This is a genomic window from Pantoea sp. Tr-811 (genome assembly GCF_011752535.1).
In the GTDB taxonomy this organism is placed as follows: domain Bacteria; phylum Pseudomonadota; class Gammaproteobacteria; order Pseudomonadales; family Pseudomonadaceae; genus Aquipseudomonas.
Genome location: NZ_VWXJ01000007.1, coordinates 1 through 57671, shown reverse-complemented (window position 1 = coordinate 57671; position 57671 = coordinate 1). Strand labels below are relative to the sequence as shown.

The 57671-nt window shown below is 65.6% G+C and carries 42 protein-coding genes (1 of these 42 running past the window's edge); 23 read left to right on the top strand and 19 right to left on the bottom strand.

The window, feature by feature from the left end:
* The 3 genes from F3J44_RS12490 to gloB all read right to left on the bottom strand — a co-directional run.
* A protein-coding gene (locus F3J44_RS12490) for an extracellular solute-binding protein (protein WP_205299856.1) crosses the window boundary here: on the bottom strand, positions 1 to 120 show its 5' portion. It extends 1710 nt beyond the left edge of the window; only the first 120 of its 1830 coding nucleotides appear in the window; its start codon is at positions 118 to 120; its stop codon lies beyond the left edge, outside the window.
* A 205-nt stretch (positions 121 to 325) separates the two neighbouring features.
* The gene (locus F3J44_RS12485; protein WP_167272758.1) at positions 326 to 1750 is read right to left on the bottom strand and encodes a lytic transglycosylase domain-containing protein; all 1425 of its coding nucleotides are present in this window, start codon (positions 1748 to 1750) and stop codon (positions 326 to 328) included.
* 100 nt (positions 1751 to 1850) lie between these two features.
* A complete protein-coding gene (gene gloB, locus F3J44_RS12480; RefSeq protein WP_167067255.1) occupies positions 1851 to 2630 on the bottom strand; it encodes a hydroxyacylglutathione hydrolase in 780 nt (259 codons plus the stop codon).
* Between the two features lie 85 nt (positions 2631 to 2715).
* Between gloB and F3J44_RS12475 the strand changes: the two genes are divergently transcribed.
* The 4 genes from F3J44_RS12475 to F3J44_RS12460 all read left to right on the top strand — a co-directional run bounded on the left by F3J44_RS12475 (position 2716) and on the right by F3J44_RS12460 (position 7230).
* Positions 2716 to 3489, top strand: coding sequence for a class I SAM-dependent methyltransferase (locus F3J44_RS12475; protein ID WP_167067258.1), 774 nt, complete (start codon positions 2716 to 2718; stop codon positions 3487 to 3489).
* Between the two features lie 13 nt (positions 3490 to 3502).
* Positions 3503 to 3949, top strand: a complete 447-nt coding sequence (gene rnhA, locus F3J44_RS12470; RefSeq protein ID WP_167067261.1) for a ribonuclease HI — start codon at positions 3503 to 3505, stop codon at positions 3947 to 3949.
* Between the two features lie 55 nt (positions 3950 to 4004).
* A complete protein-coding gene (gene dnaQ / locus F3J44_RS12465; RefSeq protein ID WP_167272755.1) occupies positions 4005 to 4763 on the top strand; it encodes a DNA polymerase III subunit epsilon in 759 nt (252 codons plus the stop codon).
* 217 nt (positions 4764 to 4980) lie between these two features.
* The gene (locus F3J44_RS12460) at positions 4981 to 7230 is read left to right on the top strand and encodes an Orn/Lys/Arg decarboxylase N-terminal domain-containing protein (protein WP_167272753.1); all 2250 of its coding nucleotides are present in this window, start codon (positions 4981 to 4983) and stop codon (positions 7228 to 7230) included.
* On the opposite strand, the gene F3J44_RS12455 is transcribed toward F3J44_RS12460, so the two are convergent.
* Complete coding sequence (locus tag F3J44_RS12455; RefSeq protein ID WP_167067270.1) at positions 7214 to 7432, bottom strand: hypothetical protein; 219 nt, start codon at positions 7430 to 7432, stop codon at positions 7214 to 7216. The genes F3J44_RS12460 and F3J44_RS12455 overlap by 17 nt on opposite strands.
* Before the next feature lie 158 nt (positions 7433 to 7590).
* Between F3J44_RS12455 and F3J44_RS12450 the strand changes: the two genes are divergently transcribed.
* Positions 7591 to 8151 (top strand): NADPH-dependent FMN reductase, encoded by a 561-nt coding sequence (locus F3J44_RS12450; RefSeq protein ID WP_167067273.1) that lies wholly within the window; start codon positions 7591 to 7593, stop codon positions 8149 to 8151.
* A gap of 112 nt (positions 8152 to 8263) precedes the next feature.
* Here F3J44_RS12450 and phnX read toward each other — a convergent pair whose 3' ends face one another.
* On the bottom strand, positions 8264 to 9091 hold the full coding sequence (gene phnX, locus F3J44_RS12445) for a phosphonoacetaldehyde hydrolase (RefSeq protein WP_167067276.1): 828 nt from the start codon (positions 9089 to 9091) through the stop codon (positions 8264 to 8266).
* A gap of 35 nt (positions 9092 to 9126) precedes the next feature.
* Complete coding sequence (locus tag F3J44_RS12440; protein WP_167272750.1) at positions 9127 to 10233, bottom strand: 2-aminoethylphosphonate--pyruvate transaminase; 1107 nt, start codon at positions 10231 to 10233, stop codon at positions 9127 to 9129.
* A gap of 112 nt (positions 10234 to 10345) precedes the next feature.
* Here F3J44_RS12440 and F3J44_RS12435 point away from each other — a divergent pair, with 112 nt between their 5' ends.
* From F3J44_RS12435 to F3J44_RS12385, 11 genes are all read left to right on the top strand, one after another.
* Positions 10346 to 11209: a LysR substrate-binding domain-containing protein gene (locus F3J44_RS12435; RefSeq protein ID WP_167067282.1), complete on the top strand. Its 864-nt coding sequence runs from the start codon at positions 10346 to 10348 to the stop codon at positions 11207 to 11209.
* A 57-nt stretch (positions 11210 to 11266) separates the two neighbouring features.
* A complete protein-coding gene (locus F3J44_RS12430) occupies positions 11267 to 12289 on the top strand; it encodes an AraC family transcriptional regulator (protein WP_167272748.1) in 1023 nt (340 codons plus the stop codon).
* A 64-nt stretch (positions 12290 to 12353) separates the two neighbouring features.
* Complete coding sequence (locus F3J44_RS12425) at positions 12354 to 16832, top strand: NEL-type E3 ubiquitin ligase domain-containing protein (RefSeq protein ID WP_167272745.1); 4479 nt, start codon at positions 12354 to 12356, stop codon at positions 16830 to 16832.
* A gap of 100 nt (positions 16833 to 16932) precedes the next feature.
* The gene (locus tag F3J44_RS12420) at positions 16933 to 21393 is read left to right on the top strand and encodes an NEL-type E3 ubiquitin ligase domain-containing protein (protein ID WP_167272742.1); all 4461 of its coding nucleotides are present in this window, start codon (positions 16933 to 16935) and stop codon (positions 21391 to 21393) included.
* A 69-nt stretch (positions 21394 to 21462) separates the two neighbouring features.
* Complete coding sequence (locus F3J44_RS12415; protein WP_167272740.1) at positions 21463 to 25941, top strand: NEL-type E3 ubiquitin ligase domain-containing protein; 4479 nt, start codon at positions 21463 to 21465, stop codon at positions 25939 to 25941.
* Positions 25942 to 26069: 128 nt separating this feature from the next.
* Positions 26070 to 30521 carry an NEL-type E3 ubiquitin ligase domain-containing protein gene (locus F3J44_RS12410; protein WP_167272737.1) on the top strand — a complete coding sequence of 1484 codons (4452 nt, stop codon included), beginning with the start codon at positions 26070 to 26072 and terminating at the stop codon, positions 30519 to 30521.
* A gap of 124 nt (positions 30522 to 30645) precedes the next feature.
* Positions 30646 to 32292, top strand: a complete 1647-nt coding sequence (locus F3J44_RS12405; protein WP_167272735.1) for an AMP-binding protein — start codon at positions 30646 to 30648, stop codon at positions 32290 to 32292.
* A 14-nt stretch (positions 32293 to 32306) separates the two neighbouring features.
* Positions 32307 to 33074: an SDR family NAD(P)-dependent oxidoreductase gene (locus F3J44_RS12400; protein WP_167067304.1), complete on the top strand. Its 768-nt coding sequence runs from the start codon at positions 32307 to 32309 to the stop codon at positions 33072 to 33074.
* A gap of 11 nt (positions 33075 to 33085) precedes the next feature.
* The gene (locus F3J44_RS12395; RefSeq protein WP_167067307.1) at positions 33086 to 34279 is read left to right on the top strand and encodes an acetyl-CoA C-acyltransferase; all 1194 of its coding nucleotides are present in this window, start codon (positions 33086 to 33088) and stop codon (positions 34277 to 34279) included.
* Positions 34280 to 34287: 8 nt separating this feature from the next.
* Entirely contained in the window at positions 34288 to 35415 is a 1128-nt protein-coding gene (locus F3J44_RS12390; RefSeq protein WP_167272732.1) for an acyl-CoA dehydrogenase, read from the top strand.
* Positions 35416 to 35428: 13 nt separating this feature from the next.
* On the top strand, positions 35429 to 36202 hold the full coding sequence (locus F3J44_RS12385; RefSeq protein ID WP_167067313.1) for an enoyl-CoA hydratase: 774 nt from the start codon (positions 35429 to 35431) through the stop codon (positions 36200 to 36202).
* 72 nt (positions 36203 to 36274) lie between these two features.
* Here F3J44_RS12385 and F3J44_RS12380 read toward each other — a convergent pair whose 3' ends face one another.
* Positions 36275 to 40756 (bottom strand): dermonecrotic toxin domain-containing protein, encoded by a 4482-nt coding sequence (locus tag F3J44_RS12380; RefSeq protein WP_167272730.1) that lies wholly within the window; start codon positions 40754 to 40756, stop codon positions 36275 to 36277.
* A gap of 277 nt (positions 40757 to 41033) precedes the next feature.
* Between F3J44_RS12380 and F3J44_RS12375 the strand changes: the two genes are divergently transcribed.
* From F3J44_RS12375 to F3J44_RS12360, 4 genes are all read left to right on the top strand, one after another.
* Positions 41034 to 41438: a TraR/DksA family transcriptional regulator gene (locus F3J44_RS12375; RefSeq protein ID WP_167067319.1), complete on the top strand. Its 405-nt coding sequence runs from the start codon at positions 41034 to 41036 to the stop codon at positions 41436 to 41438.
* Between the two features lie 187 nt (positions 41439 to 41625).
* Positions 41626 to 41820 carry a hypothetical protein gene (locus F3J44_RS12370; RefSeq protein WP_167067322.1) on the top strand — a complete coding sequence of 65 codons (195 nt, stop codon included), beginning with the start codon at positions 41626 to 41628 and terminating at the stop codon, positions 41818 to 41820.
* A gap of 380 nt (positions 41821 to 42200) precedes the next feature.
* Positions 42201 to 42671, top strand: coding sequence for a hypothetical protein (locus tag F3J44_RS12365; RefSeq protein WP_167067325.1), 471 nt, complete (start codon positions 42201 to 42203; stop codon positions 42669 to 42671).
* On the top strand, positions 42668 to 42880 hold the full coding sequence (locus F3J44_RS12360) for a hypothetical protein (protein WP_167272727.1): 213 nt from the start codon (positions 42668 to 42670) through the stop codon (positions 42878 to 42880). The genes F3J44_RS12365 and F3J44_RS12360 overlap by 4 nt, the downstream gene beginning before the upstream one ends.
* Positions 42881 to 42892: 12 nt before the next feature.
* Here F3J44_RS12360 and F3J44_RS12355 read toward each other — a convergent pair whose 3' ends face one another.
* From F3J44_RS12355 to F3J44_RS12325, 7 genes are all read right to left on the bottom strand, one after another.
* Positions 42893 to 43258 (bottom strand): Na+/H+ antiporter subunit G, encoded by a 366-nt coding sequence (locus F3J44_RS12355; protein WP_167272724.1) that lies wholly within the window; start codon positions 43256 to 43258, stop codon positions 42893 to 42895.
* Positions 43255 to 43533: a K+/H+ antiporter subunit F gene (locus F3J44_RS12350; protein WP_167067341.1), complete on the bottom strand. Its 279-nt coding sequence runs from the start codon at positions 43531 to 43533 to the stop codon at positions 43255 to 43257. Before F3J44_RS12350 ends, F3J44_RS12355 begins: the two co-directional genes overlap by 4 nt.
* Positions 43530 to 44018: a Na+/H+ antiporter subunit E gene (locus tag F3J44_RS12345; protein ID WP_167272721.1), complete on the bottom strand. Its 489-nt coding sequence runs from the start codon at positions 44016 to 44018 to the stop codon at positions 43530 to 43532. Before F3J44_RS12345 ends, F3J44_RS12350 begins: the two co-directional genes overlap by 4 nt.
* A complete protein-coding gene (locus F3J44_RS12340; protein ID WP_167272719.1) occupies positions 44015 to 45694 on the bottom strand; it encodes a monovalent cation/H+ antiporter subunit D in 1680 nt (559 codons plus the stop codon). Before F3J44_RS12340 ends, F3J44_RS12345 begins: the two co-directional genes overlap by 4 nt.
* Positions 45691 to 46035: a Na+/H+ antiporter subunit C gene (locus F3J44_RS12335; RefSeq protein ID WP_003250128.1), complete on the bottom strand. Its 345-nt coding sequence runs from the start codon at positions 46033 to 46035 to the stop codon at positions 45691 to 45693. The genes F3J44_RS12340 and F3J44_RS12335 overlap by 4 nt, the downstream gene beginning before the upstream one ends.
* Positions 46035 to 48938, bottom strand: coding sequence for a monovalent cation/H+ antiporter subunit A (locus tag F3J44_RS12330; protein WP_370526737.1), 2904 nt, complete (start codon positions 48936 to 48938; stop codon positions 46035 to 46037). The genes F3J44_RS12335 and F3J44_RS12330 overlap by 1 nt, the downstream gene beginning before the upstream one ends.
* A 161-nt stretch (positions 48939 to 49099) precedes the next feature.
* The gene (locus F3J44_RS12325; RefSeq protein WP_167067358.1) at positions 49100 to 50050 is read right to left on the bottom strand and encodes a DMT family transporter; all 951 of its coding nucleotides are present in this window, start codon (positions 50048 to 50050) and stop codon (positions 49100 to 49102) included.
* 83 nt (positions 50051 to 50133) lie between these two features.
* Here F3J44_RS12325 and F3J44_RS12320 point away from each other — a divergent pair, with 83 nt between their 5' ends.
* The gene (locus tag F3J44_RS12320; RefSeq protein WP_167272714.1) at positions 50134 to 50697 is read left to right on the top strand and encodes an XRE family transcriptional regulator; all 564 of its coding nucleotides are present in this window, start codon (positions 50134 to 50136) and stop codon (positions 50695 to 50697) included.
* Between the two features lie 72 nt (positions 50698 to 50769).
* Here the strand turns inward: F3J44_RS12320 and soxR are convergent, their stop codons facing one another.
* On the bottom strand, positions 50770 to 51222 hold the full coding sequence (gene soxR, locus F3J44_RS12315) for a redox-sensitive transcriptional activator SoxR (protein ID WP_167272711.1): 453 nt from the start codon (positions 51220 to 51222) through the stop codon (positions 50770 to 50772).
* 86 nt (positions 51223 to 51308) lie between these two features.
* Here soxR and F3J44_RS12310 point away from each other — a divergent pair, with 86 nt between their 5' ends.
* Positions 51309 to 51689, top strand: a complete 381-nt coding sequence (locus F3J44_RS12310; RefSeq protein ID WP_167272708.1) for an antibiotic biosynthesis monooxygenase — start codon at positions 51309 to 51311, stop codon at positions 51687 to 51689.
* Here F3J44_RS12310 and F3J44_RS12305 read toward each other — a convergent pair.
* Together F3J44_RS12305 and F3J44_RS12300 are read right to left on the bottom strand one after the other, a co-directional pair.
* On the bottom strand, positions 51668 to 52438 hold the full coding sequence (locus F3J44_RS12305; protein WP_167067375.1) for a S9 family peptidase: 771 nt from the start codon (positions 52436 to 52438) through the stop codon (positions 51668 to 51670). The two genes, F3J44_RS12310 and F3J44_RS12305, sit on opposite strands and share 22 nt — an antisense overlap.
* A complete protein-coding gene (locus F3J44_RS12300; RefSeq protein ID WP_167272706.1) occupies positions 52422 to 53537 on the bottom strand; it encodes a DUF3182 family protein in 1116 nt (371 codons plus the stop codon). Before F3J44_RS12300 ends, F3J44_RS12305 begins: the two co-directional genes overlap by 17 nt.
* Before the next feature lie 222 nt (positions 53538 to 53759).
* Between F3J44_RS12300 and F3J44_RS12295 the strand changes: the two genes are divergently transcribed.
* Complete coding sequence (locus tag F3J44_RS12295; RefSeq protein WP_167272703.1) at positions 53760 to 55568, top strand: aminopeptidase P family protein; 1809 nt, start codon at positions 53760 to 53762, stop codon at positions 55566 to 55568.
* 51 nt (positions 55569 to 55619) lie between these two features.
* Here the strand turns inward: F3J44_RS12295 and F3J44_RS12290 are convergent, their stop codons facing one another.
* Complete coding sequence (locus F3J44_RS12290) at positions 55620 to 55901, bottom strand: hypothetical protein (RefSeq protein WP_167067384.1); 282 nt, start codon at positions 55899 to 55901, stop codon at positions 55620 to 55622.
* 190 nt (positions 55902 to 56091) lie between these two features.
* Positions 56092 to 56979: a threonine/homoserine exporter RhtA gene (gene rhtA / locus F3J44_RS12285; protein ID WP_167067387.1), complete on the bottom strand. Its 888-nt coding sequence runs from the start codon at positions 56977 to 56979 to the stop codon at positions 56092 to 56094.
* Between the last annotated feature and the right edge of the window lie 692 nt (positions 56980 to 57671).

The window sequence follows — 57671 nt, the reverse complement described above, 5'->3', positions numbered from 1 at the left end:
GGTGAAGGTGGCTGGGTACTTGAGCGTGCCGAACTGCGCGTATCCGTGGCTTTCGCTCACCATCGCGACGGCGGGGAAGCTCAAGGCCAGGCTGAGGGTCAGCAGGAGGGGACGTATCAAGTCGGCATCCGATCCAGGGGCGTTGGGCTTGGGTCGGGGTACAGTAACAGCTTGGTGGGGTTGGAAAAAGAGGCGCTTTGGGGGAAGTCGAGTGAGGTTTTTTCAGGCCCATTCGCGGGACAAGCCCGCTCCTACAGGTAGCTTCAACCTCTGTAGGAGCGGGCTTGTCCCGCGAATGGGCTGCAAGGCAGCCCCAGGGCGCCTATCAATGCGACAGGTAAACGGTCAGGGTCTGGCCTGGCTTGAGTGCATGGCCGCTGCGCGGGTTCCAGCGCTTGAGGTGTTGCATCTCGACGTTGAAACGTTTGGCTACAAGATAAAGCGAATCACCCTTGCGTACCTTGTACTGGGTGGAGCGCTTGCCCGCCGCCGCCACGCGGTTGCCGGCGGCGCTCGGTGCATTGCCGCCGCGCAGGGCCAGTACCTGGCCAGCCTTGACACGGTTGCCCGGCAGCTTGTTCCAGCGTTGGATGTCCTTCACCGACACCCGGTTGGCCTGGGCAATGCTGCTCAGGTTGTCGCCACGCTTGACTCGGTAGCTGCGCGCTGCCGGCGCCTTGCCTTCGGCCACGGCAGCGGCGAACACGGCCTTGTTCGGCTGCAGGCTCACCAATTGCTCGGGCTTGAGGTTGGACAGGCTGTTGCTCAGCAGTTGCGCCTTGGCGGTGGGCACCAGCAGTTGCTTGGGCCCATCCACGGTCATGCGCTTCTTGAACGCCGGGTTCAGTTGCAGCAGTTCGTCTTCGTCGATGTTGGCAAAGGCCGCCACGCGAGTCAGATCGAGGCGGTCGTTGATGGCCACCGCCTCGAAATAGGGCTCGTTGGCAATTGGGGTCAGGTTCACGCCGTAGGCATCTGGCGTGGACACCACCTGCGACAGGGCCAGCAGCTTGGGCACGTAGTCGCGGGTTTCCTGGGGCAGCGGCAGGTTCCAGTAATCGGTCGGCAGGCCGAGCTTTTCATTGCGCTCCATGGCGCGGCTGACGGTGCCTTCACCGGCGTTGTAGGCAGCCAGGGCCAGCAGCCAGTCGCCGTTGAACATGTCGTGCAGGCGGGTCAGGTAGTCCAGCGCGGCGTTGGTCGAGGCGGTGATGTCGCGACGGCCATCGTAGAAGTTGGTTTGCCGCAGGTTGAAGTGGCGGCCGGTGGCGGGCATGAACTGCCACATCCCTGCCGCGCTTGCCCGCGAATAGGCCATTGGGTTGTAGGCACTTTCGATGGCGGGCAGCAGCGCCAGCTCCAGCGGCATGTCCCGTTCTTCAAGGCGCTCGACAATATAGTGCAGGTAGAGGCTGCCGCGTTCGCCGGCATTTTCCAGGAATGACGGGTTGCTGGCGAACCACAGGCGCTGCTGCTCGATGCGCGGGTTGACGTCGATGCTGTCTTGCAGGGCAAAGCCCCGGCGCATGCGCTCCCACACGTCCTGCGGCGGTTCGGCCGGCTTCACCGCCAGCGGCGAAGGCTTGTGCTTGATCCGCGCCTGGTAGGTATGCGCGCGAACGCTGTCGGCTTCGTCGACCTGACGGGTGCTCTGGCAGCCCACCAGGGTGGCGGCCAGCGCCAGCGCACTGATTTGGGCCAGGCGCGTCAGGGCGACTGAATGAGCGGTTCTGCGGCTACGGGAAGACATCGGCGGGCAGGGGTGTCCGGGCAAAAAATTTCGGCGATTCTAGGAACCGCACCCGCCTGGGTCAACCGTTGTCAGCCCTCTGCGATATATCTTGAGGTTATCAGAAGGTGTCTTTCCAAGACCTCAAAGCAGCAAAAACAGCGACCTGCGAGTCGTTTGGCTGGCCCTTCCATTCGTCTGCTTTTTGTTTAACTAATGTTTCAGAAGTACGCAGGAAGGGGTTGGTCTGGCGCTCCAGGCCAATCGTTGATGGCAAGGTGATGCGATTGTCGGCGCGCAGCCGGGTAACATCCTCGAAACGCTGCAGGACGTGCGGGTTAGAGGGCTCCACCGCCTTGGCGAAGCGCAGGTTGCTCAAGGTGTATTCGTGGGCGCAGTACACCTCGGTGTGCGCGGGCAGCGCGGCCAGGCGGGCGAGGGCCGGCTGCATCTGCTCGGGCGTGCCTTCGAACATGCGCCCGCAGCCGGCGGCGAACAGGGTATCGCCGCTGAACAGCACGGGTGTTGCGGGTTGATCGCTGTAGAAGGCAATGTGCCCCAGGGTGTGCCCAGGCACCGCCAGCACCTGGAAATCGACGCCCAGCACGTTGACCCGGTCGCCGTCGTCCAGGGCTTGGTCGCGGCCTGGGATGCGCTCGTGGGCCGGGCCCAGCACCCGTGCGCCGCTCAGGTGCTTGAGGCGTTCCACGCCGCCGACATGGTCGTTGTGGTGGTGGGTCACCAGGATGGTTTCCAGCGCCCAGCCCGGGTGGGCCGCCAGCCAGGCTTCCACCGGGCCGGCATCGCCCGGGTCGACAACCGCGCAGCGGCGTTTGGCAGTATCCTGTAACAACCAGATGTAGTTGTCGGAGAAAGCGGGGAGAGCGTCGATCTGTATCATGGTGCGGATCCGTATCGCCTAGCGTGGCACATGAAGGCATCTTAGCCGCGATGGCGCGGTGAATGAACCTTCGAGGGAGAGCGCAATGACCGACCAAGCCTTTGCCCAGGCCGACCCGGATTGGGTCGAGCTGATCAGCCTGGCCCGTGAGTGGTTCAACGGCCCACTCGGCCAGCTGATGCTCAAGGAGGAGGAAAAACTGCTGGAAGAAGAGCTCGGGCGCTTCTTCGGCGGCTACCTCGTGCACTACGGCCCGTGCGCCGAAGCCCCGCCCAGCGCGCCCCAGGTGCAGCGCAACGTTCGCCTTGGCGCGCCGCTGCCAGGGGTGGAAATCGTGTGTGAGGAGCAGGCCTGGCCGCTGGGCGAGCACGCCGCCGACGTGGTGGTGCTGCAGCATGGCCTGGACTTCAGCCTGTCACCCCACGGCTTGCTGCGTGAGGCGGCCAGCGCGGTGCGCCCCGGCGGGCACCTCCTGATCGTCGGCATCAACCCCTGGAGCGGCTGGGGCCTGCGCCATTTCTTCAGCCACGGGGCCCTGCGCAAGGCGCGCTGCATCTCGCCCTCGCGGGTGGGCGACTGGCTCAACCTGCTGGGCTTCGCGCTGGAGAAACGCCGCTTCGGGTGCTATCGTCCGCCGCTCACTTCACCGGCCTGGCAGCAACGCCTGGCAGGCTGGGAGCGGGTGGCGGGGGGCTGGCAAGGTGCTGGCGGCGGGGTCTACCTGCTGGTGGCGCGCAAGATGGTGGTCGGCCTGCGGCCGCTGCGCCAGGTGCGCCGCGAACCGATGGGCAAGCTGCTGCCCCTGCCGTTGGCCAAGGTCAACCGCACTGCCGTCAACCCGGATACCGAAAAGCACTGAACATGAGTGGTACATGAGCGAAAGCGTCGAGATGTATACCGATGGCGCCTGCAAGGGCAACCCCGGCCCAGGCGGCTGGGGTGTCCTGCTGGTCTTCAAGGGTGTCGAGAAGGAACTGTGGGGCGGCGAGCGCGAAACCACCAACAACCGCATGGAACTGATGGCCGCAATCCAGGGGCTGATGGCGCTCAAGCGTGAGTGCGAGGTGGTGCTGACCACCGACTCGCAGTACGTGATGAAGGGCATCAACGAATGGATGGCCAACTGGAAGAAGCGCGGCTGGAAGACCGCCGCCAAGGAACCGGTGAAAAATGCCGACCTGTGGCAGCTGCTCGACGAGCAGGTCAACCGCCACAAGGTCACCTGGAAGTGGGTGCGCGGGCATATCGGCCACCCGGGCAACGAGCGTGCCGACCAGTTGGCCAACCGTGGAGTCGAGGAAGTGCGCGCCAAGCGCTGATGCGCTTGGGGTATACTCAGCGCCTTTGTAACTGATGCAAGTTGGAGCGCCCCGCGTGGAGCAGCAGCAAGATAAACGCTTGGTCATTCTCGATACCGAAACCACTGGTATGCCGGTCAGCGAAGGCCACCGGATCATCGAGATCGGCTGTGTCGAGGTCATGGGCCGACGCCTGACCGGGCGGCATTTCCACGTCTACCTGCAACCCGACCGCGAAAGTGACGAGGGGGCGATCAACGTCCACGGCATCACCGATGCGTTCCTGGTCGGCAAGCCGCGCTTTGCCGATGTGGCCGAGGAGTTCTTCGACTTCATCCAGGGCGCCACCCTGGTCATCCACAACGCAGCGTTCGACGTTGGCTTCATCAACAACGAGTTCGCCTTGCTGGGGCAGGCCGACCGGGCCGATATCGCCAACCACTGCACCATCCTCGATACCCTGTTGCTGGCCCGTGCCCGCCACCCGGGGCAGCGCAACAGCCTCGATGCGTTGTGCAAACGCTACGACATCGACAACTCCGGCCGTGAACTGCACGGCGCACTGCTCGACTCCGAGTTGCTGGCTGACGTCTACCTGGCAATGACCGGTGGCCAGACCAGCCTGTCGCTGGCAGGGCATGGGGCCGACGGTGAGGGGGATGGCCAGGGCGGGACAGGCAGCGAGATCCGCCGGATTGTCGGGCGGGCGCCGGGGCGGGTGATCATGGCCTCGGCCGAGGAACTGGAGGCCCATGCCGAGCGGTTGGCGGCAGTGGCCAAGTCGGCGGGGGGGGCTTCGATGTGGCAGGCCTTGACCGAGACGCCTGCGGGTTGAAGGGTTCGCCTCTGATTGAAAAGATAATCCTGTAGGAGCGGGCTTGCCCCGCGAAGCAAGCGACGCGGTGCATGGCACCGGCCGCGCCGGTGTTCGCGGGGCAAGCCCGCTCCTACAGGAAATTACGCCGGCTCCAGCTCGCGATAGGGCCCGCACAGGCAACACAACGCTCTACTACCCTCAATAGGACAACCAGTCCTGCGGGGGTAGTAGCCGGATGTACAAGGACCTCAAGTTCCCGATTCTCATCGTGCACCGCGCCATCAAGGCCGACAGCGTCGCTGGCGAGCGCGTGCGGGGCATTGCCGATGAACTGAGCCAGGACGGCTTTGCCGTTATCAAGGCCGCCGACCACGCCGAGGCGCGCTTGGTCGCCACCACCCACCATGGCCTGGCCTGCATGCTGATCGCCGCCGAAGGCGCCGGCGACAACACCCACCTGCTGCAGAACATGGCCGAGCTGATCCGCCTGGCCCGCCTGCGTGCACCCAACCTGCCGATTTTCGCCCTGGGCGAGCAGGTCACCCTGGAAAACGCCCCTGCCGAGGCCATGAGCGAGCTGAACCAGCTGCGCGGCATCCTCTACCTGTTCGCAGACACCGTGCCGTTTCTCGCCCGGCAAGTGGCCCGCGCCGCGCACAACTACCTCGACGGCCTGCTGCCACCGTTTTTCAAGGCCCTGGTGCAGCACACCGCGCAGTCCAACTATTCCCGGCACACCCCCGGCCACGGCGGTGGCGTGGCCTACCGCAAGAGCCCGGTGGGGCAGGCGTTTCACCAATTCTTCGGGGAAAACACCCTGCGCTCGGACCTGTCGGTGTCGGTGCCGGAGCTGGGTTCGCTGCTCGACCATACCGGCCCTCTGGCAGAAGCCGAGGCTCGCGCTGCGCGCAACTTCGGCGCCGACCACACCTTCTTCGTCATCAATGGCACTTCCACCGCCAACAAGATCGTCTGGCACGCGATGGTCGCGCGCGACGACCTGGTGCTGGTCGACCGCAACTGCCACAAGTCGGTGGTCCACGCGATCATCATGACCGGGGCCATCCCTTTGTACCTGTGCCCGGAACGCAACGAGCTGGGCATCATCGGCCCCATCCCGCTCAGCGAGTTCAGCCCCGCGTCGATCCAGGCGAAGATCCAGGCCAACCCGCTGGCCAGGGGCCGCGAGCCGCGGATCAAACTGGCGGTGGTGACCAACTCGACCTACGACGGCCTGTGCTACCACGCCGGGCTGATCAAGCAGGCCCTGGGCGCCAGTGTCGAGGTGCTGCACTTCGACGAGGCCTGGTTCGCCTACGCCGCATTCCATGATTTCTTCGAAGGGCGCTTCGCCATGGGCACCGCCTGCAGCGGCGACAGCCCGCTGGTGTTCAGCACCCATTCCACCCACAAGCTGCTGGCGGCGTTCAGCCAGGCGTCGATGATTCACGTGCAGGACGGGGCCCAGCGTCAGCTGGACCGCGACCGCTTCAACGAAGCCTTCATGATGCACATCTCCACCTCGCCGCAGTACAGCATCCTTGCCTCGCTGGACGTGGCGTCGACCATGATGGAAGGCCCGGCGGGGCGTTCGCTGCTGCAGGAAATGTTCGACGAGGCCTTGAGCTTTCGCCGCGCCCTGGCCAACCTGCGCGAGCACATTGCTGCCGACGACTGGTGGTTCAGCATCTGGCAGCCGCCGGCCACCGAAGGTATCCACCGCCTGGCAGCCCAGGATTGGCAACTGCAACCGGGGGCGCCCTGGCATGGCTTTGGCGAGGTGGCCGAAGGCTATGTGCTGCTCGACCCGCTCAAGGTCACCCTGGTGATGCCGGGGCTCAGTGCCGACGGGGTGCTGGGCGAGCGTGGCATTCCTGCGGCGGTGGTCAGCAAGTTCCTGTGGGAGCGTGGGCTGGTGGTGGAGAAGACGGGCCTGTACAGCTTCCTGGTGCTGTTCTCGATGGGCATCACCAAGGGCAAATGGAGCACGCTGCTGACCGAGCTGCTGGAGTTCAAGCGCCATTACGACGCCAATACCGCACTGGCGAGCTGCCTGCCCAGCGTTGTCGCGGTGGACGCTGCGCGTTACCAGGGGTTGGGCCTGCGTGACCTGTGCGGCCAGTTGCATGAATGCTACCGCAGCAATGCCACGGCCAAGCAGCTCAAGCGCCTGTTCAGCCGTTTGCCGGAGGTGGCCCAGAGCCCAGCGCAGGCCTATGACCAGATAGTGCGGGGGGAGGTGGAGGCGGTGCCGATCGAGGCCCTGTCAGGCCGGGTTGCGGCCGTGATGCTGGTGCCTTATCCACCTGGCATCCCGTTGATAATGCCGGGCGAGCGGTTCACCGAAGCGACCCGCTCGATCCTCGACTACCTGGCGTTCGCCCGGGCGTTCAACCGTGGTTTCCCAGGCTTCGTCGCCGATGTGCACGGCCTGCAGAACGAGTGGGGCCAGTACACGGTGGACTGCATCAAGGAATGCGAATGATCTCGACGCCCGACTGCGCCAGCTCGAAGCGGTCTTCACCCAGGTGGTTGACGCGGTCGCCGATGGCCAGGCGATAGGTGGTGATCGGGGCGCCCTGGATACTGCCGTCGGCCTGGAGGGTGGACTCCTGGAATTCGTGGACGGGGTAGATACGGCCTTCGGCGTCACGGGCGTGGAATTGGCCGACCATTACTGCTGCCATTTGGGTGAAAACCTCTGAATTACGTAGGAAATGTCTGCAGGGATAGACCGTGAAAGATACCTGGAAGTTTTCGCCTTGCGGAAAAAAAACCCAGGTGCCGAGGAACGGTCATCTATAACTACTGACGTCCCTTTCCCCAGCAAAGGTTGGAAATCGCCATGAGCCAGGTGTATTCGGTAGCGGTCGTCGTCGGCAGCTTGCGCAAGGATTCCTACAACCGCAAGGTGGCCCGCGCACTTTCGGAGCTGGCGCCGTCCAGCCTTGCCCTGAAAATCGTCGAGATCGGCGACCTGCCGCTGTACAACGAAGATGTCGAGGCCGAAGGTGTGCCCGAGGCGTGGAAGCGCTTTCGCGACGAGATCCGCCGCAGCGATGCGGTGCTGTTCCTGACCCCGGAGTACAACCGCTCGGTGCCCGGTGGCCTGAAGAATGCCATCGACGTGGGCTCGCGGCCCTATGGGCAAAGTGCCTGGAGCGGCAAGCCAGCCGCGGTGGCCAGTGTGTCGCCGGGGGCCATTGGCGGCTTTGGTGCCAATCATGCGCTGCGCCAGTCACTGGTGTTTCTCGACATGCCGTGCATGCAGATGCCCGAGGCGTACATCGGTGGCGCGGCCACGCTGTTCGACGAGGCTGGCAAGCTCAATGACAAGACCCGGCCGTTCCTGCAAGGGTTTATCGACAAGTTTGCGTCCTGGGTGAAGTTGAACCGGGCGGTCTGATTGATCGTTGTTACCTGACCCGACGCATTCGCGGGGCAAGCCCGCTCCTACAGGTAGTTCACCGCCCTGTGTAGGAGCGGGCTTGCCCCGCGAATGGCCCTGCACCGATCAATCAGAACGCCTGCGGCATCTCACCCTTGGCCAAGCGGCGGTTGATGTCGGCAATCACTTCCGGCAACTCGTTGATGGTGTCGATCAGGTAGTGCGGCCGCGACCCGGCAAACAGCTGGTGAATGCGCTTGCGCTCGCTTTCCAGCTTTTCCGCGCTCAAGGCGCGGTAGCCTTCCCAGGTCAGCCCCAGGGCGTTGCCCGAGCACACCAGTGCCACGGTCCACATCCCGGCACGGCGGCCTTCGAGGATGCCCGGCACGGTGTCGTCGACCTTCACGCACGCCGCCACGTCATCGATCCCCAAGGCAATCACGTTGGCCAGGGCCTGGGCCGGCCATGGGCGGCCATTGGGGGTTTCGTCGGTGGCCACCACGTGGTCGGCGACGTAGCCGTTGTTCGCCGCCAGCTCCACCACCTTGTCCATCACCACCTTTGGGTAGCCCGAGCACGAGCCGATCTTCAGGCCGTCCTGACGCAGGCCGGTCAGGGTGTCCAGGGCGCCGGGAATCAGCGCCGAGTGCACGGCGATCTTCTCGATTTGCAGGGGCATGAAGCGGTTGTAGATGGCGGTGACGTCATCGTCGGTCGGCGTGCGGCCAAACACCTTGCGGTAGCGCTCGGCAATTTCCGGCACGTCGCACAGGGTGCGGATGTGGTCCCACTTGCCCATGCCCATTGGGCCCCGGGCCTCTTCGATGGACACTTGCACGTCGAACTCGGCGAACGCCTCGACGAAGATCTGGGTAGGGGCGAAGGAGCCGAAGTCGACCACGGTGCCGGCCCAGTCAAGGATGGCGGCTTGCAGCTGGGTAGGGTTGCTGTAGTTCATGTGCGCGTTTTCCTGAATTCGGGTGGGCAAAGGGGTTAGATGTCCAGCACTTCCATTTCCCGCAGCACCGCGGCCACGGCATTCACGGCGGCTTGCATGCCATCGGCACCTACTACGCCGATGCAGCCGACGCGGAAGGTTTCCACCTGGGTCAGCTTGCCGGGGTAGAGGATGAAACCCTTGGCCTTGACCCGCTCGTAGAAGTCCTTGAACTGGTAGCGCGGGTTGTTCGGGGCGTGGAAGGTGACGATGATCGGCGCCTGGATCTCGGCGGGCAGGAAGCTGCGCAGGCCAATGGCGGCCATGCCGTCGAGCAGGGTCTTGCAGTTGTCGGCATAGCGCTGGTGGCGAGCCGGCAGGCCACCTTCCTCGTTGTACTGTTGCAGCGCTTCGTGCAGGGCGGCGACCACGTGGGTAGGCGGGGTGAAGCGCCACTGGCCGGTCTTGGCCATGTAGGCATGCTGGTCGTGCAGGTCCATGGCCAGGGAGTGGGCATTGCCTTCGGCGGCGGCCAGGGCGGTTTTCTCGGCAAACACGAAGCCCATGCCGGGCACGCCTTCCAGGCACTTGCCAGAGGCTGCGATCAGTGCCTCGAAGGGAATCTCGCGGGCATCGATGGGCAGTGCGCCGAACGAACTCATGGCGTCGATGATCAGGCGCTTGCCGTGGCGTTTGATGACCTGGGCAATGTCCGGCAGCGGGTTGAGGATGCCGGTGCTGGTTTCGCAGTGGATCAGCGCCACGTGGGTGATGGCCGGGTCGGCGGCCAGCAGGCGGTCGACATCGGCGGCGGTGGTGGGCTGGTCTTCGGCGGTTTCGAAGGTGCTGTAGGTGCGGCCGAGCACCTTGCAGATCTTCGCCAGGCGCTGGCCGTAGGCGCCGTTGATCAGCACCAGCACCTTGCCGTCGCGTGGCACCAGGGTGCCGATGGCCGCTTCCACGGCGAAGGTGCCGCTGCCTTGCAGGGGCACGCAGTGGTGGCTGGCGCTGCCGTCGATGATTGCCAGCAGTTGCTCGCAGACGCTGGCGGTCAGCTGGTTGAAGTCGCGGTCCCAGGAGCCCCAGTCCACCAGCATGGCTTGGCGGGTGCGGATTGATGTGGTCAATGGACCTGGGGTCAGCAGAATCGGGGCGTTGCTCATTCCGTTATTCCTCACAAGCGGTGGGCTGAAACTACGGGGCCTAGGTTGCAATTGCGGCTGCTATCAATCAAATTGTTTATTGTTATCCGAGCTATAAGTCAGGCCGATACGAATGAACCTGTTCCAGCTACGCGCCTTCGATGCCGTCGCCCGTGAGGGCAGCTTTACCCGCGCCGCCGCGCGCCTGTTCATCAGCCAGCCGGCGGTGACCGGGCACGTCAAGGCACTGGAGGAGCACTACCAGATCACCCTGTTGCGGCGCACCGCCCGGCGGGTGGAATTGACCGAGGAAGGCACGCGCCTGGCGGCGATCACCCGCGCCATGTTTGGCCTGGCCGAGGAGGCCCAGGCCATGCTCGAAGCCAATCGCCAGCTGCTGACCGGGCGCCTGGAGGTGGCCGCCGACGGCCCGCACCGGGTCATGCCGATGCTGGCGCTGCTGCGCGAGCGCTACCCGGGCATCACCGTCAACCTGCGCCTGGGCAATGCCCAGGAAACCCTGGCCGCGCTGCTCAGCGAGCACGCCGACGTGGCCGTGCTGACCGAAATCGAGCCGCGCAAGGGCCTGCACCTGCAGGCCCTGTGCGAGTCGCGGCTGTGCGCCTTGCTGCCAGCCGGGCATGCCTGGGCCAGTGGCGAGCACGACCTGCCGCTGGCCGAGCTGCACCAGCAGATCATGGTGCTGCGCGAGCCCAGCTCCACCACCCGGCGCACCTTCGACAAGGCCTGCGCCAAGGCCGCCGTGCAGCCGCGCGTGCTGCTTGAGCTGGACAGCCGTGAAGCGGTTACCGAGGCGGTGGCTTCGCAGTTGGGCATCGGCGTGGTGTCGTCCACCGAGGTGGCCAACGACCCACGGGTGGTGGCGCGGCCGTTGGTGGGCGAAGGCCTGGTCAACCAGCACCTGATCGGTTGCCTGGAGCGCCGCCGCGAGTTGCGCCTGATTCAGGCGTTCCTGGGTTTGGCGGCCGGCCTGTGATGGCCGTGGCGCCCAGGGCGGTCTAAGATGCCCGGCATTGAGCCGACAGGACCGTCGATGAGCGAGAAAGACACCATTTCCATGCAGCTGGTGCGCGAAGCGCTGTTGCAAACCTGCCCCGCCGGCGAGCCCGACCGTGGCTTGCTGGCGAGGGCCGGGATAGCCGTCGAGCAATTGCACTTGCCTGCGGCAAGGGTCAGCGCCGACGCCTACGCCCGGCTCTGGCGCCTGCTGGCGCGGCGCTGCAACGATGAGTTCTTCGCCATGGACCCGCGCGGCCTGCGCAGCGGCAGCCTGGCCTTCATGTGCCGGGCGAGCATGGCCCAGCCGACCCTGGGCGCGGGGCTGGAAACCGCGCTGGGTTTCCTGTCGCTGATGCTCGAAGACCTGCAGCCTGGCTTGGTGCGCCAGCAGAGCCTGGCCGAGGTGGTGATCAACGAGCCCCGCGATGCACCGCGCCGGGCCTTTACCTACTTCACCTTCTGGATGATCGTGCACGGCGTCGCCTGCTGGCTGGCGGGCCGGCGCATTCCGATTCTGGCCATCGAACTGCGCTGCGCCGAGCCGCCCTTTTGCGACGACTACCGGGTGATGTTTTCCGAGAACCTGCAGTTCCAGCGCCCGCGCAGCCGCATGATCATTGCCGCCGACTGCCTGGACGTGCCGCTGCGGCGCACGGAAGAAGAACTGCAGCGCTTTCTGGCCGAAGCGCCGGGCAACATCCTGGTCAAGTACCGCGACCCGGCCAGCCTGGGCCGGCGTATTCGCCACGACCTGTCACAGCAGCCGCCCAGCCTGTGGCCCGATGCCGAGCTTCTGGCACAGCGCCTGTGCCTGTCGGCATCGACCTTGCGCAGGCGCCTGGCCGAGGAAGGGCAGACCTACCAGGGGCTCAAGGACAGCGTGCGCCGGGAGTTGGCGATCGCCTGGCTGGCCACCCCGGAGCTGGCCATGGGGGAGGTGGCCGAACGCCTGGGGTTTGCCGACAGCAGCTCGTTCTACAAGGCGTTTCGCAAGTGGTTCGGCTGCAACCCCGGGCACTACCGTGCGTTGATCCTGGCGCGGCAATGCAGTCACTGATTCCCTCTGCTTCGCGGCCTGCCGATGGCCCAGCGTTGCGGGTTTCCTCCAGGGGTTATCCGCAATGCCTACAACCACATTACCCAGCAAAATCGAACAGGCCACCGACCAGTTCATCGGCGAGATCCTGCCGCCCTGGCTGAAGGCGGCGCCCCCTGCCCAGCTGGCCACCCTGCGCCGTGCGTTTGCCGCGCACATGCAAAGCCTGCGCAAGGTAGCGAGCGTGTACGAGCGCCTGCTGGCGCCAGACGATTTCGTCCGGGGCTTGCTGCAGTCACACATCAGCCGCGAGATGGGGCTGGACATCGACCTGGCCCTGGCCTGCTGGCGGGAAGAGCGGCGAACCTTTGTCGTCAAGCCAGGCGAGCTGCCCACGGGGGATTCGTACTTCGTAACGGTGCCTGCGCTGCAGGTGCTGATGCAGAACTTCAAGGCGGGTGAGTCGTTCTATAGCGAAACCGCCTTGGTGTACCCGGCAGATGCCGCAACCGGAGCCGAAGAACAGGTCATCACCAAGGCATCTGACCAGGTTGTGGCACTGTGCCGCCAGGTCGATGCGGGCAAACGATACCAGGACCACCTGCAGCAGCTGTTCAGCGGCGATTTCACCCACGACCTTACCGAGCACATACGCTGCACGTTCCAGGTGATGACCGAGGTTGCCGCCACGCGGCGCTCGTTGCCAGCCGATGAATTAGGGGTGTTGCGTGCGCTGGGGGCCGGGCAGGTGCCGACCCACATCGATAGCCCGGGCATACGCTGTGCCGAGCTGCAGTTGTTGGGCAGCACATTGTCCGGCATGTGGCTGGTCGAACTCAGTGGCTCGTGGCTGCCCAACCTTGGCGGTATCGGCGTGCGCACGCAGGTGAACGCGGTGCTGCTGTGCTTGCCCGACGACCCGCTGCAACCCGTGCTGCACCTGGCGAGCTGGGGTGCAGTCAATGCGACCTTGCTGCAATGGATGAACGACCCGAAAAAGCGGGCATTGTTGCTTGCGCGTGTTGCCTTGCAGGATCGGGGCGCCTTTCTTGAAACCCTGGGCAAGCGCCTGCTGGATGCCGCGCCAGACCTCGCCCCGGCGCCTGCCTACCTGGAAGGTTCACTGTTCGCGAGCTTGGCCAGCCTGCGGATCAACCGTATACGTGACGATGCCCGCTTTCTTGCGGTGCCCACCGCCCAGGTGCAGGCGCGGCAAACCTCCGAACGCCTGGCGCAACTGGCCTCGGCGGGCCTGACGCTGGTCAACCTGGCCGGGTTGTACGTGCCGGGGGTGGGCAGCCTGCTGCTGGCGGACATGGTGCGGCGAACCCTGGGGCAAATCTGTGAAGGGGTTTCCCATTGGGCCCGGGGCCATCAGCACGAGGCACTGGAGCATGTGCTGGGCGTGGCCGAGACGGTCGCGGTCAGCGCCGCCGTGCTCGGTGGCGCCAAGGGGGTGGCCACGGCCTTTGCTCGCAGCCCTTGGGTGCAAGGGCTGGAACCGGTGGTCACCGATGTGGGTGAGCTGCGTTTGTGGGCCAATGACCTGGGCGCCTACCAGGACCCGGCCCCGCCAGCAGGGTTGGTCGAACTGGAAAATGGCCTGTTCAGCGATGGCTCCAGCCAATGGTGGCTGCACCAGGGTGTGTACTATCGGGTGCGCGCGACCACTGCCGAAGGCCCGTGGCGCTTGCTCGATGCCCGTCAGCCACGGGCCTATGGCCCGGCCCTGGAGTACAACGGTGAACGGGCCTGGCGCATGGCCCATGAGCGGCCACTGGAGTGGCAGGGTGCGGGGCACCTGTTGGGGCGCCTGTGGCCGCCTGCGCAGGCGCTGGACGAGGAACAAGTTGCCCAGGTGCTTCGGGTGGCTGACGTGGATGAGCTACAGTTGCGTGGCCTGCTGGTGGAAAACCGCCCATTGCCGGTAGCGCTGCGTGACACACTGGAGCGCTTTGCCGTGGATGCCAGGGTAGACCGGTTTCTGTCCGCCCTTGGCGAGCACGTGGCTGATACCGAGCTTTGGCAATGGTGCGTGGATGACCTGGGCATTCAGGACCTTGGCTTGCAGACGCAGCGCGACACCTTCACGCTGGAAGCGCTGTACCTGCGGGGGCGGCTGTTCGAACACTTTGCCAGCCGCCATCTGGCGGATGACCCGCAACTGTCCCTGCTGCAGCGGGACTTTCCCGGCCTGCCCAAACCTTACGCCCTGCACCTGCTCGGGCAGATCAGCACCGAGCAACGGGTGATGATGCGCTCGCGTGCACGCATACCCCTGGCGGTGGCCCAACGGGCGCGCCGCTTGTTGCAGCTCGCGCAGTTGACGCGGGTGCGCGAGGGCCTGTTCCTCAAGGGCAGCTATCGCCCGGACCAAGCCAGGTTGGTGTTCGCGCTGCTGGCACAACCTGGCCGCTGGCCGGCGGCCGTGGCAGTGGAGCTGCGCGAGGGATCGGTAACGGGTGAGTTGCTCGCCAGCCTGCACACGCCAGGGCCTGGGGTGGCCGTCAGGGTGCTGGTGAGGTCGGGGGGCGAGTTCAGCCTGCCTGGCGGGCCGGGCACAGGGGAAGGGCCCTACGGGCTACCCGAGGCCCTGCTGGCCTGCCTGGCTCCGGAAGACCGTGCCCGGTTGGGCTGGGTGGGGGCTGCAGCCGAGCAGCAGCTGCGCAATGACCTGCAACGCTGGGCGCCCAGCAACCGTGCAGCGCTGCTGCAACTGCTGGGCCTGCAGGACGCTGGCGTACCCCATAGCCCCATGCGGCGCCTCGCTGATGGCCGGGTAGGCTACCTGCTCAGTGGCCGCGTGCCGGGCGACAACGTTTCACACAACCTGCTGCGCGCGCGAATTCGCGGCTTGTACCCGGCGTTCAATGAGGACGAGGTGCAGCTCTACCTGAGCCTCTTGCTGGAGCAGCCCGGCTCGGCGTTTCGCACGCTGCTCATGCAGGAGCAGCAGTATCGAAGCCTCAAGCGAGCCCTGGATGTGTGGGCCGACCGTGCACGCAGCGGCGAAACCAAGGCGCTGCGCCGGCGTGCCGCCCGGCAGCTGCGGCGCAGCTGGCAGTTGGTTGGCGAACGCATTGTCGACCAAAGGGATGTGCCGCAAGGCATGAGCCTGAGGCTGCGCGACATGGCCTTGCGCAGCCTGCCCGACCTGCCTGCCGGCACCGACTTCGGCCATGTCGCCGAGCTGACCCTGACCGGCTTGAGCTTGGAGCAGGTGCCTGAAGGGTTCTTGCGCAGCTTCCCGCAGTTGCGCTGGTTGAACCTGGGCGAAAATGCCTTGACCAGCGTGCCGACGGACATCGGCCAACTGCGCGAACTGCGCAACCTGCGCCTGGCCGGGAACCAGATCCGCATGAGCACGGGCAGTGCAACGACGCTGGCCAACCTGGCCCAACTGCGCGTGCTCGACCTGAGCTTCAACCCCCTGGGCGCCATCAGCCTGCACCTGCGCCCACTGGCCCGGCTGCGTGAACTCAACCTGCGCTGCGCCAACCTGTTGACCGTCCCGGCCGACCTGCAGTGGTGCGGGCAGCTGGAGCTGGCCGACCTGCGCGACAACCACCTGGCGAGCATGCCGCAGGCGATACTGGATGCCCCGCCCCAGTGGCGGCGGGCACTGGTGCTGCAGGGCAACCCTCTGCCACTGGCGATCCGCCAGCACCTGGGCCTGACGCCTGCTGCGCAGGTGCCGGCCGAGGGCGCTGCGACCCGGCTGGCCGCCGCCCGCGCAGCCTGGCTGGAGGGCGCCTCACAGCAGGTACTGCGCAGCAGGGGCGAGCTGTGGGACAGGCTGCATGCCGAAGCGGGCAGCGGCAACCTGTTTCAGCTGCTGGCGGAACTGACGGGCACCCGGGATTTCCGCCTGCTCCCGGCCGACCTGCGGCGCAGGGTGTGGGTCATGCTGGAGGATGCGGGCAGCGATACCGAGCTGCGTGAGGAACTGTTCGCCCTGGCGGGCAACCCGCGCACCTGCGTGGACAGTGTCGCGTCGTGCTTCAGCGCCCTGGAGGTACGGCTGTACGTGGCCCAGGCCCTGCGCGAGCGTGAGCCGATAGCGGCCCGCAGCGCCCGCCTGCGCCTGGCCACGCGGTTGTTCCGCCTGGATCAGGTCGAGGGCATCGCCCGTGCCGAGATACAGGCTCGCCAGGCCAGCGGCCAGAGCGTGGATGAAATCGAGATCAGCCTGGCCTACCGCACGGGCCTGGCCAGTGAGCTGGAACTGCCAGGCCAGCCGCGCACGATGCACTTCGAGGCCACCGCTGGTGTAACCCGGGAGCAGCTGGATGCTGCTGCAGCCAGGGTTCGCCTGGCTGAAGCCAGCGATGCGCTGCCGCGTTACATCAGCCAGCGTGATTTCTGGCTGGAAAGCTTGCGCAGCGAACATGGCGCGGCGTTCAACGAGGTCGAGGCGCCGTTCTGGGCGCGCCTGGACGCACTGGACGGTGCCCACCCGGACAGCGGTGATTACCTGCGGGCAGCCAATGAACTGGCCATGGAACGGCAAGCGGCGGTTGAGGCGCTGGCGTTGCGCCTGACCCGCGAGGCATTGGCCAACTGACCTCGGCAAGCCCAGGCACCGGTGCCTGGGCAGCTTTCCAGCTTCCAGCCGGTTGCCCTCCTGGCGGACTGTGCTGCGCTTTCTTGCCGAGGAAGCCCCCATGGTGCCCCCTTCTGTTACCCCCTCTGCCCATCCCGTTGACGCTTTCATCGCTGAGCAACTGCCGCCTTGGCTCCGGCAGGCGACGGCGCCCCAGATCAATCGCCTGCGCGATGCCTTCCAGGCCCACCAGGCGAGCCAATTGGCCTTGCACGCTGCCTATGCCGGCATTCCAGACCTTGGGCAATTTGCCCTGGAGGGTTTGCAGCGTGAGCTACGCTGGCGCAGCCAAACGCAGCTGGCCTTGGCCGACAGCACCTGGCTGGAGGTACGCCGGCGCTTCACGGTAAAGCCCGATGGCAACCGCACGCTACCCATCGAGGAGCGCGTCGTGTTGCGCCAGCCAGGTGTGCAGCGCTTGATGCAGAACTTCGAGGCAGGCGCGACGTTTTACCAAGGCACGGCACTGGTGCGCAGCGATGCCAGCGAAGCCGTGTTGTACGACCAACTCGACGTCATCGTCGACACGTGCAGAAGCCTGGACATCGGCCAGCGTTACCAGCAAGCGCTGGACCAGGCCCTGACGGGCACATTCGAGCGCCTGCTGGCGCAGGATACCCGTGACAGTTTGCGCCTGGCAGCCGAACTGGCCGAATTGCAGGGCCAGGTCAGCCAGGCGGATGCCCTTATGTTGCGCCAGTTTGCCCAGGGGCAATGGCCAAGCCATCCCCAGGGCGAGCAGCTGCGCATCGGCTTGCTTGAGGTGTTGGCGTGCCTTGTACACGGCGCGCTGGCGTTCGAGGTATGCGACCAGGCCGGTGAGGTCAAGCGGGTGATCGTCTACCTTGGCAACGACCCCGCGCAGGTGTTGCGCGGGGCCGACAACTGGGCGGCACTGGGCCAGGCGTTGGGCCGTGAATGGCACGCTACGGCCTATCGGGATGGGTTCCTCAACCGCATTGCCCTGGCCCAGCGGGCGGCATTCATGGGCACGCTGGCCAAGCGCCTGCAGGACCCTGTCACCGATCCGGCGGCAAAGCTGCAGGCCATGGCCGGCGATGCGTTCACCGCCCTGGCGCGCCAGCATGCGGCCCGCGCCCGTGAGGATGCCCGTTTGCTGTTGGTGCCCACCCAGGACGTGGACCGCGCTGCCAGTGAGGCGCGCAGGCAGGCGTTCGAAACGGCAGGTTTGCAGGTGCTGAACCTGGTGGGTGGGTTCCTGCCTGGCCTGGGGCAATTGCTCCTGGCCAGGCAGGTGGTACGGCTGCTCATGAGTGTGTACGAGGGGGCAGAGGCCTGGTCCCACGGCCATCGGCAGGAAGCGCTGGAGCACATGCTGGGCGTTGCCGAAGACCTGGCAGTGACGGCTGCGGTAGCAGCGGGTGGCAGCGTGGTTGCACGCGGCTTCGTGCCCAGTGCGAAAATCGATCGCCTGCAGCCGGTGACCCTGCCCTCGGGGGCGGCGCGGCTATGGGACGGTGATTTGACGGGCTACCAGGTGCCGGCCCTGGCACCGTCGGCGGCCCGCCTTGAAAACGGCTTGTGGCACAGTGAAGGGCGCAACTGGTGGCAGCGGGATGGCCAGTACCATGAAGTGCAGCAGGCACCAGAGCAGCAGGCCTGGTGGCTGGTGCATAACCAGCGCGCCGAGGCCTACCGGCCAGCGCTGGAATTCAATGGGCAATGTGGCTGGCGCTTGCGCCAGGAACGTCCGCTGGAGTGGCAAGGGGCGGCGATGTTGTTACGGCGCCTGTGGCCGCGTGCCGAAGGCATGGACGCTGCCAGCTTGCAGCGTGTGGCGCGCGTGGCCGGCGTGGACGAAGCGTTCCTGCGCGGGCTGCTGGTGGAGAACCGCCCGCTTACCGCTGGCCTGCGCGACACCCTGGAGCGCTTCAGCACCGACACCCGGCTACAGGCCTTCTTCCGCGCTTTGCGGCAAGGGCAGGGCGCGCACGCCGAGCAAAGCCTGCTGAACTGGTGTGCCACCCAGGTCGATTGGCCAGAGTTCAGTGAAACAGCCTTGCACCGTGACCTGCTGCAACGGCAAGGCCTGTGGCACGCGCGGCTGTTCGATCACTTCGCCAGCAACTACCTGGGAGACGACCCTTTGCTGGCCACCTTGCAACGCGACTTTGCGCATTTGCCCCGGGCCCATGCCCTGGAGGTATTGGGCCAAGCCAGCGAAGCAGAGCGCTCGCGCATGGAGCAAGCTGCAAGGGTGCCACTGCGGGTGGCCGAGCATGCCCGCCAGCTAAGCCGCGGCGCACGCCTTAGCCGGGCGCTTGAAGGGCTTTATCTACAGGGGCGGTGCAACTCGGATTCGTTGCAACTGGTGTTCGCACTCTTGCGTGAGCATGGGCAGTTACCGCTGTCGTTCAACCTGCAGGTGCGCATGGGTTCGCCCAGCGGTGCGCTGCTTGCAAGCCTGCGCCCACAGGCTCAAGGCATCGAGGCGACGACCTGGGTGCTGGATGAGGGCCGTATCAGTGTGCAGGGCCGCGATGCATCGCAATTGCCTCGGGCGCTGGCAGAGCCGGCCGGGTTGCCCCAGGCGCTATTGGCCAGCCTGCCACCCGCTCAGCTCGCCCGGTTGGCCTGGCAGAGCCCGCAAGCGGTGTTGCAGGCCCTGGAGCAGTGGCTGCCGGTGGATCAGCCGACACTGGCCAGGTTGTTGGCGATGGCCCCGCCCAAGCCCTGGTTTCAGGCGGGTTACCGGTTAGCCGATGGGCGCTTCGGCTACCCGCTCAGTGGCCGTGGCGCACCGCGTGCCGCCGTGCTGCGTGAACGGGTGCGGGCGTTGTACCCCGGCATGGCCGATCAGGATGTACAACGTTACCTGCTGCGTTTGCAGGGCACCCCAACATCGGTCTTCACGATGCTGCTGCGTCAGGAACAAGCCTTCGAGCGTTTGTCGCAAGGGCTCGATACCTGGGTGAGCGGCGCCACACGGGCTACCGGGCGTGCGGCCCGCTCGTTGGTTGCGAACCGCTTGCGGGGTTGCTGGCGTCAGTTCGGCGGCTGGTTGATGAGTGAAGGGCCGCGCACGGTGCGCCTGGAGCTGTACGACCTGCCGCTGCAGAGCCTGCCGGAACTGCCAGCGGGTGCGGACTTCTCCCATGTCGGGGAGCTGGCACTGGATAACCTGGGGTTGCGCACGCTGCCAGTGAATTTTCTGCGCTGTTTTTCCCAGGTGTCGTACCTGAGCCTGGCCAACAATGCGCTGGCGCAGTTGCCCGAAGGCCTTGGGCAGTTGCCGCATTTACGCGACTTGCGCCTGCGTCATAACCGTATCCAGCTCTCGGCTCAGGCCATTGCCCGGCTGGGCAGGCTGAGCCAGTTGCGGGTGCTGGACCTGAGCGAGAACCCGTTGGCCGCTGCCGCTCCCGAGCTGGGTGGCCTGCGTGCGCTGCGCGAACTACGCCTGCGCCGGTGCCAGCTGACGCAGGTGCCCCCTGGGTTGCAGCGCTGCGTGTTCATCGAAGTTGCCGACCTGCGCAACAACCTGCTGACGACTGTTGGCGAACCTGTCCTCAGTGCTTCCTACGCGCTGCGCCGCGCCCTGATGGTGGACGGTAATCCGCTGCCACTGGCGATCCATCGCCGGCTGGTGGGCAGCAGTTTTTCAGGGGTGGGCGGCGAGCCTGTTCCTGGCAGCCTGGAGCGAGCCCGTGAGGCGTGGCTGGCCACGGCGCCTGAAGCCGAGCGCGCCCAGCGTGCCCAGCAATGGCAAGCCTTGCTGGATGAGCCCAGGCACGAGCAGTTTTTCGAGTTGCTGGATGAGTTGACCAGCACCAGTGATTTTCGCCGGGCCAGGGAAGACATTGCCCGGCGGCTTTGGGCGATGGTCGACGCCTTGTGCGAGGACAGCGTGCTGCGCGGCGACATTCTGATGCTGGCCAGTGAGTCGAGAACCTGTGCCGACAGCATCGCCTCCTGCTTTGCGGCCCTAGAGGTGCGCGTAGAGGTGGCCAAGGTGGTTGCCGGCGGGGATGTCGACGGCTCGGCGCGGTTGCATTTGGCGCGGCGGTTGTTCCGTCTGGACCGGGTCGAGCAGTTGGCGCGCAACGAAATGAGCGCGCAGCGCGCCAGGGGCGTGAGCGTGGACGAGGTGGAAGTCAGCCTGGCCCTGCGCACGGGCCTTGCCCGGGAACTGGAGTTGCCGGGGCAACCGCGCACCCTGCAGTTTCAGCGCCTGGCGGGTATCGACGCGGCCAAGCTGCAGGCCGCCCTGGAGGATGTGCGCAAGGTCGAGGCCAGCGATGCCCTGGCCGAGTACGTCAGCCAGCGCGATTTCTGGCAGGCCTACTTGTGGCAACGCCATGCCTCGGATTACGAGGCGCTGAAGGCACCGATCCAGCTGCAGATGGAGGCATTGGATGCCAGTTCGAGCACGATGGAGGAGTCGCAGTACCTGCAGCAGGCCAACGCCCTGGCAAGGCGCCTGCTGCAGGCCCAGCAGGCCTTGACGCTGCGTTTGACCCGTGAAGCGTTGGCGGCGCAGGCGGGCAAGCACGCTGGGTGAGCCTGCCTGCTGCCACCTGGCGGGGGAGGCTTGCAAGCTTGGGTTTTATCCATCCAGAGAGAACCCCGCATGCCTCCCTCCCGTACCCCTGGCTCGCCACGTATCACCGAGCGATTCATCGGCCAGCAACTCCCCGCCTGGCTTGCCAATGCCAGCGCCCAATCCCTTGCAGCCCTGCGCGCGCGGGTCACCGCGCGATTGGCCAGCCAGCGCGAAATCAACCGCGTTTCTGCGCAGGTACAGCCGCTGGATGACTTTGCCCGCAGGCGGCTTGAGGCTGAGCTGAACCTGCCGGTTGCCCTGAGCACCTTGGTATGGCGCGAAGAGCGCCGGCACCTGCGCACCAGCCCGCTGGGCCTGCCTGACTTTTCATCCTATTTCGTGCGCATGCCGGCGCTGCAGAAATTGATGCAGAACTTCAAGCCACGCGAGTCCTTCTTCGAGCAGACCGCGTTGGTCAGCCCACCGGTTGAGCCGGGGCAGGATGATCGCGTGGTCGATACCCAGGTGGATGACATCGTCGAGGCGTGCCGGCGTGTGGATGTGGGCAAAGCCTACCAGCAGCACTTGGCCGACGTGCTGAACGGCCCGTTCGAGCATGCCCTGGCCGAGGACAAGCGCCTGGAGCTTTCGCTGGCGATCGAGGTGGCTGCGCTAAAAGGGCAGGTGCAAGGCGAGAACCTGAAGATGCTGCGCCAGCTCGCCAGCGGTGTGCAACCTACCCACCCGCTGAGCCGCCGTGTGGCAGTGGGGGGTGTCGAGGTACTGGGCTGCCGCGTGGACGGTGCATTGTGCCTTGAGCTGCTTGGCACCTGGGCACCGGGCGGCAGTGTCGTCTTGAACCCCGAGCTGCTGCAGGGCGTAATGCTTTACTGGCCGGATGATCCACAGCGCCCGCTGCGGTACTACAACGATTGGGATGAGGCCAACCGCGCGCTGGCCGGGGCGCTGGCGGATGAACACGCCCGAGGTGCCTTTGCCCGCCGTGTCGGCCTGGCCGAGCGGGCGCAGTGCCTGGCGTTGCTGGCGACCCGTTTGCAGGATGATGCACCCGACCTGCAACCGCGCCGGGCACAGGCCCCCGCCAACCTCTTCGTGCAACTGGCGCAGTGGCACGTGGCTCGCATCAAGGCCGATGCCGCCTACCTCGCGGTGCCCACCGCGCAGGCGGACAGCGAAGCCGCGGCAGAGCGTTTGCGCACGCTGCAGTCTGCCGGGCTGGCACTGCTCAACCTGGCGGGCCTGTTCGTGCCAGCGCTGGGCGCCTTGCTGCTGGCGGACGCGGTCGGGCAGTTGTTGGGCGAGGTGTTCGAGGGGGCCAACGATTGGAGCCTGGGCCACCAGCACGAAGCGCTGCAGCATTTGCTCCAGGTGGCGCTGTCGCTGGCATCGGCTGGCGTGGTGGCAGGGGGTGCATACGCCGTGCGCAGCGCGTTCGTCGAGCAACTGGAGCCGGTCCGCAACCCGGCGGGCCAGGCACGGCTGTGGCGCAACGACCTGGCGCCGTATCAGCAAACCCAACCTTCAGTGCACTTGATCGAGCGCGACGATGGTCTGCTGACCGATGGCAGCCACTGCTGGTGGCGCCAGGGCGCTGCGCTGTACCGGGTGCGCCAGGACGATGCTGGCACCTGGCGCCTGCTGCACCGTGATGGCCCCGGCAGGTACGGGCCGGCGTTGCGTGGCAATGGCGAGCGGGCCTGGTGGCTTGCCAGTGAGCGGCCATTGGAGTGGCAGGGTATGCAGCTGTTGCTGGCACGGCTGTGGCCTGCCGCGAGCACGCTGGATGCCGAGCGGGTGACGCAGATTCTAAGGGTGGCGGATATCGACGAGGTTTATCTGCGTGGTCTGCTGGTCGAGGGGCGGCGGCTGCCGGTGCAGCTGCGTGACACCCTGGAGCGCTTTGCCGTGGATGCCCGGATCGAGGCGTTCCTTGGCCAGCCGGACGATACCGAACTGCTGCAATGGTGCGTGGACCGGCTTGGCCTGCAAGGCGAACCCCTGCAGGTTCAGCTGGACAATGTGAAGCAGGAAGCTCAGGCCTTGCGCGGGCCCATGTTCGAGCATTTCTCGGCGCGATACTTGCCAACAGAGCCGCTGCTGGCGCTGCTCAAACGTGACTTTCCTTCTTTGCCGGATGCCTACGCCGTGGATGTGCTCAACCAGGCCAGCATGGCCTTGCGCGAACCCATGCAGGCGCAGGCGCGGGTACCGCTGGCACTCGCCGAGCGCGCTCGGGGTGCCTTGCAACTGGCACGCCTGACCCGCACCCGTGAAACGCTCTACCTGCGTAGCAGCTACCGGCCGGAAGGCGTAGCCCTGGCGTTTGCACTGCTGCGCCGTAATGGCCTGAGCCAGTCCCAGGTCAACCTTGAGTTGCGTGCGCAGTCGGCACTGGGCGCCTTGCAGGAGCGCTTGCTGCCCGAGGCGCCGGGGCAGCAGACACAGGTGTTGGTGTGGCTGGACGGCCAGTTCGCACTGTATGACTCACGCGGCCTGCCCAGCACCCTGGCAGTGGCCGAACCTCAAGGGCTGTGCGAGGTGCTGGCAGCCTGCTTGCCCGCCAGCTACCAAACCCTCCGCGGATGGAGCGGGGCACAGGCACCCGAGCAGCTTCGTGCTGCGCTGCAGGGCTGGTTGCCCGACACCTCGCAAGCGCAGTTGAGGTTGCTGGGCTGGCGTGAGGCCAGGCCTATGGGCGCGCCCATGCGGCGCCTGGCCGATGGCCGGCTGGGCTACCTGCTGGGAGGGCAGGCCAGCAAGCGCCCGGCAGCATCAGCCCCCCGGCGAACCCTGCGCGAGCGGATTCGCGCTTTATACCCCTCGCTGGATGATGCCGATGTCGAGCGCTACCTGCTGATCCTCACCGACGACACCCCTTCGCCGTTTCACAGTCTGCTGCTCCAGGAGCTGCAGTACCAGGCACTGGATGAAAGCCTTGCGCGCTGGACCGGCGAGGCCCAGGGGCGTGCCCAGGCCGACCGCTATCATGTCGCCCACGCCCTGCGCCGGGCCTGGCGCTTCGAAGGCGAACAGCAAATGGATGCAGACGGCAGCATCGTCGGTTTACGCCTGAGCATCATCGCGATCCCGGTGGCGCAGCTGCCGGCACTACCGGCCAATACCGATTTTGCCCATGTTACGGACCTGACCCTGGTAGGGCTTCGCCTGGGCAGTGTGCCGGCAGGGTTTCTCGGCCGCTTCACCGGCTTGCGCCACCTGGACCTGAGCAACAACCAGTTAGGCGCCCTGCCCGACGGGCTGCTGGGCATGCCTGAGTTGCGGCACTTGAACCTGCAGCGCAACCGCATGCGACTGACAGCTGCCCAGGTATCGGTACTGGCCAGCAGGTCTCAGCTGCGTACCCTTGACCTCAGTGAAAACACCTTGGGCAGGGTGGGCCTGGATGTGTCGGCACTGCTGCGCCTGCGCGACCTGCGCCTGCGCCGTACCGGCCTTCAGGCCGTACCCCGTGGCCTGCAATGGTGCGCGCAACTGGAATACGCCGACCTGCGTGACAACCACATCGTTGACTTCCCACAAACCCTGCTCGATGCGCCCTTGCAGTTACGGCAAACCCTCAACGTGCGCGGCAACGCAATCCCTGCCGCGCAACTTGAGCAACTGTACCTTCCCGAGCGTGTTCCCACTGCAGCGCCCGAGGGCTTGTCGGACCTGGCCGAGGCCAGGCGGCAGTGGCTGGCAACGCAGGCAGAAGCGGAACAGATTGCGCGTGCCGAGGCCTGGGACCGGTTGCAGCACGAGCCCGGTAGCGAGGCATTCTTCAACGTGCTCACGGGGCTGGTCCACACCGCCGAGTTTCGCGTGGCCCCAGCAGGCATCGGCGCCAGGGTGTGGGGGATGATCGATGCCCTGCTTGCCGAACAACGCCTGCGCCAGGAGCTGTTCGCGCTGGCCGACGAGCCGCGTGCCTGCGCTGACAATATCGCCAACTGCTTCAGCACCCTCGAAGTGCGCGCCCAGGTCGTGCACGCTACCCAGGGAGGTGACCCCCTTGCCACGCGCGGCGAGCGCTTGTTGCTCGCCCAGCGCCTGTTCCGCCTCGATACCGTGCTGGCCCTAGCCCAGGCCGATATCGAGGCCCGTTACGCCGATGGCCGCTGGCAGCGCGGTGCCCATGCCGAAGAGGAGGTCGAGGTCAGCCTGGCATATCGCACGGGCCTGGCCACGCGGTTGAACCTGATCGGGCAGCCGCGCCATATGTTGTTCAGCGCCATTGCCTCGGTGCCCCCGCAAGCGATCGAGCGGGCCTACCTGGCCGTGCTCAACGCCGAATCGACCGAGGCGCGTGTGCTGTACATCAGCCAGCGCGACTTCTGGGTGCCGGTATTGCGGGCAGCCCACCGGGCGGCGTTCGATGCCGTCGAGCAGGCCTTCGACGAGGCGTTGGAAACCCTCGATGGCAACCGCGAGCGCCTGGGCAGCGGGGCCTACGACCAGCAGGCCAGGGAATTGATGGCCAGGCGTGAGCAGGCGCTGCAGGCGCTTGCCCTGCGCCTGACCCGGGAAGAACTGAGCAAGCCTTGACCTGGCCAGGGCGGCGTGCGCTGGCAAGGCCGCCCGCGCCGCCGCTTCGCAGCGGCACGGTTCCCTCTGATGGCAGCGGCGCCGTTGCCAGAGTATCGGCCTCTGCCAATGACTGCGCGAGAGCCGCCATGAATACCCACGCCATACCCTCGATGGACCAGAAGCTCAGCACCGCTACACAGGATTTCATTCGCCAACGGTTGCCCGCTTGGCTAACCCGAGCCTCCACCACCCAGCTTGCCACCTTGCGTGGGCTGTTCCTGGCGCACCGGGCAAGCCAGCGGCGGCTGCGTGCGCACACCGGGCAACTGCTGCCGCTGCAGGTGTTCGCCGAGCGGCAGCTGCTGGGCTTGCTGGAGCAGCCGCTGCCCCAAGGCGTGCGCTTCGCCGACCTTGAGTGGCGGGTGGTGACCCCACGGTTCGATACCGCTGCCAACCTGGCATTGCCAACCTATGGCTACGGTGAAACACGGCGCAACGGCCTGTTGCAACTGATGAGCAACTTCCCGCCAGAGGCTTCCTACTACCTGGGCAGCGGCCTGGTGGCGCCGGGCACGGACGAGGTGCTGTCCGGGGCGCCTGATACGCTGGTCCAGGCCTGTCGTGAGCGGGATGTGGGGGCAAAGTACCAGGCCGAACTGGACAAGGCACTCACCCCTGGCGCAGTGAGCGACCTGGCCGATGACAAACGGGCGGGTTTCAAGCTGGCCTGCAAAATTGCCGCCCTGCGCGGGGATATCAGTGCCTTTGAAGAGCTGGCACTGCGCGAAGTGGCCGATGACGACGATGACAAACTGGCCAGCGGGTTGCGCGGTTATCCGGGCCTGCTGCAGGTGCTGGGGCAACCGATTGCCGACGGCCTGCTCATCACGCTGAAAGACGCCGCCGGTGCGCCGCAGAGCCTGGTGCTGTACTTGCCGGGCGACCCGCGCCAGGCCTTGCGCCGTTTCGACAGCGCCGAGGCCATGCACAAGGCGCTGGCCGAGGCGCTTGATGCTGCAGGTTATCGGCAGTATTTCAGCCAGCTGGTGAACCTGGAGCAACGGGCAAGGTTCGTCCAGCACCTGGACGTGCGCCTCAAAGATGCATCCCCAGACCTTCAGGTTCAAGGCCGGGTGCCCGAAGGTGGGGTGTTCGCTGCCATGGCCAGTGAGCAGGTGCAACGGGTGAAGGACGATGCCCGCTTGCTGCTGGTGCCGACCGCGCAAGCCAATGCAGCAGCGGCGCGGGCCAGGCTTCAGGCCTGGGAGGCAGCGGGCATGGGCGTGCTGAACCTGGCGGGCTTCTTCATTCCAGTGGTCGGTGCCATGTTGCTTGGGCAATTGCTGGCGCAGACGCTGTCGGATGTGTACGAGGGGGTGATGGACCTCTCCGAAGGCCATCAGCATGAGGCGCTGGAGCACCTGTTCGATGTGCTTGAAACGGTGGTGTCGACGGCGGCGGTGGTGGGCGCAGGTGCGGTGCTGCACAACGCCGTGGTCGCGGCCATGGAACCGGTGACGCTCCCGGGCAAGGGGCAGCGCTTGTGGTCCGGTGACCTGGTGCCCTACGAGTCGTACCCCGAAACGCCAGCACTGGGCAGCGATGGCCTGTACGCCCTGGGCGCGCGCAAATGGCTGCGTTCAGGCTCGCGGTACTTCGAGGTGCACCGGCCTGACCCGGAGGGGCCATACCGTGTGCGCCACCCGCTGCGCAACGACGCCTTCGAGCCTGAAGTGGTGCACAACGGCGAGTGCAGCTGGCGTCTGCTGTGCGAGCAACCGCGGTACTGGCACGACAGCCAGCTGATGCTCGATACCCTGTGGCCGCAACATCCTGCCGTAGGGGCCGAGCGGGCCCGGCAGATCCTGCAGGTGGCTGGCGTCGACCAGGACGAGCTGCGCGGCATCCTCATGGAAAACCGCCGCGCCCCCGTCAACCTGCGCGAAACCCTGCGGCGTTTCGAACAGGATGGCCGGGTGGAGCGCTTCTTCACCCATGTTCGCGCAGGGCAGTTGCCGGCCGAGGACATCGCGCTGCTGCAGTGGTGCGAGGCGCAGCCTTTCGTGGGCACGGGGCTGGCCAATGTGCTGGCCAGCGCAACGGCCTTGCGCGGGCCCTTGTTCGAGCACCTGACGCGCCTGGCACCACGCGAGGACGGCCTGTTGGCCCTGGTGCGGCGCGATTTCAAGGCGCTGCCCGAGGCCTATGCGCGCGAGGCGCTGGGTGATGTTGACGAGGCGACGAGGCGCCAGGCGGTCGACAGCCAGAAGCTGCCGCTGGTGATTGCGACCAGGGCGGCCTCACTGCTGCGTGTCGCACGCCTGAACCTGGCCTTGGAGGGGCTGTACCTGAGCAATGCCTACAGTGACGATACTGGCGCACTGGTGTTGGCGTTGCTGGCTCAACAGGCGCCCAGCAGCGTCAACCTGGAACTGCGTGAAGGCTCGGTGGCCGGGCGCCTGATCGGCAGCGTGGTCGCCAGCGATTCCACAGCGCCCGTCACGGTGCTGGTGCGAGATCAAGGGCGCTTCTGGCGCTTCGATGGCCAAGGCCATCCGCAAGCGCTGGCTGCTAAGCGGGCACGCGACCTCTTCACGGCCATCGTCGACACGCTGTCGGCTGAGCAGTTGGCTGACTTGGCGATCACCGGCAACGACCCCGTCGGGCAGTTGCGCAGTTGGGTGCTTGCGCAGCTTCCGGCTTCCAGCGAAGGCATAGCCCAGCTCCTCGGCTGGGCAGCGCAGCCTGAATGGTTCAACCCCGGCCGGCGGCTGGAAGATGGCCGCGTGGGCTATGTGCTGAGCGGGCGGCCCCAGGGCCGCAGAACGCCTGGGGTACTGTTACGTGAAGCCATGCACCGCTATTTCCCGGGGCTCACCGAGGCCCAGGTTGAGCGTGAGCTCGCGCAGCGGCTACGCCAGAGCGCCCGGGCCTATCAGGTGCTGGCGGACCTGCATGATGACCACGAGCAGCTGCACCGAGCGCTGAACCGCTGGGCGGGCAGTGAGCTCAACGATGCCCGGCGCGACACCCGCATGCGCGTCTGCCAAGACATCATCAGGGCCTGGCGGGTGCAGGGTGAGCCGCTGATCGATGGCCAGGGGCAAGCCGCTGGCCAGCGCTTGCGACTGGTAGGGCTCAATATCAGCAGCCTGCCTGAGCTGCCGACGGCGATCACCTTCAGGCATCTGTCGGTGCTGGTACTCAACGAAACAGGCCTTATGCACATCCCCGCGCAGTTCTTGCAGGCCTTCGGCGCCTTGCGTGAATTGAACATGAACAACAACCGCTTGCTGCACATCCCCGAAGGCATCGGTTACCTCACTGAACTGCGCGAGCTGAGCCTGCGGCATAACGACATCCGCCCAGATGCCGCTGCCCTGGCCCAGCTGCACAGCCTGGCGCGGCTAACCCACCTTGACCTGAGCCACAACCCGCTGGGGCAGTACCCGATGAGCTTCAACGGCCTCCCGCACCTGGTTCGGCTTGGCCTGCGCAATTGCCGGTTGAGTACCTGGCCCAAGGGTATCGGGCTGTGTGGGTTTCTTGAAGAGGCCGACCTGAGGAACAACCAACTGGCGGATGTGCCGCAAGAAGTGCGGCTGATGCCCTACGAGTTTCGCCGCTCGCTACTGGTTGCCAACAACCCTCTGCGCAGCAGCGACCTGATGGCACTGCAGGCACTGGACACGATTGTTGAAGAGCACCTGCCGGAACCTCGCGTCGGCCAGGACCCGGAAGCGACCCGTAGCTGGTGGCTAGGCAACCCCGCGCACGACCAGCAGGCGCGCACCGAGGCCTGGAACCGCTTGGTGCTGGAAACCTGGGGAGATGACCTGATCGAGCTGTTGGAACGCTTGATGCCGCTGGCCGGCTTTGCCTGGCCCCAGGCCTACATGGCCGAGCAATTCTGGGCGCTGTTGCCGGCGATGCAAACCGATGAAGCGCTGCGCGGCAGGGTGGTTCAGCTTGCCGGGCAGCGCCCGACGGACGAGAACGCAGTGATGGATTGCTTCAGCCAGATGCTGGTGCAGCGCCTGCGCAACCAGCCCGGCCCACCTGCCAATGCCGGGCCAGGCGGGGCTGGGGAAGCCAGCTTGTTCGCCCTGGGCCGCAGCTTGTTCCGCCTTGAGCAGGTGGAGCGAATCGCCCGGCAGGACGTTGCCGCGCGCCACCAGCGCCGCGAACTGATCGATGCCCCTGGTATCCGGCTGGGCTACCGTGTGCGCTTGCGCCAGTGGCTGGGCTTGCCGGGGCAGCCCCATGCCATGCGGGTCACCGACCTCAACCGCATCAGCAGCGAGCAACTGCTGGCGGCACGGCGCACCGTGCGCCAGGCGGAAAGCGCCGAGGCGCTGGCGGCCTACCTGGGGCAGCGGCCGTTCTGGCAAGCACTGATCGCGCGCAACTTCAGCGCCGACCTTGCAACCATCGAGCAGGTGTACGAACAGGGGTGGCAGGCGCTGCTGGCCCAGCGCAGTGCACTGGGCGAGGCACTGTTCCAGGCCCGGCGGGTTGAACTGGAAGGGCAGCGTGCCAATGGCAAGCGGGCGCTGAGCCTGCGCTTCATACGGGCCCTGGAGCGGCGCGCCGGCTAGGCCCGGGTACGGCCAAACCGGTCATCCAGTTTGACAGCTTTGGCCATTGTCGCCGCGCGCCAGCAGCGCGAACATCGTCGGACCGAGGTTCAACTCCAAAAACAAGAAACCAAGGAGTCCGACGATGCGCGATTACACCGAGGCCGCGGTGGCGTTCGACCATGGCCAGGCCGTTGCTGCGGCGCTGCATGGCAACCTGCAAGCGCTCAATGCCTGTGTCGAATGCTGTGACCGCCATGCCGGGAAAAACACGCTGGCGCTGGCCTGGGAAGACCGTGATGGCAACCGTGCGCGTTACAGCTTCGATCAACTCAAGGTGCAGGCGGTCCGCTTCGCCAACGTGCTCAGGGCACAGGGCGTTGGCGCCGGGGACCGGGTGGCAGGGTTGCTGCCACGCACCCCCCAGTTGTTGGTGACCATCCTCGCCACCTGGCGCCTGGGGGCGGTGTATCAGCCGCTGTTCACCGCATTCGGCCCCAAGGCCATCGAACACCGGCTGGAACAGTCCGCGGCCCGCGTCGTGGTTACCGACAGCCTCAACCGCGCCAAGCTGGACACGCTACAGCGCTGCCCGACCGTCATCACGGTCAATGCCCGCAGCGGTGAGCTGGATTTCCAGCAATGCCTGGACCGCGCCGACGCAGTGTGTGAACCGGTGATGCGCAGCGGCGACGACCCTTTCCTGCTGATGTTCACCTCTGGCACCACCGGCCCTGCCAAACCACTGGAAGTGCCGCTGCGGGCCATCGTCGCGTTCCAAGGCTACATGCGTGATGCCATTGACCTGCGCCCGAACGACAACTTCTGGAACCTGGCCGACCCGGGCTGGGCCTACGGCCTGTACTACGCCGTCACCGGGCCATTGTCGCTGGGCTGCGCCACTACCTTCTACGACGGCCCGTTCAGTGTTGAAAGCTGCGCGCGCATCATCCAGTCCTTGGGCATTACCAACCTGGCCGGCTCGCCGACCGCGTACCGCCTACTGATTGCTGGCGGCAGCGAATTCTCGACGCCGGTCAAGGGCCGCCTGCGGGTCGTCAGCAGTGCCGGCGAACCCCTGAACCCGGAAGTGATCCGCTGGTTCGCCGAGGAACTGGGGGTCACCATCCACGACCACTATGGGCAGACCGAACTGGGCATGGTGCTGTGCAATCACCACGGCTTGCAGCACCCGGTTCAGGCCGGCTCGGCCGGGTTCGCCATCCCCGGCCACCGCATCGTCGTGCTGGGCGAGCAGGGCGAGGAACTGCCGCCTGGCCAGCCCGGCATCCTGGCGGTGGACCGCCAGCATTCGCCGCTGTGCTGGTTCGACGGTTACCACGGCTTGCCGACCAAGGCCTTCGTCGGCCACTACTACCTGAGCGGTGACACCGTGGAGCTGAACCAGGACGGCAGCATCAGCTTCGTCGGGCGCAGCGACGATGTGATCACCACCTCAGGCTACCGGGTTGGCCCGTTCGATGTGGAAAGCGCGCTGATCGAGCACCCGGCGGTGATCGAGGCGGCGGTGATCGGCAAGCCAGACCCGCAGCGTACCGAACTGATCAAGGCCTTCGTGGTGCTGGCCGCGGGCTGCGCCGCCAGCGAAGCGTTGGCAGACACCCTGCGCCAGCACGTGCGCCAACGCCTGTATGCCCATGCCTACCCCCGTGAAATCGAATTCGTCGACGAGCTGCCCAAGACCCCGAGCGGCAAGTTGCAACGCTTCATCCTGCGTAACCAGGAAGTGGCCAAACACCACGCGCAGCAGGCCACCCCTGCCAGCGCCTGAAAGGAAAACCCACCATGCAGATAGCCAACAAACACTTCATCGTCAGCGGCGCGGCCTCGGGGCTTGGCGCGGCGACCGCGCAGATGCTGGTCGCGGCCGGCGCCAAGGTCATGCTGGTCGACCTCAATGCCCAGGCCGTCGAGGCCAAGGCCCGCGAACTGGGTGACAGCGCCCGCTTCGCGGTGGCCGACATCAGCGACGAGCAGGCCGCGCAGGCGGCGGTCGATGCGGCTGTGGCGGCATTTGGCAGCCTGCACGGGCTGGTCAACTGCGCCGGCATCGTCGGCGCCGAGAAAGTGCTGGGCAAGCACGGGCCCCATGGCCTGGCCAGCTTCGCCAAGGTCATCAACGTCAACCTGGTCGGTAGCTTCAACCTGCTGCGCCTGGCTGCCGCAGCCATGGCCGAGGGCGCGGCTGACGAGGGCGGCGAGCGCGGGGTAATCATCAACACCGCGTCCATCGCCGCCTACGATGGCCAGATCGGCCAGGCTGCCTATGCTGCCTCCAAGGGCGCCATCGCCAGCCTGACCCTGCCCGCCGCCCGCGAGCTGGCCCGCTTCGGCATCCGCGTGATGACCATTGCCCCGGGCATCTTCGAAACGCCCATGATGGCCGGCATGACCGAAGAAGTGCGCGCTTCGCTGGCGGCGGGCGTGCCGTTTCCGCAGCGTTTGGGCCGCCCGCAGGAATATGCAGCGCTGGCCCGTCACATCATCGAGAACAGCATGCTCAACGGCGAGGTGATTCGCCTCGACGGCGCGCTGCGCATGGCTGCCAGGTAAGGAGAACGCACATGACCCACGCAAACGACCCGATTGTCATTGTCAGCGCCGTGCGCACGCCCATGGGCGGCCTGCAGGGCGACCTCAGGAGCCTGACCGCAGCGCAGCTGGGCAGCGCTGCCATCCGCGGCGCCGTCGAGCGCGCCGGCATCGATGCCGCCAGTGTCGAGCAGGTACTGTTCGGTTGCGTACTGCCCGCCGGCCAGGGCCAGGCCCCGGCGCGCCAGGCGGCATTGGGCGCAGGGCTGGGCAAGCACACCACCTGTACCACCCTGAACAAGATGTGCGGCTCGGGCATGCAGGCGGCGATCATGGCCCACGACCTGCTGCTGGCCGGCAGTGCCGAGGTGGTGGTGGCCGGTGGCATGGAAAGCATGAGCAACGCGCCGTACCTGCTGGACAAGGCCCGGGGGGGGTACCGCATGGGCCACGGCAGGGTCATCGACCACATGTTCATGGACGGCCTGGAGGACGCCTACGACAAGGGCCGGCTGATGGGCACCTTCGCCGAAGACTGCGCCCAGGCCAATGCCTTCAGCCGCGAAGCCCAGGACCAGTTCGCCATCGCCTCGCTGACCCGGGCCCAGGCGGCCATCGCCCATGGCCGCTTTGCCGCCGAGATCGTGCCGGTGGAGGTCAGCGAAGGCAAGGAACAGCGCATGGTCAAGGACGATGAGCAGCCGCCCAAGGCACGCCTGGACAAAATCCCACAGCTCAAGCCGGCGTTTCGCCAAGGCGGCACGGTGACCGCTGCCAATTCCAGCTCGATTTCCGACGGCGCCGCCGCGCTGGTGCTGATGCGCCGCAGCGAAGCCGACAAGCGCGGCCTCAAGCCCCTGGCGGTGATCCATGGCCATGCCGCATTCGCTGATGCCCCGGCGCTGTTCCCGACCGCACCAATCGGTGCCATCGACAAGCTGATCAAACGCACCGGCTGGAACCTGGCCGAGGTGGACCTGTTCGAGATCAACGAAGCCTTCGCCGTGGTTACCCTGGCGGCCATGAAACACCTCGACCTGCCCCACGACAAGGTCAATATCCATGGCGGCGCCTGCGCCCTGGGCCACCCGATTGGCGCTTCGGGTGCGCGCATCCTGGTAACCCTGCTGTCGGCGCTGCGCCAGAACAACCTGCGCCGTGGCGTGGCGGCCATCTGCATTGGCGGTGGCGAGGCCACGGCCATGGCCGTCGAATGCCTGTACTGAGGTGAACCATGCTGGTAACAGATGAGCAACAACAGATTGCCGATGCGGTGAAAGCCTTTGCCCAGGCGCGGCTCAAGCCATTTGCCGAGCAATGGGACAAGGCCCACCGCTTTCCCAGCGAAGCCATTGCCGAGATGGCCGAACTTGGCCTGTTCGGCATGCTGGTGCCCGAACAGTGGGGCGGCAGCGACACCGGTTATGTGGCGTACGCCATGGCCCTGGAGGAGATTGCCGCCGGTGACGGCGCCTGTTCCACCATCATGAGCGTGCACAATTCGGTGGGCTGCGTACCGATTCTGCGCTTTGGCAGCGAACAGCAGAAAGCCCAGTTCCTGGCGCCCCTGGCCAGCGGCGCGATGCTCGGGGCCTTTGCCCTCACCGAGCCGCAAGCCGGCTCCGACGCCAGCGGCCTGAAGGCCCGCGCACGGCTGGAGGGCGACCATTACGTGCTCAGCGGCAGCAAGCAGTTCATTACCTCTGGGCAGAATGCCGGGGTGGTGATTGTGTTCGCCGTGACCGACCCTGCGGCCGGCAAGCGCGGCATCAGCGCCTTTATCGTGCCCACCGACTCGCCTGGCTACCAAGTGGCGCGGGTCGAGGACAAGCTTGGCCAGCACGCTTCCGACACCTGCCAGATCGTCTTCGACAACGTGCGCGTGCCGCTGGCCAACCGCCTGGGGGCCGAAGGCGAAGGCTACAAGATCGCCCTGGCCAACCTTGAGGGCGGGCGCATCGGCATCGCCGCCCAGGCCGTGGGCATGGCCCGTGCAGCGTTCGAAGTGGCGCGCGACTACGCCAACGAGCGGCACAGTTTCGGCAAGGCGCTGATCGAACACCAGGCCGTGGCCTTCCGCCTGGCCGACATGGCGACGAAAATTGCCGTGGCCCGGCAGATGGTGCTGCACGCCGCTGCGCTGCGTGATGCCGGGCGCCCGGCGCTGGTGGAGGCGTCGATGGCCAAGCTGTTTGCCTCGGAAATGGCCGAAAAGGTCTGTTCGGATGCCTTGCAGACGCTCGGCGGTTATGGCTACCTGAGCGACTTCCCGCTGGAGCGCATCTACCGTGATGTTCGGGTTTGCCAGATCTACGAAGGCACCAGCGATATTCAGCGCATGGTCATTGCGCGCAATCTTTGAAGGAGCAGACTGCATGGCTTTCGAAACCATCCTGTTGGACATCCACGGCAAGGTCGGCCTGATCACCCTCAACCGCCCCCAGGCATTGAACGCGCTGAACGCGCAGATCGTCGCCGAGATCAACCAGGCCCTGGACCAGCTCGAACGTGACCCGAACATCGGCTGCGTGGTGCTTACCGGCTCCGCCAAGGCCTTTGCCGCCGGCGCCGACATCAAGGAAATGGCCGAGCTGCAGTACCCGCACATCTACGTTGACGACCTGTTCAGCGATTCGGACCGCATCGCCAACCGGCGCAAGCCGATCATCGCCGCCGTGTCCGGTTTCGCCCTGGGCGGGGGCTGCGAGTTGGCGATGATGTGCGACTTCATCCTCGCCGCCGACAACGCCAAGTTCGGCCAGCCGGAAATCAACCTCGGGGTATTGCCGGGTATGGGCGGCACCCAGCGCCTGACCCGGGCGGTGGGCAAGGCCAAGGCCATGGAGCTGTGCCTGACCGGTCGCCTGATGGGCGCCGAGGAAGCCGAGCGTGCCGGCTTGGTGGCGCGTATCGTGCCCCAGGCCGAGTTGCTTGAAGAGGCGCTGAAGGTGGCGGCGACCATTGCCAGCAAGTCGATTCCGGTGAGCATGATGGTCAAGGAAAGCGTGAACCGCGCATTCGAGGTCACCCTGAGCGAAGGCGTGCGCTTCGAACGCCGGGTGTTCCACGCTGTGTTCGCCACCGAAGACCAGAAGGAAGGCATGGCGGCCTTCATTGCCAAGCGCGAAGCGCAGTTCAAGGACTGCTGAGCCGTTATCCCACCTGCCGGGCGCGTGCCCTTGCCCGGCAGGGTTCAGGGTTCAGGGTTCAGGGCGCAGGGTTCAGAGGTTGAAGAAATAGCGCTTGGCCGCTGCGGGGGTCAAGCGCCCACGGTGAACGTACTCGACCTTCTGGGTAACCGGGTTGGTCACCGTGCTGCCCCTGAGCAGGCGTTGCTCCTTGGTCTTGAGGTGGCCGACCACGAAGTGCTCCTTTGGCGCGTCCTGGCTGGTGTAGTGGAAGTGGGCATACCACAGGGGTTCGGCGCCGTGCATGACGACATATTCATCGATGTAGTCCTGGGGCCTGCCTGGTACGGCGGTCAGTGCCCTGCGCCGGCCTAGCCGCTCGATGTGCACCTGGTTGTGTTCAATCAGGTACTCAAGGCCCGACTGGCGCGGTGACTGGCGCAATATGGCCCGGGTCCGCAAGGTCACCCGCTTGCTGTCCAGTTGCGCCAGCAGCGCATGGATGCCATCGAGCCGTTGCTGATAGCGCTGCTGGTTGGCCGGCGACAGGTCGGGCTCCTTGCCCAGGCGCGTGGCCAGGGTGGCGGCCTTGTCGGCCAGGGGCAGCCGGTGCATGTCGATCAGCTCCTCGAACTCCACCGGCAAAAAGTGCTCGGCAACGCTGGACTCCAGGAAGCTCAGCGTCTGCCTGGCTTTTGCCTGTTCGGCGTCGGCCGTTTCAAACAGCAGTTGCAGGCTGGGCCGCCGGGTTTGCGTGGCAGGTTCTGCTGCATCGTTCTTGACAGGCACCCATTCTTCTTCTTGTTTGCGGAACGTCATGATTGGCCGCTGCTGGTCGTCCACGACATCGAACAATGTCTCGTCCCCCGCGCGTGGTTGGCCCAGCAACAAACCGTGGCTTGGGGTTTCGATCAGGCCGGGCGTGTGTTTTTGCAGCTGGGCCACGCTGCTGCGGGGTGGGTAGTCCTGCAAGTCATTGTTCACGGCGGTTTCGATGTAGCGCACGTCGGCGTCGATGGGCGCAAGGCAGGCGAGCGCCGCCGGCTCCGAGGCAACGGTCAGCTTGAGGTTTTCCAGGCGGCGCAAGGCGAAGCGCAGCTGGCTGGCAATGTCGTGCAGCAGCCGGGCGCTGAGTTCTTCGCTTGCCTGTGGCAGCTCGTAGAGGCGCATGCGCTGGGAAATGGCCAGCCTGAGGTTGGTCCAGCTGCGGTCCAGCAGGTAGATCGCCCGGTCGGCCAGGTTGGGGAGTGCGATGAACTTGCGCCAGTTGCTTTCCAGGCGCAGCAAGCGGGTCGCGAGCAGTGTCCGTTCAGGGGGCACCGTCAGCAGGCTTTTCGCGTTCATGTAGCGGTCGTAGGCCGTGCCGTGCCTGCCTGCCAGGCGCTCCAGCGTATGCAGGCCTTGGCCGATCGCCTCGGCATTGCTGACCAGGCTATCGAGCTGAGGTGTGGTTTCCTCCAGCGCGCGAACATAAGCTGCGCGGTCTTCGGCGGTGGCGAAGGTGCGCAGAGGTTGCGAAGCCAGTTTTCTCAGAATGAGCTTGGACAGCAGGGTGCTTCTTGACACCTTGATCTGGAACCGTTGGAACTCCCACTGGGCTTTGCGATTGTTGTCGAGGGTGAGGCCGGTCAGTGCTGCGTGGGCCTCGACATCGGCAATGAACCTGTCCCAGAAGGCCTCGATGGCGTCGAGTTTGCCGAGGCTGAGGGCGAGCACAGTCGGGTTGTTGCTCTCGTGCACGAGCCTGGCAAGGGGCACCAATGCTGCGGTCTGAGCAATGATCTGCTGCTGCCCCTCGCTAATCCGCCTGCTCAGGGTTTCCCGTTGCTCGGCCCTTTGCGCGATCAACGCCTGCCTGCGTGGCCCACCCCCCATGCCGCCGCGCAGACGCAGGCGCAAGTCAGGCTGCCAGCGGCCGGAACTGCTGCGGCGAAGCCAGGGGCCGGGGACGGGGGGCTGGGTATCACTGAAGATCCTCGGCTGCAGGTCTTCATCCACCTTCACCTGGTAGGCATTGCCTTGCAGAATGGTCCAGTAGCGCTCGTTGTGCAGGTACAGGCCGCGCAGGTCGCCGCTGATGATCGGCATGCCAAGCCCCTCGGCGGGCGGGCTGCTGCGCAGTGCCAGCAGCGCTGAGCGCTGGGCGTTGCTCAGTTGCGCTTCGCTGCTTGCCCATTGCTGCTCCAGGTGCCTGGGCGCGACCGCTTCAATGTGTGGCAAACCCAGCGGCTCGGCAGGGGAGACACTGGCTTCACCCGGCAGGCGCGCAGGGCGCTGCAGCGGCAACCGTGGTGCGGCATGGGCGAAGATGGCCAGGCCAACGTTGACCAGCAGGTTGACCAGGGCAATGCGCTGCTGGCTGCTGCCGTGCGGGTTGCCGGTTTGCAGGAACTGTTTCAGCGCCACGGCGATCTGCGCCAGCCAGACCAACGTGCCGACGGGGCCCCTGACGAAGGGCAGCGCGGCGTTCAGCAGCAGCCAGCCCAGGGTTGTCCAGCGCTCCCAGCGGGTTTGCTCGGAGGTGGCCGAGTGGGCGCGGAAATCGGCGATGGTTTCCTCGACGCAGCCCAGGTACACGGCCTGGCCGAGGTGAATGAGCGGGGCCGCGTCGGCCAGGGTGACCGGCGCGGGCCGTTCATAGGGAACGCCCAGCACGGTCAGTTCCAGCAGGCCGGGCAGGTTGGGTTCGGCGAAACCGCCGTGGTCATAGACCTTGCGCACGTCGTCGGGCAGGCGCCGGAGGATGTCATCCTGCAGCGCACCGGCCGTGCCGAGCGCGCTCAACAGGTGGGTACGGCTTGGGAACTCCAGCAGTGATTGGGCGCTCAGGGGGCGATACAGGATGCACGGCTCGCCAGGTTCGGCACTGGCGGCTTCGATCAGCCAGGCATTGGCTACCCAATCCACCTCGGCGCCGGCTTCGCGGACCAGGCCCAGTGGGCGAACGCCCCAGCGCCCGGCCTTCGCGGCAAACGCCTCGTTTACCGCCAGGCGTGCGGCTGGGCTCAATTGTTTGCGCAGCGCCAGCGCCAGGGCTTCGGTCGGCGCCTGCACCCGCAACTGGTCGGCGAGCAGGCGTTCGCGCCTTTTGCGCTCGGGCAAATTATCCAGCAACGTGGCTTGCAGCATTTGCGGGTACACCCGGCCGATGTCCAGCTCGGTGACCATCGTTTGGAGATAACGTTCGGTCAACCAGTCGGGCAGGGCCATGCCCTTTTTGTGCTGCAGTTCGACCCTGCCGGGCCGGATCAGCCCCCAGTTGCCGATTGCCAGGTGGGCCAGGCTGAAGCGTACCGCGGTGACGGTGCCATCTACCTGCCCGGTGGGCAGCGCAACGGCCAGGGCCTGGTGGTTGATGACCTCGACTTCCCACGGCTCCAGCTCATGCCCTGGGTGTGTGTTGTCGAGGTAGGCGTTGATTCGGGTGTAGGTGAAGACGGTGGCGTCGTCGATGCCGTCAAGCCAGGTAGCGCCCTTGGCCGTGGCCGCTCTTTCGGCAATGTCGATCAAGCTGTGGGCGTAGGCGACGAGGCTGTGCTCGTCGGCGTCATGCAGCCATCCCGGCAGCAGGCTGGCGGCGGCGTGAAGCTGGTCGCGTTCGGCCTTGGGGCAGAGGTCGAGCAGCGAGGTGAGGTGGCTCAGCGCCAGGCACAGGTGCTGGGCATCGTCCTGCGGGCCGTGGCGCTCGGCGATGCGGTCGATGATCCCCAGTTGCTGCTCCAGCACGTGCCCCGCCAGTGCCTCGAATGCATGGCCGGTGAGCGGTTGCGAGTACAGCTGTGGTTGGCTGTTTGCCAGCGCCGGCCACAGGCGCCCGAGCGCCTGCTGCAAGGCGGCGTAGGAGGCGAACACCTGCAGGTGGCCGTTCAAGGCGTAGAGGATCACCGGGGCGTCTTCCCCGCCTTGGGCGTCGGCAATCAGCAAGGCGCCGGCCAGTTCGTGCAGGCGCAGGCTTTGGGTGAGGTCCAGCGACAGCAGCGACAGTTCAGGCTTGGCGTTGCCCGGCGCACTTTGGCGGGCCTCATGGGAGGGGTAGGAAGCGACTGTCGAGGCCAGGGCGAGCAGGCCAGGTTCGACCGTGCCGGGCGGCACGGCGCTGATGCTGTTCGACAGCTGCTGGCGCAGGTAATCGGCGTAGCGTTGCCAGGGCGTCTGCCCGGTAGCGTCGGGCTGGTTCCAGTAGTCGACCAGTGCCTGCCGGTAGTCGTCGAGCAGCACCGGGCCGCAATCGTTGACCAGTTGCTGAACCTGGGCCAGGTCCAGGTCAAGGCCAGTGACGTCGTTGGCCGATTCCAGCAGCGTGTCGGAAGGGGCCTGCAGCAACAGGTCGCTGCGCCGGCAAAAGCGCTCGATCAGTACCTCGGGCAAGGGGCGGGTGTTGTCGTACTCAGCGTTTGCACTCAAACTCCGCAGGTAGAGGCCGGCGGGTGAATGGGGGCTGATCGAGCGCGCTTGCCACTGCGTGCCCAGGCGCTGCGCAGCCACCGAAGGCAGGGTTGGGCAGCCCTGGAACAGGTGGGTCAGCGTGCAGGCAAAGTCGCTGTGGTGCATCAGGTTGGCGGCTATGAGGCTCATGGGTGGCAGGCTCCAAGGTGTTGGGGCCACCATTGGAACGGGGCGCATGCCGTGCGCGGCGGTAGCCGGGTAATGCCATGTACACTGCCGATGAGCGGAATCCTGGCTGTTTCTGCTAAATTCCCCGGTATTTGCTGTTGCTCATGGCGGCACGGCACCTTAGACTGCCGCCCCCTGTAAAAGAGTGCCGGTTGGCGCTTGAAGAATTCCGCTGCCGATGCCAAGGCGTCGGCGGCACCTGAATCGCCCAAATGCACATTTTTTCATAGAGAAATCGATGACAAAGGAACAGTTGCTGGCCATGTCGGCCGATGACTACATGAACGCTGAACAGCTGGCCTTCTTCACTGAGCTGCTGCAGGCGATGAAAGTCGAAACCCATGAACGCATCGAGCTCAGCCGCACTACCATCGAAGGCCTGGATACCCCGTCGGACCCTGCCGACGTGGCCTCGGTCGAGGAAGAGCGCAGCTGGCTGGTCAATGCCATCGACCGCGACCAGCGCCTGCTGCCGCAGCTGGAAATGGCCCTGGACCGTATCTCCGACGAGAGCTTCGGCTGGTGCGACGACAGTGGCGAGCCGATTGGCCTGAAGCGCCTGCTGATCAGCCCGACCACCAAGTACTGCATCGAAGCCCAGGAACGCCACGAGCAGCTCGACCGCCACCAGCGGCAGATCTGACCGAGCGCTGAGCGCCAGGCCCCAGGGAGCGATCCCTGGGGCTTTTTGCATTTGTGTTGCTGCAGGTCACTTGCGGATTTATTGCTTGCGGCGTAACACTGCTGTACCAGGATGCACTGTTTTGTGCGTGATGGCAGGCGTATCATGGCTTCATCGTTAGGGTGCTAATTAAATTCCGGAGGGAATGATGAATAGCCGAGTCGATGTGGCCGTGATGATTGGCTCCGGCGTGCCGGCCACCTTGCAGGCCATGGGCAAGCGGGTGTGCTGGGTGGTACTGGTGAACGGCGAGCGGCGTGGTACGGCGTTCGCCAGCCGCGACGAGGCGCTGGAGTGCCAGGCCGCCTGGCTGCAGCAGTTGTGCAAGGGGCACGCGGCCTGAGGGCGGGTTGCACCGAATAGCTGGCAAGAAATGCGCTTTACCTCTCGACGGATTTCGGTGTTTTCGTGCATATTCATTTGCCGGTAATGCGCCGATGGATTGCAGTGCACTTTCTGCCGAGAGGCCTGACGTTATCCCGTGCATCTTTTCTGGCGAACGTGTTGTCAGACAGTGTGCTTCCCCGGGTGGGGAATGGGCTTGAAGCCTGCTTCAAGGCCTTATCTGGCAAGCCAGAGTAAAATTTCCTGCGTGCTGCATCGTCAGCAGGCACAGACGCTTCATGCATCACCTTATTACTCTTTAATGCCTTTCGAATTGAAATGGCCGTGCCTTGCCGAGTTCGGGCGAGGGCGGATGTCACCGGTTTGAGGATTACTTCATTGGCAGTCAGTACACTTGATACCCACGCCTTGTTTGCCCTGGGCGATTTGCGCGGTCAGTTGGCCAAGCTGTTCCAGGGTCGTTTCATCTATGTCACCGAACAAAGCCCAGAAGGCCTGTACATGGCCGAGATCGACACCGAGAGCGCCTTGGTAGTCGATGACAAGCAGCGCCTGGAATTGAAAGTGGGCGACCACTTCCGCGCCGCGGTATTGCCCAGCCGTGAGGGCGGCAAACTGGAAATGCGCTTTCGCGAAATCAAGCTCAACGTCTATGGCGTGGGCGACTACGCCTTCGTGTCGGTGCCCGAAGGTGAAGGCATCGTGTTCCGCGAAGGCCACGGCGTGATGCTGGTGTTCGCTGCCCAGCAGCAAGTGCAGGAAGGCCTGGGCAAGCTGCTCAAGGCCGTCACCGGCAAGGTGGCCAAATGGCGCAAGGGTGAACTCACCACCTTCAAGGCCAGTGAATGACCGAGGGTGATGATTCGCCGGCCACCCGTGCCCGCTTCCACCGCCAGCACCAGGCCCAGGCCGAGGCCGAAGCCATGCGGTTGCTGGGGCAGCGCGAAGTGATGGGGGCTGCTTGGTTGACCTGGGTGGCGGCGCAGCTCTACCAGCTCAGCCCGCCGCCCTATGCCGCCATGGTGCGGCGTGAACTGCAGCGCCTGGCCCAGGGCTGAGGCCGCTTGCGTTCAGTGGCCGCGGTCGCGGCCGCTGCTGACCTCTTCGGGCACGGCTTCCTTGGCCATGCGCTTGCGAAACAATGCAGCCCTGGCCAACAGCAGGGTAGTCACCGGCACGGTGATCGACAGCAGGATCGGAATCAGCCAGGCATGCAGCACCGGGCCTTCCTTGAGCCAGGAAAAGTAGATGATCGACGCCAGGGCCACGCACCAGGCGCCGATGGTCGACGCCAGGGCGGGTGGGTGCATGCGCTGGAAGTAGTCCTTCAGGCGCAGCAGGCCGATGGCGCCGATCAGCGCGAACAGGCTGCCCATCAGCAGCAGCGCAGCGGTGACCAGTTCCAGCCAGAAGGGCAGCATCAGGGCCTCGGTCATTCGATCACCTCCCCACGCAGCAGGAACTTGGCCAGGGCGAACGAGCCGACGAAGCCGAACAGCGCGATCAGCAGGGCGCCTTCGAAATAGGTGTCACTGGCGTAGCGAATGCCCAGCACCAGCATCATCAGCATGGCCAGGATGTACAGGTAGTCCAGCGCCAGAACCCGGTCCTGGGCAGAGGGGCCGCGGAACAGCCGCACCAGTGCCAGGCCCATGGCCAAGGTGAAGATGAACAGGCTGGCGAGGACTGCGTTGGCGAGCAGGCCTGTCATTGGAAGATCTCCATCAGCGGGCGTTCGTAGGTGTGCTTGAAATGCTCGATGAAAGCCGCCTCGTCGTCCAGGTCGAATACATGCAGCAGCAGGATGCTGCGGTCCAGGGCCAGCTCCGACCACACCGTGCCGGGTACCACCGTGGTGATCATCGACAGTGCCGCGAGGCCATGGGTGTCACGCAGGTCGAGCGGGATGTGCACGAAGGCAGAGCGCGGCGGCTTGCGGCCGGCGCGCAGCACGCCAATGGCCACTTGCAGGTTGGAGTGGATGACATCCAGGCCGACCCGGCCGATCAGCCGGGCAATCACCAGGGGCCGACGCACCTGGGCGTGTTGCGGGCGCAGCGGCGCCATCAGCAGGGGCGCCAGCACGCCCAGCGCGGCGCCCAGCAACAGGTTGCCCGGGCTGACGGACAGGTTGAGCAGCAGCCACAGCACGAACAATGCGGCCGATAACAGCGGTGCGGGGAACAGTTTGCTCATGGCTGCACCTGTACGTCGAGGGTGGTCGGGCCTGGCAATGGCCGCGCGGCCATCACCGCCTGGATGTAGGCCTCGGGCGTTTGCAGGCTGGCCGCGGTGTCCTGGGTGTAGCGCAGCAGCGGTTCGGCCCGCACGCTGAGGATGATGCACAGGCCGAGCAAGATCACGATTGGCAGGCATTCGTAGCGCCGCAACACCGGCGAGGGGCGCTCCTCGGGTTTCCAGAAGCGCTGGATGCCCACCCGGCCAAAGGCGATCAGCGAGGCCAGGCCCGAGAGAATCAGCAAGCTGACCAGCACCCAGCCAGTGACGGGCAGCGGCTGCTCCGTCGGTACGCCCAACCCTTGCGGGTTGAACAGTGCGCTGATCAGGTTGAGCTTGCCGACGAAGCCTGACAGTGGCGGCATGCCGATGATCAGCAGGGCGCAGGCGATGAAGCTCAGGCCCAGGAACGCCATGGTCCAGGGAATGATCTGCCCGACCACCACTTTCTGCTCGTCGTCCAGGTTGCTGCCCTTGGGCGGGTGCAGCGATTCGAGTGGCGGCGGGATGGCGTCCTCTTCGTCTTCGAGCGGCGCTTCGTTGGCCGAGCGCGAGCGCTCGACCAGCTCGGCCAGGAGGAAGAGTGCGCACAGCGCCAGGGTCGAGTTGACCAGGTAGAACAAGGCTGCGCCGGTCAGGGCCGACTGGGCGAAGCCAACAGCCCCCAGCAGGGTGCCTGCCGACACCAGGATGCTCAAGGCCGCCATGCGCTCCAGGCGTTGTGCGGCGAGGATCGACACGGCGGCCACGGCCAGGGTCGTCAGGCCGCCGTACACCAGCCACTGGCTGCCAAAGTGCGCCGAAGCCCCGGCCTGGCCTGAGAACAGCAAGGTCCACAGGCGCAGCACGGCATACAGGCCAACCTTGGTCATGATGGCGAACAGCGCCGCCACTGGTGCGCTGGCCGAGGCATAGGCCGGCACCAGCCAGAAGTTCAGTGGCCAGATGCCGGCCTTGGCCAGGAAAGCCATGGCCAAAATGGCCGCGCCGGCGTGCAACAGGCCGCGGTCGGCTTCCGGCACCAGGGGAATCTTTAGGGCCAGGTCGGCCATGTTCAGGGTGCCGGTAACGCCATACAGCATCGCGGCGCCTACCAGGAACAGCGACGAGGCGAACAGGTTGATGGCGATGTAATGCAGCCCGGCGCGCACCCGTGCCCGGCCCGAGCCGTGCAGCAGCAGGCCATAGGAGGCGGCCAGCAGCACTTCGAAAAACACGAACAGGTTGAACAGGTCGGCGGTGAGGAAGGCGCCGTACAGGCCCATGAGCTGGATCTGGAACAGCGCGTGGAAGCTGGCCCCGGCACTATCCCAGCGGGCGCGGGCGAACAGCAGGGCGCACAGGCCGATGACCCCGGTCAGGGTCAGCAGCAGGGCTGACAGGTGGTCCACCACCAGCACGATGCCGAACGGCGCGGGCCAGTTGCCGGGCAGGTAGACGCCGATGGATTCCGCCTGGCCCTGGGTGCGCACCCACAGCAGCAGGGTGACGGCGATGGCAAGGCCCGCGGCGGTCGACAGCAGGTTCAGGCGTGCCTTGACCTTTCGGTGCTTTTCACCCAGCAACAGCATCAGCGCCGCGGTGAGCAGCGGCAGCAGGATGGGGGCGACGATCAGTTGGCTCAGGCCCGTCATTCGTCACGCTCCCGGCCGTCGACGTGGTCGGTACCGGTCAGGCCGCGCGAGGCCAGCAGCACCACCAGAAACAGCGCGGTCATGGCGAAGCTGATGACGATGGCAGTCAGTACCAGCGCCTGGGGCAGCGGGTCGGTGTAGTGCAGCAGGTCCTGGGTGACGCCGTCCTTGATGATCGGCTCCTTGCCGATGAACAGGCTGCCCATGCTGAAAATGAACAGGTTGACCCCATAGGACAGCAGGCACAGGCCCATGATCACCTGGTAGGTTCGCGGGCGCAGGATCAGCCACACGCCCGATGCGGCCAGTACGCCGATGGCGACTGCAATGACTTCTTCCATCAGGCGGCTCCTGCTTGGCTGGTTTTCGCCGGGTTGCCCGGGCGGTAGGCGCGCACCGACTGGTGCGCCAGGGCGGTCAGGATCAGCAGGGTCGAGCCAACCACCACGGTGTACACGCCGATGTCGAAGAACAGCGCGCTGGCCACGTGCACGTCACCCAGCAGTGGCAGGTGCAGGTGGGCGGTATGGGTGGTGAGGAACGGGTAGCCGAACAGCATGGCGCCGACCCCGGTCAGGGTTGCGCAGAACAGCCCGGTGCCCATCCAGCGCAGCGGGCGCAGGCTCATTTGCGCCTCGACCCACTGGGTGCCGGCCACCATGTACTGCAGGATAAACGCCACCGACATCACCAGCCCGGCAACAAAGCCGCCGCCCGGTTGGTTGTGGCCGCGCATGAACAGGTACATCGACACCAGCAAGGCAATCGGCAGTAGCAGGCGCACCAGCACCGCTGGCACCATCATGAAGCCCAGCGCGGTATCGGCGGCGTGCCGGGGGTTGATCAGGTCGGTGACCACATCGGGTGCGAGCTGACGCTGCTGGGCAGGCAGCTGCATGCTCTCCTTCGGAGGGCGGAAGCGCCGCAGCAGGGCGAACACGGTCAGGGCCACGGCCACCAGCACGGTGATCTCGCCGAGGGTGTCGAAGCCGCGGAAGTCCACCAGCATCACGTTGACCACATTGGTGCCGCCGCCTTGCGGCAGGGCCCGGCTGAGGTAGAACGAGGAGATGTCGTTGGGGGTCGGCCGGGTCAGCATGGCGTAGGACAGCAGCGCCATGCCGCCGCCCACCAGCACCGCCAGCAGCAGGTCGCGCAGGCGCCGGGCACGGGCGCGGTCCAGGCTGCCGGGCAATGGCGATACGCCTTCGATCCGCCGGGGCAGCCAGCGCAGGCCGAGCAGGATCAGCACCGTGGTGACCACCTCGACCACCAGTTGGGTCAGGGCCAGGTCCGGTGCGGAGAACCAGACGAAGGTGATGCAGGTCATCAGGCCGCACACGCCCACCATGATCAGTGCTGCCAGGCGGTGGTACTTGGCCTGGTAGGCGGCGCCGATGGCGCAGGCGATGGCGATCAGCCACAGCGCGACGAACACCCCGGAGCCCGGAATTTTCGGCCGCTCGCCCCAGCTCAGGCCGCTGTAGAGCATGGGGATCAGGCCGGCAAGGAAGGCTGCCAGCACCAGCATGAACAACTGCGACTGCAGGCGGCGCGAGGTCAGCAGGCGCTCGATGCGCCGGGCCAGCAGCATCAGCCGAACCTGGCCGTGCTCGAACAGGCGCTTGCCGTTGAAGCGCTCGATCACCGGCGGATAGGGGAAGCGGCCCAGGCGCAGCTGCTTGCGCAGCAGCAGGTAGAGGACGGTGCCGCCGCTCATGGCCACCAGGCTCATGATCAGCGGGGCATTCCAGCCGTGCCAGATGGCCAGGCTGTATTCCGGCAGGGTACCCCCCACCACCGGCAGGGCGGCGGCGGCCAGCAGCGGGCCGACCGACTGGGCCGGGAAGATGCCTACCACCAGGCAGGTCAGTACCAGCAACTCGACCGGCGCGCGCATCCAGCGGGGCGGCTCGTGGGGCGTGTGCGGCAGGTCCTGGGCGGGTGGCCCGAAGAACACGTCGACGGTAAAGCGCAGGGCATACACCACGCTGAAGGTGCCCGCGAGGGTGGCGATCACCGGCAGCGCAGCCTCGACCCAGGCGGTGGAGGAAATGAACACGGTTTCGGCGAAGAACATTTCCTTGGACAGGAAGCCGTTCATCAACGGCACGCCGGCCATCGAAGCACTGGCCACCATGGCCAGGGTCGCGGTGTAGGGCACCAGGCGAATCAAGCCGCTGAGGCGGCGGATGTCACGGGTGCCGCTTTCATGGTCGATGATGCCGGCGGCCATGAACAGCGAGGCCTTGAAGGTGGCGTGGTTGAGGATGTGGAACACCGCGGCCACGGCGGCCAGTGGGCTGTTCAGGCCCAGCAGCAGGGTGATCAGGCCCAGGTGGCTGATGGTGGAGTAGGCCAGCAGGCCCTTGAGGTCGTTCTGGAACATCGCTGCGAAGGCGCCCAGCAGCAGGGTGAGGGCGCCGGCGCCGCCGACGATCCAGAACCATTCCTCGCTGCCTGACAGCACTGGCCACAGCCGCGCCAGCAGGAACACCCCGGCCTTGACCATGGTCGCCGAGTGCAGGTACGCCGATACCGGGGTGGGCGCTGCCATGGCATGGGGCAGCCAGAACTGGAAGGGGAACTGAGCGCTCTTGCTCAGTGCGCCGATCAGAATCAGCGGCAGCAGCACGGGGTACAGGGCGTGCTGGCGGATGGTTTCGCCGGCGGCGAGCACCTTGTCCAGGTCGTAGCTGCCGACCACATGGCCCAGCAGCAGGGCGCCGACCAGCAGGCACAGGCCACCGGCGCCGGTGACCATCAGCGCCATGTAGGCGCCGCGGCGGGCGTCGGCGCGGTGGTGCCAGTAGCCGATCAGCAGGAACGAGAACAGGCTGGTCAGTTCCCAGAAGAACACCAGCTGGATCAGGTTGCCGGATATCACCAGGCCGAGCATGGCGCCCATGAACGCCAGGAAGAAGGCAAAGAAGCGCGGCACAGGGTCCTGGGGGGACATGTAGTAGCGGGCATACAGCGACACCAGGGTGCCGATGCCCAGTACCAGCAGCGAGAACAGCCAGGCGAAGCCGTCCATGCGCAGGACCAGGTTCAGGCCCAGGCTTGGCAGCCAGAGGAATTCTTCCCGAATGACGCCGCCATCGGCCACCTGTGGGTACAGCAGTGCTACCTGGACGGTGCCGACCAGGGCCACCAGCCCGGCAAGGATGGACTCCGAGTTGCGGGCATTGTGCGGCAGCACGGCTGCCAGGCAACTGCCGAGGAACGGCAGAAGCAGTAGCACTATCAATAACATAGCGTTCTATTCTGGAAAGGTATGCAAGGATCATACGTGCCGGGCCGTTGATCACCAACACGCAAGCTGTCGCAGAATCCTACAAAAGCGCTGTGACAAGCTGTTTTTTTATAACAGTTTTTTACAGAGCATAGCCGGTGTCGGGCGCTTTACAGGCCGGCTTCACGTTCGCAGGGTGCTTGCGCCTGGACGGCCTCGTCGCTTTCGCGGTTGCGCCGCACCTTGAGTTCGCTGACCACCACGGCCACCACGATCAGCAGCCCGCCCAGCAAGGCAACGCCCGGCAGGCGCTCGCCGGCGATGCGCCCGACGATGCCGGCCCATACCGGTTCGCCGGCGTAGATGAGGGTGGCGCGGGTGGGCGAAACCGACTTCTGTGCCCAGTTCATCGCCACCTGGATGACCGCGCTCATGGCGCCCAGGCCCAGCGCGCTGAGCACCAGCAGCCAGGAGAAGTCCGGCAGGCGTTCCTGGGTGGGCACGATCATCAAAAAGGCCAGCAACGAGGCCGTGGCCAGTTGCACCACGGTGACCCGGCGTACATCGACGCTGCCGGCGTAGCGGCTGATCAGGATGATCTCGGCAGCAATCGCCACCGCGCTGACCAGCGTGACCAGTTCCCCTTCGCTGAAATGCAAGGCGCCGCCTTCGGGGCCGGCCAGCAGCATCAGGCCGGTGAAGGCCAGGCAGATACCCAGGCTGGGCATCAACCCGGGGCGCCGGCCCAGCACCAGCCACTGCAGCAGTGGCACGAACGGCACATACAGGGCGGTGATGAACGCCGACTGGCTGCTGCTGATGGTTTGCAGGCCCATGGTCTGCAAGCCATAGCCGAGCATGATCGACACGCCAATCAGCACGCCGGCCTTGAGTTCGGTGAAGGTCAGCCCCGGCAGCGAGCGCGCCGAAACCAGGCCGACGAACAGGGCCGCAGCGGCAAACCGCAGGCCGACGAAGAACATCGGGCCGCTCACCGTCATCACGTTGTGCACCAACAGGAACGTGCCGCCCCACAGCATGGTGATGAACACCAGCACCATTTCGGCCTTGCTCAGGCGCAAGCTGACGGAGGTTTTAGCGGGGACGGCGGGCTGGCTCATGGTCTTGCTCATTGGAAAGGGGCAGCGCACAATCGCCGCAAATTGGGCAGTATACTGCGCAACCTGTGGAAGTGAGCAATATAGTGCACAAAGATTCAACGCACCGTGCATCGGTGCTGCAGCATGTCAGCCTCAATGTCCGAAGCCTGCGCAACGCGGCGGGCATGAGCCAGAGCGCCCTGGCCGAGCGCTCCGGGGTGAGCCGGCGGATGCTGGTAGCCATCGAGGCAGGCGAGAAGAACGTCAGCCTGACCACCCTTGACCTGATCGCCGAAGCCCTTGGGGTGGCGTTCAGCCAGTTGATTCAGGCGCCTGACCAGCGTGACCCGGGGCGCATCAACGAACTGGCGTGGGCTGGGGAGCATGCCCAGAGCAAGGCCGTGCTGTTGGCCAGTAGCAGCGCCCGGCGTGAGGTGGAGATCTGGGAATGGACCCTGGCGCCAGGCGAACATTACGCCAGCGAAGCCGATGCCGAGGGCTGGAGCGAGCAGATCTACGTGTGCGAGGGCCAGCTTACGTTGATCATCGAAGGCGTCGAGCATTGCCTGCTGGGTGGGCAGTTCCATGTCTTTCCCAGCGATTGTCGTTATGCCTACCGCAACGACGGCGGTAGGCCGGTGCGCTTTGTGCGCAATGTGGTGATCTGATTTTGCCCTGAAGGGCTTCCGGGGGGGCGCGCGCAGGCCTCGTAGGAGCGAGCAAAGCTCGCGAAAAGGCCCTCAAGGCAAATGCGGCCCAGGCCCCGATTCGGCCAGGTGATCCTGGCGATTGCGCAGCGGGCATTCTTTCAGCGACATGCAACCACAGCCGATGCAGCCATCGAGTTGGTCGCGCAGCCGGATCATCTCGTCGATTCGCCGGTTCAGGTCTTCCCGCCAGCCCGCCGACAAGCGCTGCCAGTCTTCGGCGCTTGGCGTGTGGTCGATGGGCAACGCGGCCAGGGCCGTGGCGATCTCGGCCAGGGGAATGCCCAAGCGCTGGGCCATCTTCACCACGGCCACCCGGCGCAGCATCGCCCGCGGGTAGCGGCGCTGGTTGCCGCCATTGCGGGTGCTCTGGATCAGCCCTTTGGTTTCATAGAAATGCAGCGCGGTCACGGCCACGCCGCTGCGCGCGGCCAACTGGCCGACACTGAGCAGCTTTTCCTGGGAAGCGGGTGTTGAGGTGCGCATGGGAAAAAACACTTGACCTTGAGTTAACTGGAGGTTTTACCCTGCCAGCCATTGCCTAGCAAGCGCCTTGAACAAGGAGACTGCCCATGTCGGCCATCCCGCCAACGCTGTGGTTCACCCAGATGATCGAATATGAAGTGCCGAGCTCGCGCCAGGCGGCGCTGGCCCAGGCGTTGGTTACCCGAAGCGAGGAGCTGGCGGCACGTTGTCAGGGCTTGCAAGGGGTCAGCATCCAGGCCAGTGACGACGGCAGCCGGGTATTGCAGTATTTGCAATGGCAGTCGCGCCAGGCCTGGGCCGCAGCGGCGGATTGCTTTGGCGAGGCGCCATTCTTCGACCTGTTGAGCCAGCACCAGGCGCGCAGTGCCAACTTCACCGCCTATCAGGCCTTGCGCAGCCTGGTACGCGGCAGCGATGGCGCCTTGCAGTGCCAGGTGGGAGGCATTCAGGCGTACCACGGAGCGTAGTGCGGGTAGCGGTCCAGGCGCGCGCCGATCACCATTTCGCTGATCCAGGCGGCGAGGATCGTGCTGTAGGCTTTCTGGCTCTGCTCGCTGGACAGGGCATGGTCGGCGCCATCGACGATGCGGTGGGTCAGGGAGTGAGCGCCGACGAACGCCGAGCGGTAGCTCATCAGCGTGGTGTGCGGCACATAATCGTCCTGTTCCGACTCCACCAGCAGCACATCGCCGAGGAATTCTGCGCAGGCGGCCAGCGCGCGGTTGTCGGCTGGGCCCAGCAGGCGCCGCCGGTAATCGTTCAGGCGCTGGCGGTCGAGGGCCTGCTTGGGCAGTGTCCATTCATCGTCCCAGTACATCGCCGGCACCCGCAGGGCCAGCCACTTCACCGGCCGCTGCAGGGTCAGCAAGGTTGCCAGGTAGCCGCCATAGCTGCTGCCGATCAGGGCAATGGCGCTGCTGTCCACGGCGGGGTGACTGACCAGGCGGTCGTAGGCGGCCAGCAGGTCCTTGAGGTTGTCTTCGCGGGTGACGCTCAGGCGTTGGCTCTCGGTCTTTTCGTGGCCGCGCAGGTCGAAGGTCATGCACACGCAACCCAGGCCGGTGATGTGCCGCGCACGGGCCAGGTCGCGCTGCTGGCTGCCGCCCCAGCCGTGAACGAAGAGGATGCCGGGCATCTTGCTGCCAGGGCTGACCAGGGTGCCGGCGATGCGGTCGTTGTCCACCTGCAGTTCAACGGTTTCACTCTGAATGCTCATGCTGGCGAATCCGTGCGTATTTGCTGAGTTGTCCGAGTTCACGGTCGTTTCCTTGATAGAAGAGGGTGGCGTCGGGCGGCAGTTGCGTACTGCCGAAGACTTCGTGGGTGGAGGCCACGACCCGCTGCAGTGCAGGGTCGTCGGCGAATGCCTGCAGGGCCAGCAGCTCGGCGCTGCTGGCACCACCCATGCGCCAGGACTGTTCGAGCACGCCACTGCGCAGGTGCCCCTGGGGGTTGCTGCCACGGGCGATGTCGTAGTTGCGCCGGGAGGCGATGAAACCGGGGAAGTGTCGTTCGGCGGCGTGTTCGTAGGCCATGGCCTGGTTGATCGCCAGGCGCAGGTGGTCTTCCAGGGGCAGCTGCAGCAGGGCCTGGTAATCACCGCGCACCACCACCAGCTCGGAGCCGCCGTACACTTCACAGCCCTGATGGTCGCGGGTCAGCTGCTGGGTGCCGTGATAGCTGCAGGTAAGGCCGGCGACCCGCACCTGGCCCACGCTGAAGGTCTGCACTTCGCTCAGGTCTTCTTCCAGCACCAGGCCCCAGCGCGCCAGCTCCGAGCCATCCATGGCGGCCAGCAATGGCTCCAGCGCAGCGAGCGTGTCGATGACCTGCTGGCCGCGCCCGGCGCTGGCCCGTACCGGCTTGACTCGCAGCGGGCCATCGCGCAGCAGCAACTGTGCGGCGCGACGGGCATCGGCCTTGCTGAAGATGGTGTAGCCGCACAGCAGCGCATCGCTGGCTTGGCGTGCGAACGCATCGGTCCAGCCAGGGGGAAAACTGGCATCGGCGGGTAACGGGTGGGAGATGGCCTTGGTGGCCATGTACGGCTGGCTGACCAGGCCACCGAACAGGTCGTCTTCACTGACAATACCCAGTGCGGCGTAGCGCTGTGGGTCGATCAGGGTTTCGCTGGGCAGGTAATAGCAGTGCCTACCCGCGGTGGCCGGCACCTCGGTGAGCACGGTATCGCAGCCCAACAGCCCGGCCAGCCCGTCGGCAAGCTTCAGGTGCACCTGGTGTTCGTGTTCTGGGGTGTGCTCGCGGGTATCGAGCAGCACCAGGGCCGTTTTCGGCCCGTTGTGGGCACTGGGCATGGGGCGTGCCTGTGTGCAATGAATGTACTGGTTGTGAAGCCCCGGTTGGCGGGAAGTTCAGCCGCGCATGATCGGTGGTTGCCTGTGGTTGTAGGAAGCGTCTGTTTTGCCGGTGGCGTGTTGGGCAGAGGATGCCGTGGGTCGGTCGCGGTGATTGCGGCGTCGAGGTGGCTGTTCCATTATCCTCAGTCTGGATCAACCACGATGTCCGCAGGAGTGCGCATGAACGTTCAGACCACCATCGAGCAACACGTGCCGGAGCGCCTGGCGCGGGTGCGCGCGGTCATGGCCAGGGAGGGCGTCGATGCCTTGCTGGTGCCCTCGGCCGACCCCCACCTGTCCGAGTACCTGCCGGGGTATTGGCAAGGGCGGCGCTGGTTGTCCGGGTTCGATGGCTCGGTCGGCACCCTGGTTGTGACGGCGGGCTTTGCCGGTGTGTGGGTGGACAGCCGTTACTGGGAGCAGGCCGAGCGCGAGCTGGCCGGCAGTGGTATCGAGCTGATGAAGCTGCTGCCCGGCAAGCCGGGGGCGCTGGAGTGGCTGGGCGACAACGTGCCGGCCCAGGGCGCGGTCGCGGTGGATGGCGCGGTCATGGCGCTGGCCTCGGCCCGCCAGCTGGAAGAGCGTCTGCGCGCACGCGATGTGCGGTTGCTTAGCGATCGGGACCTGCTGGCCGAAGTGTGGGAGGGGCGGCCGGCGTTGCCGGGTAACGCGGTTTACCAGCACCTGCCGCCTTACGCCACGGTCAGCCGCCAGGAAAAACTTGGCCAGCTGCGCCAGGCCATGGCCGAGAAAGGGGCGCACTGGCACTTTATCGCGACCCTGGACGACATCGCCTGGTTGTTCAACCTGCGCGGTAGCGACGTGTCCTACAACCCGGTGTTCGTTTCCTTCGCCTTGATCGGTGAGCGCCAGGCGACGTTGTTCGTGGAGGCAGACAAGGTCGACGCGCCGCTGCGGCGCATCCTCGAAGCCGACGGGGTTCAGGTACGCGCCTACAGCGAGATCCACGCGGCATTGGCCGCACTGCCGGCGAGCAGTCGCGTGCTGCTGGACCCGGCCCGGGTGACCTGTGGCCTGGTGAAGCACCTGAATGCGGATGTGCAGTTGGTTGAAGGGCTCAACCCAACCACCTTGAGCAAGTCACGCAAGGGGGACGCTGAGTTGCAGCATATTCGCCAGGTCATGGCGCAGGATGGTGCGGCGTTGTGCGAATTCTTCGCCTGGTTCGAGGCCCATCAGGGCCGCGAAGTGCTCACCGAGCTGACTGTGGATGAACAGCTCAGCGCCGCCCGAGCCCGGCGCCCGGGCTTCGTTTCATTGAGTTTCTCGACCATTGCCGCCTTCAACGCCAATGGCGCGATGCCGCATTACCGCGCCACCGAGCAATCCCATGCGCGGATCGAGGGCGATGGCCTGTTGCTGATCGACTCGGGCGGGCAGTACCTGGGTGGCACCACCGATATCACCCGCATGGTGCCTATCGGCACGCCAAGCCTTGCCCAGAAGCAGGACTGCACCCGTGTGCTCAAGGGCATGATCGCCTTGTCCCGTGCCAGCTTCCCGCGAGGGATTCTTTCGCCCCTGCTCGATGCCATCGCGCGGGCGCCGATCTGGGCCGACCAGGTCGACTATGGGCACGGTACTGGCCATGGCGTGGGTTATTTCATGAATGTGCACGAGGGGCCGCAGGTGATCGCCTACCAGGCGGCGACCACGCCGCAGACCGCGATGCAGGCGGGCATGATCAGTTCCATTGAGCCGGGTACCTATCGCCCTGGCGCCTGGGGCGTGCGGATCGAGAACCTGGTGGTCAATCGCGAGCGGGGCAAGAGCGAATTTGGTGACTTCCTGGCCTTCGAGACGCTGACGCTGTGCCCGATCGACACGCGCTGCCTGCTGCCTGAGCGGCTAACTGCAGAGGAACGGGAGTGGCTGAACGGCTACCACGCCACGGTGCGTGAACGCCTGGCGCCCTTGCTGCAGGGTGAGGCGCTGGCCTGGCTGCAGGCGCGCACGGCTACCGTGTGAGGGCAGGCGGGGCGTGAACGGAAAAGGGCAGCCAGCTGCTGCCCTTTTCATTTATTTGCAGATGACGATCATGCTGCGGCTGGTGTAGCCCGCCGGGTTGATACCAAACAGGTAGTCCCCCGGTTCTTCGTCGGCGTCGCCGGAGCGGGCGATGACTTTGTAGCCGCGTGAGCTGCAGGCAGATTCTGCCTTGCTGTAGCACTTGTCCCATGACGAGGAGAGGCCGGAGCAATTGATATGCATGCCCTTCTTCCCCCGCTTGACTTCAGTCTTGGCCGTTGCGGCGCATCCAGCAATGGCCAGGATTGCCAGGATGAGCAAAATACGTTTCATGCCTGTCCTTAATTGCAGGGCCGCTCGGTTGTCGGGCCCTGTCGTTATCGCTTCGGTTCTTCCTGAAGGTTCCCCAGCTTCCGTGTTTGCATCAGTAGATAGCGTAAAGATTATGATTTTGTGACAGCTTAATCAGCCAGGCAGGCTGGGACAATGGTTAATACCGTCTCAAATGCAAATATTTCTCAAATCAGTCCGCGGCAACCGGCGGGTTCGCTTCCCTGCGCATGGACAGGGTGGCGCCAACTGAAGCCGTGATGATGGCAAGGATGGCCAGCCATTGGGTGGAGCTCAGTACCTCACCCAGGAACAGCAGCCCGGACAGCGCGCCGATGGCCGGCTCGATGCTCATCAGGGTGCCGAAGGTACGTGCAGGCATGCGGGTCAGGGCGACCATCTCCAGGCTGTAGGGCAGGGCGGTGGACAACAGGGCGACTGCCAGCGCCACGGGAATGACTGCCGGTGTAAGCAGTGCGCTGCCGGCATGCACGATGCCGATGGGGGCGACAAAAATGGCGGCGACCACTACACCGAGCGCCGCACTCTGAATGCCGTGCTCGGCGCCGGCGCGTTGGCCAAAGAGGATGTACAGCGCCCAGCACACGCCGGCGCCCAGGGCATAGACCGCCCCCTGCAGGTCGAGCGGTTGGCCGCCATGGCCGACGGGCAGCAGCAACAGCAGGCCGGCGACTGCCAGGGCAATCCAGAGGAAGTCCAGGGCGCGACGCGAGGCGAACAGTGCCACTGCCAGGGGGCCGGTGAATTCCAGCGCCACGGCGATGCCCAGGGGTGTGGTTTGCAGTGACATATAGAAGAGGAAGTTCATGCCGCCCAGGGACATGCCGTAGATGACCACATTGCGCAGGGTGTTGGCGGTCATGCGCACCCGCCAAGGGCGCAGGATGAGCAGCATGATGATGCTGGCGAAGATCAGGCGCAGGGTGGTGGTGCCTTGCGCGCCGATGATGGGAAACATGCTTTTGGCCAGTGAGGCGCCGGACTGGATGGAGGCCATGGCGATGAGCAGCAGGCCGATGGGAAAGAGCGTGGCGGCCAGGCTGCGGGGCTGGGTGTTCATTTCTGCGCGGCTATCCTTGGGGGGGGGCGGGGGTGTGCAATGTAGTGCGCAATTGCTGGGGTGGGGTGCAAGGGTGGTTTTCTAGGTGCCTGCCTTTTATAGGTGCCTGCCTTTATAGATGTGGCGCCTGTGAGATCGAGCGCCGCCCGCGCGGCGCTTCGCGAGCTTTGCTCGCTCCTACGTTTGTTTCGGGCCAGTGTTCATGTGGCCACCGCGCGGCCCCTTGTTTGTACGCCGCGATATCCAGGCATGCGCCAAGGGGTTCGCGCGCCAATCCCCCAGGCCCCACTGGCCCGAAACAAACGTAGGAGCGAGCGCAGCTCGCGAAGCGCCGCGCGGGCGGCGCTCGATCTCCCAGGCGCTGTACGTGTTGTGGCGGGCACCTACCAGCCGTAACACGGTCTTCCTCCCCTATATTTCAATTTCTTGAAATTAAAGGTTGACGCCCCTCCGAATCCCCTTATAATGCGCCCCACTTCCAGCGACATCGAAACAACAAACTCCTTGAAATTCAACGAGTTAGCTTGTTAAGAGGTCACTGAAAGGGCTTCGGTCGAAAGATCGTTAGCGGTTGAGATGAGTGTTGACAGCGTTTCAAAACGCTGTATGATTCGCCTCCCGCTACGAGAGATCGCAGCGAGTCAAGTGTTTGAAGCTAAACGAGTTTCTCGCAAAAAACTTCAAAATAAACG

What these genes read in the sequence shown, in the direction of transcription:
- F3J44_RS12345 (WP_167272721.1), bottom strand. Translation starts at nt 44,018, where the DNA reads ATGAGCAAACTGTTCCCCGCACCGCTGTTATCGGCCGCATTGTTCGTG.
- F3J44_RS12440 (WP_167272750.1), bottom strand. Translation starts at nt 10,233, where the DNA reads ATGAGCAACGCCCCGATTCTGCTGACCCCAGGTCCATTGACCACATCA.
- F3J44_RS12340 (WP_167272719.1), bottom strand. Translation starts at nt 45,694, where the DNA reads ATGACGGGCCTGAGCCAACTGATCGTCGCCCCCATCCTGCTGCCGCTG.
- soxR (WP_167272711.1), bottom strand. Translation starts at nt 51,222, where the DNA reads ATGCGCACCTCAACACCCGCTTCCCAGGAAAAGCTGCTCAGTGTCGGC.
- F3J44_RS12370 (WP_167067322.1), top strand. Translation starts at nt 41,626, where the DNA reads ATGAATAGCCGAGTCGATGTGGCCGTGATGATTGGCTCCGGCGTGCCG.
- F3J44_RS12350 (WP_167067341.1), bottom strand. Translation starts at nt 43,533, where the DNA reads ATGACAGGCCTGCTCGCCAACGCAGTCCTCGCCAGCCTGTTCATCTTC.
- F3J44_RS12395 (WP_167067307.1), top strand. Translation starts at nt 33,086, where the DNA reads ATGACCCACGCAAACGACCCGATTGTCATTGTCAGCGCCGTGCGCACG.
- F3J44_RS12460 (WP_167272753.1), top strand. Translation starts at nt 4,981, where the DNA reads ATGTACAAGGACCTCAAGTTCCCGATTCTCATCGTGCACCGCGCCATC.
- F3J44_RS12295 (WP_167272703.1), top strand. Translation starts at nt 53,760, where the DNA reads ATGAACGTTCAGACCACCATCGAGCAACACGTGCCGGAGCGCCTGGCG.
- F3J44_RS12355 (WP_167272724.1), bottom strand. Translation starts at nt 43,258, where the DNA reads ATGACCGAGGCCCTGATGCTGCCCTTCTGGCTGGAACTGGTCACCGCT.
- F3J44_RS12475 (WP_167067258.1), top strand. Translation starts at nt 2,716, where the DNA reads ATGACCGACCAAGCCTTTGCCCAGGCCGACCCGGATTGGGTCGAGCTG.
- F3J44_RS12310 (WP_167272708.1), top strand. Translation starts at nt 51,309, where the DNA reads ATGTCGGCCATCCCGCCAACGCTGTGGTTCACCCAGATGATCGAATAT.
- F3J44_RS12400 (WP_167067304.1), top strand. Translation starts at nt 32,307, where the DNA reads ATGCAGATAGCCAACAAACACTTCATCGTCAGCGGCGCGGCCTCGGGG.
- F3J44_RS12390 (WP_167272732.1), top strand. Translation starts at nt 34,288, where the DNA reads ATGCTGGTAACAGATGAGCAACAACAGATTGCCGATGCGGTGAAAGCC.
- F3J44_RS12335 (WP_003250128.1), bottom strand. Translation starts at nt 46,035, where the DNA reads ATGGAAGAAGTCATTGCAGTCGCCATCGGCGTACTGGCCGCATCGGGC.
- F3J44_RS12425 (WP_167272745.1), top strand. Translation starts at nt 12,354, where the DNA reads ATGCCTACAACCACATTACCCAGCAAAATCGAACAGGCCACCGACCAG.
- F3J44_RS12385 (WP_167067313.1), top strand. Translation starts at nt 35,429, where the DNA reads ATGGCTTTCGAAACCATCCTGTTGGACATCCACGGCAAGGTCGGCCTG.
- F3J44_RS12405 (WP_167272735.1), top strand. Translation starts at nt 30,646, where the DNA reads ATGCGCGATTACACCGAGGCCGCGGTGGCGTTCGACCATGGCCAGGCC.
- phnX (WP_167067276.1), bottom strand. Translation starts at nt 9,091, where the DNA reads ATGAACTACAGCAACCCTACCCAGCTGCAAGCCGCCATCCTTGACTGG.
- F3J44_RS12415 (WP_167272740.1), top strand. Translation starts at nt 21,463, where the DNA reads ATGCCTCCCTCCCGTACCCCTGGCTCGCCACGTATCACCGAGCGATTC.
- F3J44_RS12455 (WP_167067270.1), bottom strand. Translation starts at nt 7,432, where the DNA reads ATGGCAGCAGTAATGGTCGGCCAATTCCACGCCCGTGACGCCGAAGGC.
- F3J44_RS12410 (WP_167272737.1), top strand. Translation starts at nt 26,070, where the DNA reads ATGAATACCCACGCCATACCCTCGATGGACCAGAAGCTCAGCACCGCT.
- F3J44_RS12305 (WP_167067375.1), bottom strand. Translation starts at nt 52,438, where the DNA reads ATGAGCATTCAGAGTGAAACCGTTGAACTGCAGGTGGACAACGACCGC.
- F3J44_RS12290 (WP_167067384.1), bottom strand. Translation starts at nt 55,901, where the DNA reads ATGAAACGTATTTTGCTCATCCTGGCAATCCTGGCCATTGCTGGATGC.
- F3J44_RS12485 (WP_167272758.1), bottom strand. Translation starts at nt 1,750, where the DNA reads ATGTCTTCCCGTAGCCGCAGAACCGCTCATTCAGTCGCCCTGACGCGC.
- F3J44_RS12300 (WP_167272706.1), bottom strand. Translation starts at nt 53,537, where the DNA reads ATGCCCAGTGCCCACAACGGGCCGAAAACGGCCCTGGTGCTGCTCGAT.
- F3J44_RS12380 (WP_167272730.1), bottom strand. Translation starts at nt 40,756, where the DNA reads ATGAGCCTCATAGCCGCCAACCTGATGCACCACAGCGACTTTGCCTGC.
- F3J44_RS12375 (WP_167067319.1), top strand. Translation starts at nt 41,034, where the DNA reads ATGACAAAGGAACAGTTGCTGGCCATGTCGGCCGATGACTACATGAAC.
- F3J44_RS12360 (WP_167272727.1), top strand. Translation starts at nt 42,668, where the DNA reads ATGACCGAGGGTGATGATTCGCCGGCCACCCGTGCCCGCTTCCACCGC.
- rhtA (WP_167067387.1), bottom strand. Translation starts at nt 56,979, where the DNA reads ATGAACACCCAGCCCCGCAGCCTGGCCGCCACGCTCTTTCCCATCGGC.
- gloB (WP_167067255.1), bottom strand. Translation starts at nt 2,630, where the DNA reads ATGATACAGATCGACGCTCTCCCCGCTTTCTCCGACAACTACATCTGG.
- F3J44_RS12325 (WP_167067358.1), bottom strand. Translation starts at nt 50,050, where the DNA reads ATGAGCCAGCCCGCCGTCCCCGCTAAAACCTCCGTCAGCTTGCGCCTG.
- F3J44_RS12430 (WP_167272748.1), top strand. Translation starts at nt 11,267, where the DNA reads ATGAGCGAGAAAGACACCATTTCCATGCAGCTGGTGCGCGAAGCGCTG.
- F3J44_RS12435 (WP_167067282.1), top strand. Translation starts at nt 10,346, where the DNA reads ATGAACCTGTTCCAGCTACGCGCCTTCGATGCCGTCGCCCGTGAGGGC.
- rnhA (WP_167067261.1), top strand. Translation starts at nt 3,503, where the DNA reads ATGAGCGAAAGCGTCGAGATGTATACCGATGGCGCCTGCAAGGGCAAC.
- F3J44_RS12450 (WP_167067273.1), top strand. Translation starts at nt 7,591, where the DNA reads ATGAGCCAGGTGTATTCGGTAGCGGTCGTCGTCGGCAGCTTGCGCAAG.
- F3J44_RS12420 (WP_167272742.1), top strand. Translation starts at nt 16,933, where the DNA reads ATGGTGCCCCCTTCTGTTACCCCCTCTGCCCATCCCGTTGACGCTTTC.